Genomic DNA, 54,876 nt, shown 5'->3' with positions numbered 1-54,876 from the left:
GCCGGAACGCGGCCACGGTCATTGACCTCGAAACCGTTCTCCTTGGCCCACGCGCGGATCTGAGCGGTGTCCTGGCTGCCACCGGAAGCGGCTCGGGCCTTTCCACGGCCACCCGAAGCACGGCCGCCGGTACGACGTCCGCCCTTCACGTAGGGCTCGAGAAGTCCACGCAGCTTGTCCGCATTGGTTGTCGTGAGATCGATCTCGTACGTCTTGCCGTCCAGCGCGAACGTCACGGTCTCGTCCGCCTCGCCGCCGTCGAGGTCGTCGACAAGAAGGACCTGAACCTTCTGTGCCACCGGATTTCCTTTCATCGAAAACGTGAGGGGTCGGGGGTCCGCGGCGTCCGCCGTTTAGCCGAGCCCTGTTATATGCAGTACTGCAGTACGTCGGAAAGCAAACCGCTTTTGCTGGGAAAACACAAACCCCCGGCAGAGACCGGCAGCCCGCCCCCGTCCGGAAACGTGCGCGTTTCGGACATAGGGAACCCGGGCAAGGCAGGTCGGCCGGAATGGACGTCGACGATCACAGATGCAGAAGCATCCGGCTGTTGCCCAAGGTGTTCGGTTTCACTCGTTCGAGTCCGAGGAACTCGGCGACGCCCTCGTCATAGGAACGCAGCAGCTCGGCGTAGACATCGGTGTCGACCGGCGTCTCACCGATCTCCACGAAGCCGTGCTTGCCGAAGAAGTCCACTTCGAAGGTCAGACAGAAAACGCGGCGAACACCGAGCCAGCGTGCGGTGTGGAGCAACTTCTCCAACAACTGGTGACCGACGCCGGCGCCCTTCAGCCCGCGCTTCACCGCGAGAGTCCGGACTTCCGCCAGGTCTTCCCACATCACGTGCAGGGCGCCACAGCCGACCACCTCGGCGTTGTCGTCGCGTTCGGCGACCCAGAACTCCTGGATGTCCTCGTAAAGCGTCACCGTCGCTTTGTCGAGCAGGATGCCCCCGCGGACGTAGGCGTCAAGGAGACGGCGCACGGCGGGGACATCGCCGGTCCGGGCCCGCCGGACGGTGATGGCTTTAGCGGTGACTTCGGGGTTCTCGGGGTTCTCGGGGTTCTCGGCGGAGGGACTCTCTGCGGACATGTGCGGACGCTATCGCCCGCCGCCCTCCGTTGCCGAGGCGGGGTTCTCCGCGCCACTGCCGCTACCGCCGGTACTCCCCGCACTCTCCGCACTCCTCTGAGTTGCGGGTTCGACAGTTTCCGGACCTTGGACGATGCGTACGGCGTCGCGCAGCGCGAGTCGCTGTTCCTCACTCATCATCCCGAAGAAGGCGACGAGAGCGGCTGCGGGGTTGTCGCTCTGCGCCCAGGCGTCGTTCATCAGGGCGGCGGCGTAGGCGGCCCTGGTGGAGACCGCCTCATATCGATAGGCCCGGCCTTCCGCTTCACGACGCACCCAGCCCTTCTGATGGAGATTGTCCAAAACGGTCATCACCGTGGTGTACGCGATGGACCGTTCCTGCTGAAGGTCTTCCAGGACTTCTCGAACGGTGACCGGGCGGTTCCACTTCCACACCCGCGTCATGACCGAGTCTTCGAGTTCTCCCAATGGGCGAGGCACAGCTCAGAACAATAGTGGGAGATCTCGCCAATCGCGTGCCGGACGTGCACCTTCATTGGCAAATGGGAACAAAAAGGGCGTACGGCTTCGAAAGAAGCCGTACGCCCGGGCAGGCGGCGGAAGCGTCGCGGGTCGGTCAGGCGTCGGGGCCCGCGGAGGCCTGGCGAGCGCCGTCCGCGCGCGCGAGTGCGGCGTCCACGGCCGCGTCCTCCTTGGCCTTGTTGGACCCGCCCTGGGTCTTCACGATCACCCTGATCACACCGACGAAGAACACGGCCATGACGACGGGAGGCACGAGCGCGGAGACGTAGTCCATGGATCCAGAGTAGCCAGGGAGGAACGGGACATCGGGGCGGGGTGCGCCCGGGTCAGCCGGCGGCGAGCCGCCGCTGCTGCGGGTCGGCGGGCGGCGGGGTCGGTTTGCGGCGCGGGAAGACCTCGCCCGGGGTGGGGACGGGCCGCCGGGCGGGTTCGGGTGCGGAGGGCTTGGTGGGGACGGAGCCGGGAGCGGGTGCGGCCGGTTTCTCGGCGGGCTTCTTCCGCGGCTGCTCGCCCGGCCGCTCGCCCGGATCCGCCGCGGCGACGGAGAGTCGGGCGCAGCCGTCGGCGGAGAGGCCCCCGGGAAGGGCCAGGAGCCGCGTACGGGACGCCGGGACCGTCGGGGCGACCGGAACGACCCTACGAGCCGTACGGCGGGCCAGACGGGCGCGTACGTCGTGTTCGGCGAGCACCTGGCAGCGGCTCAGGAGGGCTGCGGCCGTCGGGTTGCCGCGCAGGGCGCGCAGCGCGGCGAGGTCGTCGGGGTCGGGCCGGTAGCCGGTGGCCAGCACCTCCTCGAGGAGGGTGAGGTAGCCGGCGGCGGTGCCGGGGAGGGCTGCGCGGTACCGGGCGAGGTCGGCCACCAGGAAGGCCCGCAGCCGGGCGGCCTCGCCCATCGCCTCGTCGAGGGACTCGGCGAGGCGATGGCAGTCCTGGACGTCCTCGGCGGAGACGGGGCCGGGGTGGAGGGCGAGGGCGAGGGCCCGGCGGAGCACACGCAGCTCCTCCGCACCGAACGCCATGCCGCCGCGGGATCCGTAGGGCGTGGGCATGCAGCGACGATACGCGCTAATCAGACAAATTCGACACAGAGCGTGGGTGTGGCGCGCCCGGATCCGCCCTGGTGGCCCCGTCGATGGCCTGCCCTCACCCGCTTCCGTCCGCCCCGTCCGCCCCCACCCGCTTCAGGGTTCCCTCGTCACATGCGCGACACGTTCCGCTCGTACACCAGGCGCAGCCCGATCAGCGTCAGCCAGGGCTCGTGCTCGTCGATCACCGAGGACTCGCCGAGCACCGTCGGCGCCAGCCCGCCCGTGGCGATCACCGTCACGTCCTCCGGGTCGTCCGCCAGTTCGCGGGCCATCCGGGTGACCACGCCGTCGACCTGGCCCGCGAAGCCGTAGACGATCCCGGACTGCATCGCCTCGACCGTGTTCTTGCCGATCACGCTCCGGGGCCGGGCCACCTCGATCTTGCGGAGCATCGCGGCCCTGACGCCCAGCGCCTCGACCGAGATCTCGATGCCGGGGGCGATGACCCCGCCGACGTACTCCCCGCGCGCGGAGACCGCGTCGAACGTCGTCGCCGTGCCGAAGTCGACGACGATCGCCGGGCCGCCGTAGAGCTCGTTCGCCGCGACCGCGTTGATGATGCGGTCGGCGCCGACCTCCTTGGGGTTGTCGAACAGGATCGGCACGCCCGTCTTCACGCCGGGTTCGACGAGCACGGCGGGCACGTCGCCGTAGTAGCGCCGTGTCACCTCGCGCAGTTCGTGCAGTACGGAGGGCACGGTCGCGCAGATCGCGATCCCGTCGATGCCGTCGCCCAGTTCGTCCCCGAGGAGCGGGTGCATGCCCATGAGGCCCTGCAGCAGCACGGCCAGTTCGTCCGCGGTGCGGCGGGCGTCGGTGGAGATCCGCCAGTGCTCGACGATGTCCTCACCGTCGAACAGGCCGAGCACGGTGTGCGTGTTGCCCACGTCGATCGTCAGCAGCATGGCCGGTCCCCGTTCCCTACTCAGCCGCTCGCAGATCCAGACCGATGTCCAGGATCGGCGAGGAGTGGGTCAGGGCCCCTACGGCGAGGAAGTCGACGCCGGTGTCGGCGTACGCCTTGGCGTTCTCCAGCGTGAGCCGGCCCGACGCCTCCAGCAGGGCGCGCCCGCCGACGACGCCGACGGCCTCGGCGCACTCCCCGGGCGTGAAGTTGTCCAGCAGGATCAGGTCGGCGCCCGCGTCGACGACCTCGCGCAGCTGGTGCAGGGTGTCGACCTCGACCTCGATCGGCACCTCCGGGAAGGTCTCCCGGACGGCCTCGAAGGCGCGGGCGACGCCGCCCGCGGCGACCACGTGGTTGTCCTTGACGAGGGCCGCGTCGGACAGCGACATCCGGTGGTTGACGCCTCCGCCGCAGCGGACGGCGAACTTCTCCAGGGCGCGCAGTCCCGGCGTCGTCTTGCGGGTGTCCCGCACGCGTGCGTTCGTGCCCTCCAGGACGTCCGCCCACGCGCGCGTGGCGGTGGCGATGCCGGACAGCCGGCACATCAGGTTGAGCGCGCTGCGCTCGGCGGTGAGGAGATCACGCGTGCGCGTGGTGACCGACAGCAGCTTCTGTCCGGCCTCCACGCGGTCGCCGTCCTCCACGTGCCGCTCGACCTCGAACTCGTCCGTGCAGACGACCGAGACGACCGCCTCGGCGATCCTGAGGCCCGCGACCACTCCCGCCTCGCGCGCGGTGAAGTCGGCGGTGGCGACCGCGTCCTCGGGGATGGTCGCGACCGTCGTCACGTCGACGCCGTGGTCCAGGTCCTCCTGGATGGCGACGTTGGCGATGTCCTCGACCTCGACGGGGTCGAGCCCGGCGTCGGTCAGGAGCTGGGCGAGCGCGGGGTCGAGCCCGCACTCCAGGTACTCCGCGTCGGTGAAGTCCGCGTCTGCGTCGGCGCCACAGGCACAGCCGTCGCCGCAGCCGCCGCTCTGGGCGAGGGGAAGGTCGGGGGTGCTCACTTCTGTCACTGCTCCTGGTGGTGCTGCCGGGTAGGGGGGAAGTCTGCGGTATCGGTGGTGTGTACGGCGAGCGTGCGGTCCGGATTCAGCCTGACGACGATGTGGCGGCGCCAGTTCGCGTCGTCGCGGTCGCCGTGATCCTCGCGCCAGTGGCAACCGCGGGTCTCCTCGCGCTGCCGGGCGGCGGCGACCAGGACGCGCGCGACGCACAGGAGGTTGGTGGTCTCCCAGGTGTCGACGCCGGGCTCGGCCGTCTTGCCGTTCTCGTCGAGGGCGCCGCGGGCCTCGGTGTGCAGCCGTTGCAGCTGGTCGGCGGCCTTCTCCAGGGACTCGGCGGAGCGCAGGACGCCCGCGCCCGCCGTCATCACCCGCTGGATGGCGAACCGGGCCTCGGGGGCGAGGAGCGGGTGCGCGGGACGCTCGGGGTGCTCGACGGGCGCGGGCACACGCGCGTGGAGCCGGTCGTCCGCCCGGCTCGCGGCGATGTCGGCGACGATGCGCTCGGCGTAGACGAGGCCTTCCAGGAGCGAGTTCGACGCGAGCCGGTTCGCGCCGTGCACGCCGGTGCAGGCGACCTCCCCGCACGCGTACAGGCCCGGCACGGTCGTACGGCCGCGGGAGTCGGTGCGCACGCCTCCGGAGGCGTAGTGGGCGGCCGGGGCGACCGGGACGGGCTCGGTGACCGGGTCGATGCCGTGGAGGCGGCAGGCGGCGAGGATCGTCGGGAAGCGGTGCTCCCACATGTGGGCGCCGAAGTGCCGGGCGTCGAGGAACATGTGCTCGGCGTCCTGCTCCTGCATACGGCGCATGATGCCCTTGGCGACGATGTCCCGGGGCGCGAGCTCGGCCAGCTCGTGCTGCCCGACCATGAAGCGCACGCCGTCCGCGTCGACCAGGTGGGCGCCCTCGCCGCGCACGGCCTCGGAGACGAGGGGCTGCTGGCCCTCGGCGTCCGCGCCGAGGAACAGCACGGTCGGGTGGAACTGGACGAACTCCAGGTCGGAGACCTCCGCGCCGGCGCGCAGGGCGAGCGCCACGCCGTCGCCGGTGGACACGGACGGGTTGGTGGTGGCGGAGAACACCTGGCCCATGCCGCCGGTCGCAAGGACGACCGCGGGGGCGTGCACGGCGCCGACGCCGTCGTGCTGGCCCTCGCCCATGACGTGCAGGGTGACGCCGGCGGTGCGGCCGTCGGCGTCCGTGAGGAGGTCCAGGACGAGCGCGTTCTCGATCGTGCGCAGTCCACGCGCGCGTACCGCCTCGACGAGCGCCCGGGAGATCTCCGCGCCGGTCGCGTCGCCGCCCGCGTGTGCGATCCGGCGGCGGTGGTGGCCGCCCTCGCGGGTGAGCTCCAGGCCGCCTTCCTCGGACTCGTCGAAGTGCGCGCCGGTCGCGATCAGCCGGCGCACGGCGTCGGGTCCCTCGGTGACGAGGATCCGTACCGCGTCCTCGTCGCACAGGCCCGCGCCCGCCACCAGCGTGTCGTCAAGGTGCTGTTCGGGTGTGTCGCCCTCGCCCAGGGCCGCGGCTATGCCGCCCTGCGCCCAGCGGGTGGAGCCGTCGTCGAGGCGGGCCTTGGTGACGACCACGGTCTTCAGGCCTGCGGCCTCGCAGCGCAGGGCCGCGGTCAGGCCGGCGACGCCGGAGCCGACGACCACCACGTCCGCGGCGATGCTCCACCCGGGCGCGGGCGCGTGCAGTCGTATGCCTGTGCTGGTCACGAGGCGGCTCCGAAGGTCAGGGGGAGGTTGTCGATCAGCCGGGTCGTCCCGACCCGGGCGGCGACGGCGAGGACGGCCTCGCCGGTGAAGTCGTCGTCGATCTCGGTGAAGTCGGACGGGTCGACGAGGGCGAGGTAGTCCAGCTCCAGCGGCGGGTCGTGGCGGACGGCCTCGTCGAGGACCAGGCGGGCGGCCGCGCGGACGGCGGCGGGGTTGCCGGGGGCGGCCTTGGCGACGGCGTGCGCGTCGGCGGCGGCGCGGGACTCCCCTATGGCGCTGAGCGCCTCGGCACGCGCGTGCGTCGCGGGCACCTCACGCGCGCGTGCCCGCAGCGCCTCCTGCGCGGCGTGCCGGTCGCGGCCCGCGAACAGCGCCTGGGAGAGCGCCAGCGCGGTGCGCCGCTCCCGGGCGGACAGAAAGCGGTTGCGGCTGGACAGGGCCAGGCCGTCCTCCTCGCGCACCGTCGGGACGGCGACGATCTCCACGCCGAAGTTCAGGTCGCGGGCCATACGGCGGATCAGGGCGAGCTGCTGGGCGTCCTTCTGCCCGAACAGGGCCGTGTCGGGCCGGGTGAGGTGCAGCAGTTTGGCGACGACGGTGAGCATGCCGTCGAAGTGCCCCGGGCGGAAGCTGCCCTCCAGGCGGCCTCCCATGGGGCCCGCGGTGATGCGGACCTGGGGCTCGCCACCCGGGTAGACCTCGTCCACGGACGGGGCGAACACGACGTCCGCGCCGGCCTGCTCGGCGATCTTGAGGTCCGCGTCCAGGGTGCGCGGGTAGCGGTCGAGGTCCTCGCCCTGGCCGAACTGCAGCGGGTTGACGAAGACCGTGACGACGACCTCGCCGTCCGGCCCGGCGAGCTCGCGGGCGGTGCGGACGAGCGTGGCGTGCCCCTCGTGGAGGGCGCCCATCGTCATCACGACGGTCCGGCGGCCGCCACGCGTGCGTGCGTGGAGTTCGTCGGCGGTGCGCAGCAGAGTGGTGGTCATCCGGCATCTCCTTCGGCGCCGTGCGTACCGGGCGCACCGGGGGCGCCAGGGGTGCCGTGGGCTTCCTCGGCGAGCACCCCGAGGAGGTCCTCGGCGAGTTCGGGCTTCAGGAGTCCGTGGGCGAGCGCTCGGTCGGCGGTTGCGCGGGCCATCGCCAGGTAGCCGGCGACGGCCTGTGGGGCGTGCTCGCGCAGCTGTGCGACGTGCGCGGCGACCGTGCCCGCGTCCCCGCGCGCGACGGGGCCGGTGAGCGCGCCGTCGCCTGAGCGCAGCGCGTTGTCGAGGGCGGCGCCGAGCAGCGGGCCGAGCATCCGGTCGGGGGCCTCGACGCCGGCCGCGCGGAGCAGCTCCATGGACTGGGCGACCAGCGTGACCAGGTGGTTGGCGCCCAGGGCGAGGGCCGCGTGGTAGAGCGGGCGGCTCTCCTCGGCGATCCACTCCGGTTCGCCGCCCATCTCGATCACGAGGGCCTCCGCGGCCAGCCGCAGCGCGTCGGGCGCGGTGACGCCGAAGGCGCAGCCCGCCAGCCGCTGGACGTCCACGGGCGTGCCCGTGAAGGTCATCGCCGGGTGCAGGGCCAGCGGCAGCGCGCCCGCGCGCAGGGCGGGGTCCAGGACCTTCGCGCCGTACCGCCCGGAGGTGTGCACGAGCAGTTGGCCCGGCCGTACCGCGCCGGTCTCGGCGAGGCCCTCGACGAGTCCGGGCAGGCTGTCGTCGGGGACGGTCAGCAGCACCAGATCGGAGCGCCGGAGGACCTCGGCGGGCGGAAGGAGGGGCACGTCGGGCAGCAGCAGCGCGGCTCGTCGCCTGGAGGCGTCGGAGACGCCGGAGACGGCGACCGGGCGGTGCCCGGCGAGTTGGAGGGACGCGGCCAGGGCCGGCCCGACCCGGCCGGCGCCGACGACGCCGACGGCGAGCCGCGCGGGGCGGTCCCTGGGGTCTGGCTGTTGGGCTGTACTCACGCGACGACGGCCTTCCGTTCCAGTCCGCTCCGGGTACCGGACGATTTCTCGTCATGTTAACGCGATTGGTTCGAGGGGAGTCCGGTCGTCCACAGGCTGTGGGCTTTCCCACCCGCTCCCCGAGTGCGGTCCGGGCGCCTGAAATGCGCGTGCCCGTGCGAGCCGTCGCACGGCATCATCCGGAGCATGACGAACACGGCGGAGCAGGGCGAGGAGAAGTCGGCGCACCAGCGCCTGCGGGAGCGGCGGGCGGTCGCCTTCCGGAAGGCGGAACGCGTGCTCGCGCGCGGGGGGTTCCGGGACACACTGCGTGACCGGCTCACGCTGCTGCTGGAGGCTGCGCCCCGGGTCTACGACCTGGACGAACCCGGCGACATCTACGGCGACGGGGTCGTGGAGGCCCTGGAGAAGCGGGTCGCCGAGCTGCTGGGGACGGAGGCCTGCGCGTTCTTCCCGACCGGCACGATGGCCCAACAGGTCGCCCTGCGCTGCTGGGCGGGCCGCACCGGGAACCCCACGGTCGCGCTGCACGCGCTGAGCCACCCCGAGGTGTGGGAGCGGGGCGCGTTCACCACCGTCAGCGAGCTGCGCCCGGTCCAGGTGACGCGCGAGCCCCGGCTGCCCACGGCGGAGGAGGTCCGCGCCTTCGAGGAGCCCTTCGGGGCGCTGATGCTGGAGCTGCCCCTGAGAGACGCCGGTTTCGTGCTCCCCTCCTGGGAGGAGCTGACCGAGGTCGTGGAGGCGGCACGCGAGCGCGATGCGGTCGTGCACTTCGACGGCGCGCGCCTGTGGGAGACGACCCACCACTTCGGCCGCCCCCTACGGGACATAGCGGGTCTGGCGGACAGCGTCTACGTCTCGTTCTACAAGTCCCTCGACGGCTTCGGCGGTGCCGCGCTGGCCGGCCCGAGGACGCTGGTGGAGGAGGCGAAGACCTGGCGGCACCGCTACGGCGGCATGCTCTTCCAGCAGTTCCCCACCGCGCTGTCGGCACTCGTCGGGCTGGAGCGGGAACTGCCCCGGCTGCCGGAATACGTGGCCCACGCGCGCGTGGTGGCAGCCGCGTTGCGCGAGGGGTTCGCCGAGGCGGACGTCCCGTGGGCGCGCGTGCACCCGGAGGTGCCGCACACGCACGAGTTCCAGGTCTGGCTGCCGTACGAGGCGGACGTGCTGGCCGAGGCGGCGGCGCGCCAGGCCGAGGAGACGGGCACGATGCTCTTCGCCGCCGCCTGGGCCCGCGGCGGGCCCGGTCTGTCCCTCACCGAGGTCACCGTCCGCGCCGCCGGCCTGACGTGGACGGCGGACGACGTGAAGGCGGCGGTCGCGGACTTCGCGACCCGGCTGGCCCAGGTGGTCGAGGCCTCCGAAGCGGCACAGGCGACACAGGCGACAGAGGGGGCAGAGGGGGTCAGCAGGTAGGGCGTGGGCTGAGGTGCAGCCGACGGGCCAGGGCCCGCCAGAGCCGCCCGTGGGCGGGGCGGCCCGCGACGACCGCGCGGAACTGCTGGTAGTCGCGCAGTTCACGCATCACCTGCCAGTCGTGGGCGCCCGGCGCGGGCACGACGGGCTCGCCGTGCTGCCGGGCGCGGTAGGCGTCGAGGGCGTACTGCTGGGTGATGCTCATGGCCGATCCCTCTCGGAACGAACGTGATCAGGGCGTAGGAGGAGGTGAAGGGGCTCCGCGGCTGCCCCGGCCTCTTCAGGCTGCGCCCGGCGACCGCCTCGCGTCGCGTCGATTGACGGCGGCCGTCAATCGGGAATCGCGTTGTCAGTGGCGGGGTGCACCATGAGGACATGAGCCTGAGCATCGACATCGCGGGGCTGCGGCCGGAGCGGGTCGCCGTCGTGCCCTCGCCCCTGGCCGAGCTCGGCACGGCGCTGCACGCGCTGGCCGAGCCGGGGCACCATCCCGGCCTCCAGGGCTGGGTCACCGGCGTCACCGCCCGGCTCGACCCCCATCTGGCCGACCGGATGTGCGAGGCCGACTTCCTGTGGCGGACGACGTTCTCGGACGTCTTCCTGCCCTACGCGGGAATCCCGGGCCGAGACACGCTCCCCGGGGCCACGCTCGCCGAGGAGCTCGACCTCATCGACAAGCTGACGGACGAGCAGTTCGTGGACCTGTCCCTGGAGTTCACCTGCTCTTCCGGGTACGAACTGCCGAGCAATCACGTCCTCGCCGACCCGGAACTGCGCCGCCGCGCCTTCGAACTGGCCGCCGCGCGCGGGCCGCGCCAGGTGCGGTTCACCCAACGGCTGCTCGACGACCCACCACGCGTGCGTGCCTGGCTCAGGCAGTTCCTGGAGGACTGCGACGAGGCGTTCTTCGCCGATGTCTGGGCCCGGGTACGCATCCCGCTCGCCGCCGACGCCCGTCACAAGACGGACCTGCTGCGTCACAAGGGCCTGGCCGAGACGCTCGCCGCGATGTCCCCGGCTGTCACGCTCGACGAGGCCGGGGCGCGCATCACCGTCGACAAGCTGGTCCAGGCCCGAACCACCACCGGGGACGGCGGCCTGCTGCTCGTGCCGACGAGCCTCGGCTGGCCGCACCTGATGGTGCTGTACCGGCACGGCTGGCAGCCCGTGCTGCACTACCCGGTCGGCTCTCCGGAGCTGGCCTCGCCGCCCTCGGTGGAGCAGCTGACGCTACGGATGACCGCGCTGTCCCATCCCGTCCGGATGCGGATCTGCCGCCTGCTGGCCCGCAGCGCGTACACGACGACCGAGCTGGCCCAGGCCCAGGGCATGACGGCCCCCGAGATATCCCGGCACCTCGCCGTCCTGAAGAAGGCGGGCCTGCTCACCACCCGCCGGCGCGGCCGGTACGTGCTGCACCAGCTCGACGTGACGGTGGTGGCCCGGCTGGGCAGCGACTTCCTGGAAGGGATACTCCGCTAGGCCCTACAGGGCCCGCAGGCCCTGTAGGCGCGGTAAGCCCGGTAAGCCCGGCAGGAGCTCCAAGGGGTCAGTCGAAGCGGATGTGCTTCAGGCCGACCCCGGCCTGCCGCAGCCTCGTCCGCAACGCGCCCTCGGTGTTGGGCCTGAGCGTCAGCCCGGCGAGGACGGCGATGCGGTCGGCCGTCTTCGGCACGGTCGAGTGATCCGTCCACAGATGCTCGGCGAACTCCGGCTCGCTCAGCCGTTCGAGGCAGTGGTCGAGCTTCTGGACGGCCCAGCTCTCCCGGCGCAGCCCCGCGCCCTTTCCGGCGACGAACCCGAGGAGGTGCCCCAGGCCCCGCTCACGCAGCCGCCTCACCACCGTCTCGCGTTCGGCGAGGAGCGTGAAGTGGTGTACGTCGTGGCCGAGTTCGCGCAGCATGCCGACGGTCTCCCCGAAGTACCCGGGATCGGTCACGGTCATGGGCACGATGACCACGCCGTCGCGTTTGTCGAGCGCCAGGTCGAGGACCTCGACGACACCCTGTCGCCAGGAGGTCAGGTCCTGGAAGTCCCCCCGAAGGTCGGGCGGCAGCATGCGGCGCAGGCCGAAGCCGGCGTGCTCGGGGTCGCAGACGACACTGCCGGGCAGACGGCGCTGTATCTCGTGTGCGGTCTGTGTCTTGCCGCCCCCGAAAGGGCCGTTGATCCACAGGAGCATGCGCAGACCCTAGTGGAGCGGTCGCCGGTCGGTGGCCCCCGGTCAATGTCCGCCGGTCAGTGACGTCGGTCAGCGGCCGCCTGCCCGCACGAGCCCCGTCTCGTACGCCAGGACCACCACCTGGACGCGGTCGCGCAGCCCCAGCTTGGTCAGGATGCGGCCCACGTGGGTCTTGACGGTCGCCTCGGACAGCACCAGCCGGGCCGCGATCTCCCCGTTGGACAGTCCCTGGGCGACCAGCACCATGACCTCGCGTTCCCGCTCCGTGAGCCGCTCCAGCTCCTTGTGCTGGGCCTCCTTGCCGGTGGCGGGCAGCATCGGCGCGAACCGGTCGAGGAGTCGGCGGGTGGTGGACGGGGCGACCACCGCGTCGCCGCTGTGCACGGAGCGGATGGCGGCGAGGAGCTCGCCCGGCGGGACGTCCTTCAGCATGAAGCCGGAGGCGCCCGCCTTCAGCCCGGAGAACGCGTACTCGTCCAGGTCGAAGGTGGTCAGGATCAGCACCTTCGGCGCGTCGGGCTCCGCGCAGATGCGCCGGGTGGCCTCCACGCCGTCCAGCTTCGGCATACGGACGTCCATCAGCACGACGTCGACCTCCGTGGAACGCACCACCTGCAGGGCCTCGACACCGTCGCCCGCCTCCGCCACGACCTCCATGTCCGGCTGGGCGGCGAGCACCATCCGGAACCCGGTGCGCAGCAGCACCTGGTCGTCGACGAGCATCACGCGGATCGCCATCGAGTCCTCTTCCGTCTCTTCTGTTTCCGTCAAATGGTTCAGGTGGTTCAGGGGCTTCAGGTGGTTCAAGTCGTTCAAGTAGTCGTTCGGATGGTTGTTCGAGTGATTCTTGGGGGCGTGACAGGTGTCAACAGGGGGCGTGCGTCGGCGTCAGTGCGCGGGTTTGAGCGGGAGCAGGGCGCTGATGCGGAATCCTCCGCCGGGGCGCGGGCCCGCGTCCAGGGTGCCGCCCACCATGCCGACCCGCTCGCGCATGCCGATCAGCCCGTGGCCCGCGCCGTCGGCGCCGCCCTCCTCGTACAGCTCGTGCGGGGCGCCCTTGCCGTCGTCCTCGACGAGCAGGCCGAGGCCGTCGTCGAAGTAGACCAGGCGCACGCTCGCGCCCGCGTTCGGTCCGCCGTGCTTGCGCGTGTTCGTCAACGCCTCCTGCACGATGCGGTACGCCGTCAGCTCGACACCGCTGGGCAGCGGCCGCGCAGTGCCCTCGACCTTGAAGTCCACCGGCAGGCCCGAGCCGCGGCACTGCTCGACGAGGTCTTCGATCTGTTCGACGTCCGGCTGCGGCACGTACTCGCCGCCCTCCTGGTGCTCACCGGTGCGCAGCACGCCCAGCAGACGGCGCATCTCGGCCAGCGCCTGGCGGCCGGTGGAGGAGATCGTCTCCAGGGCCTTCTTCGCCTGGTCGGGCGCCGCGTCGAGGACATAGGCGGCACCGTCGGCCTGCACCACCATCACCGACACGTTGTGCGCGACGACGTCGTGCAGCTCGCGCGCGATGCGGGCCCGCTCGGCGGCCACGGCGACCTTCGCCTGCGCCTCGCGCTCCTTCTCCAGGCGTGCCGCCCGCTCCTCCAGCTGCGCGAAGTACGCGCGGCGGGTGCGAATGGAGTCGCCCAGCACCCAGGCGAGGGCGAACGGCACCGTCTGGAAGACGATGACCGCGACCTGGCCCGGCACGCTGGAGTTCTCGTGCGGCCAGCGCAGCTGCGCCAGGGTGGCCGCACCCAGGGCCATGACCAGTGCGAGCCGGGAGGCCCAACGGGCGCCGGTCGCGGCGACGGTGTAGACGATCACCAGCAGGGCGAAGTCGGCCGCCGTGACGCCGACGTTCAGCACCAGCTGAGCCAGTCCGAGCGCGGCGGCGAGCACGAGCATCTGCTCGGGCATACGCCGACGCAATGCGATGACCAGGCACAACAGGAACACGATCGGCACCAGCAGCGCCATGGAGTCGGTGCCGCCGCGGTCCTGACCGGCGGTTCCGGCAGCCGCGGAGATCCCGAACAGGACAAGGGCCCAGAAGCCGTCCACCCCTGTCGGGTGTCTGCGGAGGAAGTCATAGAGGCGCTGCACGTAACCCAGCGTAGGGAAGCCGGATGTGTGCACGGGTCAACCGGAGGACCGATCCGGTTCGGGCGCGTGTACTCCGCAAGGTGGATGCCGTGATCACCTGTACGCCTAGTCTGGCCGGGTGGTGGACGAGATGACCGGCTCGGGCGAATGGCGCGGTTGGCGAGCGGCGACACAGTCCGCGCTGTACGGGACGGGCGACACGGCCGGGACGGCCGGCACAGGCGGCACAGGCGGCACGGCCGACGCAGGCGGCACAGGCGGCACAGGCGGCACGGCCGACGCAGGCGGCACGGCCGACGCAGGCGGCACAGGCGGCTTCTACCGGCGGGCCGAGGGCCCGGCCGGGCACTTCCGTACGTCCGTGCACGCCTCGCCGCTGTTCGCCGCGGCCGTGGCCCGGCTGCTGTGCCGGGTCGACGAGGCTCTGGGCCGGCCTGCGTCGCTCGACTTCGTCGACATGGCCGCCGGCCGGGGCGAACTGGTCACCGCTGTCCTGGCCGCGCTGCCCGCCGACGTGGCCGCACGCACACGCGCGTGCGCCGTCGAGATCGCCGACCGCCCCGAGGGCCTCGCTCACCGGATCGAGTGGCTGTCCGAGCCTCCGCGAGAGATCACCGGGCTGCTGTTCGCCAACGAGTGGCTCGACAACGTCCCCGTCGAGGTCGTGGAGGTCGACTCCACGGGGGTGGCTCGGCTGCTGCTCGTCCGCGACGACGGGGCCGAGCGGCCCGGGGAGCCGGTGTCGGGCGCACAGGCGCAGTGGCTCGCGCGGTGGTGGCCGCTGGCGGCCGAGGAGGGGCTGCGGGCGGAGATCGGACTCCCCCGGGACACCGCGTGGGCGTCCGCCGTGGCGTGCGTCGTACGGGGGCTCGCGGTCGCGGTGGACTACGCGCACTCGGCGGACGCGCGCCCCCCTTTCGGAACGCTCACCGGCTTCCGGGAGGGGCGCGAGACGGCGCCCGTGCCGGACGGGACCTGCGACATCACGGCCCACGTCGCGCTGGACGCGTGCGCGGAGGCGGGTGAAACGGCGGCGGGCGAGCCGGGCCTGCCCGCGCGCCTGCTCACCCAGCGCACCGCTCTGCGCGCCCTGGGCATCGCGGGCGCACGCCCCCCGCTCGCGCTCGCCTCCACGGACCCCACCGGTTACGTACGCGCCCTCGCGAGCGCCGGGGAGGCCGCCGAGCTCACCGCGCCGGGCGGACTGGGCGACTTCGGCTGGCTGCTCCAGCCGGTGGGAATCGCGGACCCGCTCGCCGACGCCGACCCGTGACGCCTACTTGTCGATGTCCCCCACCACGAAGAACATCGAGCCCAGGATCGCCACCATGTCCGCGACGAGTGTGCCCGGCAGCAGTTCGGTGAGCGCCTGGATGTTGTTGTACGACGCCGAGCGCAGCTTGAGCCGGTACGGCGTCTTCTCGCCCTTGCTGACGAGGTAGTAGCCGTTGATGCCGAGAGGGTTCTCGGTCCACGCGTACGTGTGCCCCTCGGGCGCCTTGAGGACCTTCGGGAGCCGCTGGTTGATCGGGCCGGGCGGCAGGTCCACGAGGCGGTCCAGACAGGCGTCCGCGAGGTCGAGCGCGTTGTGCGTCTGCTCCAGGAGGCACTCGAAGCGGGCGAGGCAGTCACCCTCGGTCCGGGTCACCACCTTCAGGGTGTCCTGCAGCTCCCCGTATGCCAGATAGGGCTCGTCCCGGCGCAGGTCGAAGTCGACGCCCGAGCCGCGCGCGATCGGCCCGCTCACGCCGTACGCGTGGACGTGCTCCGGTGCGAGGGTGCCCACGTCCCGCGTGCGGCCCCGGAAGATCTCGTTGCCGAGCACGAGGTCGTCGAAGACGTCCATGCGGGAGCGCACGGCGGCGACGGCGGCACGCGCACGCGTGGACCATCCGGCCGGCAGGTCCTCCTTGAGGCCACCGACGCGGTTGAACATGTAGTGCATGCGCCCGCCGGAGACCTCCTCCATGACGTTCTGGAGCACCTCGCGCTCACGGAAGGCGTAGAAGACCGGCGTGATGCCGCCCAGCTCCAGGGGGTAGGACCCCAGGAACATCAGGTGGTTGAGCACCCGGTTCAGCTCGGCGAGCAGCGTGCGGGTCCACACCGCGCGCGGGGGGACCTCCATGCCGAGCATCCGCTCCACCGCGAGGACCACGCCCAGCTCGTTGGAGAACGCCGACAGCCAGTCGTGACGGTTGGCCAGCATGACGATCTGCCGGTAGTCGCGCGCCTCGAACAACTTCTCCGCGCCGCGGTGCATATAGCCGATCACCGGCTCCGCGTGCCGGATGCGCTCGCCGTCCAGGACGAGCCGCAGCCGCAGCACGCCGTGCGTCGAGGGATGCTGGGGGCCGATGTTGAGCACCATGTCGGTGCTCTCCGCGGCACCGCCGATCCCGACCGTGGTCTCCGTCATAGGAGTCATGGGCAACAGTCTCTCCTACGTACGCTGGCCGTATGGAAACGGGGAGCCCGGCGGGCGCGGAGACGGCAGGGGCCGAACCGGTGTGGACGGGGCTGCCGCCAGGACTGCTGCGGATGCGGCGACTGTTGCTGGTGGTGTGGCTGGGGCTGGCGGCCGTCGGCACCGGGCTGCTGCTCGGCCTGCTGGTCGGCCCCGCGTGGGCCGCGTTCGCGCTGCTGCCGCTGGCCGGCATCGGCTGGGGCTGGGTGCTGCTCGGCCGCAACTGGCGCTCCTGGCGGTACGCCGAGCGCGCCGACGACCTGCTGATCAGCCGGGGCGTGCTGTGGCGCGAGGAGACCGTCGTGCCGTACGGGCGCATGCAGCTCGTCGAGGTCGCCTCCGGTCCCGTGGAGCGCCACTTCGGGTTGGCGAGCGTCCAGCTGCACACCGCGGCCGCCGCGACCGACGCGACCATCCCGGGCCTCGACCCGGCCGAGGCGGAACGGCTGCGCGACCGGCTCACCGAACTCGGCGAGGCCCGATCGGCGGGGCTGTGACCACGCCGGGCGTCGAGGACGGCGTACCGGACGTGCCGGAGGCGCCTGAAGTCGGGCCCGAGGCGCCCGCCGCCCGTCCGCAGCGGCTGATCGCCGAGCGTCGGCTGCACCCCGTGACGCCGTTCCGGCGGGCGTGGGCGCCCATCGCCGTCCTCGTCGGGTGGGCCGTCCACGACCCGAACCAGGCGCAGGAACAGCTGACCCGACTGACCACGACCACCCTGCTGATCGCGCTCGCCGTCGTCGTCCCCGCGGCCTCCCTCTACGGCTTTCTGACCTGGTGGTTCACCCACTTCGCCGTGACGGACAGCGAGCTGCGCATCCGGACCGGGCTGCTGTTCCGGCGCACCGCTCACATCCGGCTGGAACGCATCCAGGCGATCGACGTCGGTCAGCCGCTGCTGGCCCGGATCGCGGGCGTCGCCAAGCTCCGGCTCGACGTGGTCGGCGTCGAGAAGAAGGACGAACTCGCCTTCCTGGGCGAGGAAGAGGCCCGCTCGCTGCGGGCGGAGCTGCTCGCGCGGGCGGCCGGTTTCGCCCCGGAGACGGCGCACGAGGTCGGCGAAGCGCCCGCGCGCGAGCTGTTGCGCGTACCGGCGCGCAAGCTCGCGCTCGCGTTGGCGCTGACCGGCGCGACCTGGGGCGCACTCGCCGCCGCGCTCGTCGTGCCGCCGGTGCTGTGGCTGGCCACCCACAGCGTGTGGACGGTTCTGGCGACCGGCGTGCCGCTGCTCGGCGCGGCGGGCGCGAGCAGCGTGGGACGGTTCGTCGGCGAGTACGACTGGACGGTGGGCGAGTCGCCGGACGGGCTGCGGATCGACCACGGGCTGCTGGACCGTACGCACGAGACGGTGCCGCCCGGCCGGGTGCAGACCGTGCGGATCGTCCAGCCGCTGCTGTGGCGCCGGCTCGGCTGGGTACGCGTCGAGCTGGACGTCGCCGGCTCCGCGAACTCGGTTCTCGTGCCGGTCGCCCCGCGCGAGGCCGCGGAGGGCGTCGTCGCGCGCGTGCTGCCCGGGGTGACCGTCCCGGCCGAGGCCTCGCTGTCGCGTCCGCCGCGCCGGGCCGGGCGGTGTGTGCCGGTGTGGTGGCGGGGCTACGGAATCGCCGTCACGGACGCCGTGTTCGCCTCCCGGCACGGACTGCTGCGGCGGAGGCTGTCGCTCGTGCCGCACGCGAAGGTGCAGAGCGTACGGCTGACGCAGGGGCCCTGGCAGCGCCTCTGGCGCCTCGCGGACGTCCATGTGGACACGGGGGCCGGAAAGACCGTCACAGCCCGGCTGCGGGACGCACAGGAGGCCGCGGAGCTGCTCCGGGGGCAGGCGGAGCGGTCGAGGACCGGGCGCCTGGACGCCCGGCCCGACCGGTGGATGGCGTAGCGCGTCAGGAGACGGCGCTGCGCAGCCCCTGGAGGTCGATCTGCTCGGTCTCGTCGTGGGCGGTCAGGTCGATGACCTGGCCCACCCCGCGCGACGCCTCGTCCAGCGGCTTGAACTCCGCCTCGGACTCCGCCTTGTGCAGCGCGAGGGCCTCCTGGCCGACGACGTCGGCGAGGTCCTCGTTCTGCACCGCCTCCAGGGCCTCGGACGTCGACTCGCTCTTCGTGCCGAAGAAGTCGAACCCGCCCTCGGCCGTCGGCCGCCGCAGGGGCTGCGCGGCCGGTACGTAGGCGACGGCCGTCGGCACGGCGAAATGGCCGGAGGGCCGCTGCGCGGGAGCGGCGGGACGGCGGACGAGCGCCGCGGCCTGGGCGGCGGCGGGAGCGGGTGCGGTGACCGGGGCGCCGCCACCGGGGCCTGGGTCCAGTGGCGGCTCGGGCCGCACGGTCTCGGCGTCGGCGTCGTCCGCCTTCGCGGTGGTCGGGACCGCCTCCGGAACGTCCGCTTCCACGTCGTCGGCCTCCGCGGTGGGGACCTCGTTCGCCGGGCTCGTGTCCTGCGGGGTCTCGTCGTCCTCGACGGCCTGGTGGGGGGCGGCCGCGCGCGCGTGCTCGTCGACCGCCTCGGGCTTCCCCCGTACTTCGTCCTCCTGTGCGGCCTCCGCCTCGGCGTCGGCAGGGCCGTCGCTCTTCGCCGTCTTGACGCCGTCGACGTCGAACCGCGCGAGGGCCGCCTGCGCCCGCAGGAACAGCTTGGACCCCTCGGGGGAGAAGGCCGCCGGAGCCTTCGGCTCCTCGTCGGCCGACTCGACGGACTTGGCAGATTCGACGGACTTGGCGGACTCGTCCGTCTCACCGGACTCGACGACGGACTCGGTCGACTCGGCTGCCTCCTGGGCCTCGGCCGCCTCCTGGGCCTCGTCCAGCGCCTGGGCTTCATCCAGCGCCTGAGCGTCGTCCTGCGCAGCGCGGGCGGCCGGCAGCGCCGGTGTGGGCGCCGCCTCTATCTCGAGGAGACGGCGGCCCTCCAGGGCGGTGGCACGCTCGGTCTCCGCGGTGGCGTAGCGGCGCAGCAGCGCGGCGTGCTCGTTGCGCAGGCCCGCCAGTTCGGCGCGCTTGGCCCTCAGCCGCTGCTCCAGTTTGACCCGCAGCTCACGCGATTCGTCGAGGTCGCTCTCCAGCTCGGCGACGCGTTCCTCGAAGCGCCACTCGTCACCGGCACGCGCGCGTGTGAGGTCGGCGACCTGTTTGCCTGCCTGAATGTCCCAGCGGCGCATCACGACCGCGCCGATGACAGCCGTCGCCGCGGCGGCCGCGGCCAGAACTCGGAGCGGCGTCTGCTCCGTGAACACCCAGGGGCCGAGGGCGCAGACAAGGGAAACGCCTGCGATCGCCGTGGGAGGCAGCAGCCTGTGCAAAGGCGGGGAATGGCGGTGACGTCCACGTGGCATGGCCAGAAACTTACCGCGCGTAGGCGATTGTTGGCGCCCCGCCCCGCAAAAACACAGTCATACCGAAGCCTTCACATGGCATCAGGAAACCGGGCGGTCGCCGAATTCGACAAGAGGCAAGATCATTTCCGGGCGGGGGCGCCGGGTCGGGAGGACCGCGGCCCTCACCGGTCGCTCAGCCGCCCACTGACCCACTCCAGCGTCGGCGGGATCTCCCGCCGCCAGGTGTTGAAGTTGTGCCCGCCGCTTTCCAGGATGATCGACGAGATCCTCGTCCGGCCCGTCGCCTTCGCCAGCCCTATGAACTTCAGCGTGGCCTTGTAGTTGGATTCGCCCTCCTTGCTGCTGGTGACGAGCAGCGAGGTCTTGGGGGCTGAACGGTTCTTCAGATACCAGAGCAGATCCGCCTCATTGCGCAGCTCCTTGTTCCCTTGGAAGAGGTCTCCCGTGGTCGGGTCGATCGGCGCCTTGTAGTAGGCCGACAGACCCGCGCCCGCCGCATAGACCTCCGGATGGTGCATCGCCAGCTTCAGCGCGCAGTAGCCGCCCGTGGAGTCCCCGATGATGCCCCAGCTGCCGGGCTTCTTGCCGACCCTGTAGTGGGCCGTCACGGCGTCCGGCAGGTCCTTGGCGAAGAACGACTCGGTCTGCGGGCCGCCCGGGATGTCCACGCACTCCGTGTCCCGCGGCGGCGCCACGGTCGGCCGCATCATCACCAGGATCATCGGCTGCATGCGGCCGTCCTTGGCGAGCTGCCGCGCGGTGCGCGGGTAGTTCAGCTTGTCGACCAACGCCTCTGCCGTACCGGGGTAGCCCGTGAGGACTACGGCCGCCGGGAACGTGCGCGTGCGGTACTCCGGGGCGAAGTACTCCGGCGGCAGGTACACGTACGCGGGCGTGGCGATGTGCGTCGTACGCCCCTGGACGGCGATCTTCTGGATCTGGCCGCCGATCTGCGGCCGCCCGCCGGCGCCGCCGTCCACGCGCCGCGTGTCGACCACCTGGAGCGGCCCCGCCGGGGCGCCGCCCGCCGCATGGTCGACGACCACGCCCTGGTCCGTCTCCTGACCGAACAGGTCCGCCCAGCTGGCGTAGAAACCGAACGCCTGATTGGCGGAGAGGCCTATGGACGCGAAGAGTGCCAACTGGGTGGCGAGCAGCAGCCCGATCCGCCCGCTGACGGCCCGCCAGCCGCGCTTGGCCAGCCGCGGCCACAGCCAGACCGTGCCGAAGAACAGCAGTAAGGCGAACAGCACTGACAGCAGCAGCACTTTGTTGCTCGTGAGACCCATGCGTTGGTTTCCTGCCTGCTCTCCGTCCGGGATCCCGGCCCGCTCCCCCGACTCCTTCGCGAGGGCTTGTCCCGGACTTTCCTTCGCCTTTTCAGTGGCTTTGAGGAGCTGAGTGAACCTCAGTCCCCAAGACACCGTCCTAGAGGGCGCAATGTCGCCGGATGCCCGAATCGGCACCGGATCCAAGGTCTCTCGCGGAACTACGGGATGCGATGTCTGTCACGGAAGATGCGGAAATGTCGGGCGGGGTTCCGCGCGGATCAAGCCGGGTGCGGCGGATAGTGCGAGGTCCGCGCCCTGAGTCCGTTCCCGCCCTGGTCGCCAGGGCCTGTGCCCTCGTGGGCCTGCTCGATGTCGCCGCGGGCGTCTTCCCGCGGTTCCGGCACAGCCGTATGCACACCGTCGCCGAGGTGCTGCCCGGTGCGTTCGGGCCGTTCGCGGCCGCACTGTCGCTCAGCGCCGGCGTCCTGTTGCTGCTGCTCGCGCACGGCCTCAGGCGAAGCAAGCGGCGCGCGTGGCGGGCCGCGGTGGTGCTGCTCCCGGCGGGCGCGCTGGCGCAGTTCGTGTACCGGCACTCGGTCGTGGGCGCGCTCATCTCGGTCGCGATCCTGGTGCCACTGCTGGTGCACCGCGACCAGTTCGCCGCGCTGCCCGACCCGCGCAGCCGCTGGCGCGCGCTCGCCAACTTCGTCCTCATGGGCGCCGGTTCCCTCGGTCTCGGACTGGTCATCGTCAGCGTCCACCCGAACCGCCTGATCGGCGACCCGAGCCTGGCCGATCGCATTACGCACGTCCTGTACGGCCTCTTCGGCTTCGAGGGCCCGGTCGACTACGCGGGCAACACGTCCTGGACCGTCGCCTTCTCCCTGGGCGCACTCGGCTGGATCACCGCGGTCACCACGATCTACCTCGCCTTCCGCCCCGAGCATCCGGCCGCCCGCCTCACCGAGGAGGACGAGACCCGGCTGCGCGCCCTGCTGGACAAGCACGGCCGCCGCGACTCCCTCGGCCACTTCGCGCTGCGCCGCGACAAGGCCGTCGTCTTCTCCCCCAGCGGCAAGGCGGCGGTGACCTACCGCGTCGTCTCCGGCGTGATGCTCGCCAGCGGCGACCCCATCGGCGACGTCGAGGCCTGGCCCGGCGCCATCGAACGCTTCATGGACGAGGCCAAGGCCCACTCCTGGACGCCCGCCGTCATGGGCTGCTCGGAGACGGGCGGCGAGGTCTGGACCCGGGAGACCGGCCTGGACGCCCTCGAACTGGGCGACGAGGCGGTGGTGGACGTAGCGGATTTCTCCCTCGCCGGCCGCGCGATGCGCAACGTGCGCCAGATGGTCAAGCGCATCGAACGCGCCGGTTACGAGACCCGGGTACGGCGCGTCCGTGACCTCGGCGACGCCGAACTGGAGCGCATCCGGCGGGCCGCGGAGGACTGGCGCGGCACCGACACCGAGCGCGGCTTCTCGATGGCCCTGGGCCGCGTCGGCGACGCCGCCGACGGGGACTGCCTCATCGCCACCGCCCACAAGGCCGACCCCGAGCCCGGCGAGTACGGCGATCTGAAGGCCATCCTGCACTTCGTGCCCTGGGGCCCGGACGGCGCCTCCCTGGACCTGATGCGCCGGGACCGCTCGGCCGACCCGGGCATGAACGAACTGCTGATCGTCGCCGCCCTCCAGGCCGCCCCGAAGTTCGGCATCGCGCGCGTGTCGCTGAACTTCGCCATGTTCCGCTCGGCGCTGGCCCGCGGCGAGAAGATCGGCGCCGGCCCGGTGCTGCGCGCCTGGCGCGGACTGCTCGTGTTCCTCTCGCGCTGGTTCCAGATCGAGTCGCTGTACAAGTTCAACGCCAAGTTCCAGCCCCGCTGGGAGCCCCGCTTCGTGGTCTACCGGGCCTCCGGCGACCTCCCCCGCATCGGCTTCGCCGCCATGCAGGCCGAGGGCTTCGTCAACCTCGCTCTGCCTATGCCCCGCTTCCTGCGCCGTCGCTCCAAGCCGGCACGCGCGTGTGCGCACGCCGTGGCGGAGCGCGACGTACGGGCGGCATAGCCGCGGCCGTGCCGGTCCGGCAGAGGCCGGACCCGGGCCGCCGAGACCGGTCCGGGCGGAAGCCCAGCCCCCCAGCCCTGGGGCTTCCGCCCGGGCCGCACCACGGCTCGGCTCCGTCCGGGGCCTACGCTGAACGTATGAGCAAGCAGAGCGGACGCGGGCGCGTCGTCGGCCTTCCGGAATGGGACCGCTGCGCGGTCATGGGGGTCGTCAACGTGACCCCCGACTCCTTCTCCGACGGCGGCCGCTGGTTCGACACGACGGCCGCCGTCAAACACGGCCTTCAGCTCGTCGCCGAGGGCGCGGACCTGGTTGACGTCGGCGGCGAGTCCACCCGCCCCGGCGCCACCCGTGTCGACGAGGCCGAGGAGCTGCGCCGGGTCATCCCCGTCGTCCGCGGGCTCGCCTCCGAAGGCGTCGTCGTCTCCGTCGACACGATGCGCGCCTCCGTCGCCACCCAGTCCCTCGCGGCCGGCGCCGCCCTCGTCAACGACGTCAGCGGCGGCCTCGCCGACCCGGCGATGATCCCGGCCGTCGCGGACTCGGGCGCCCCCTTCGTCGTCATGCACTGGCGCGGCTTCCTCGAAGGCGGCAACGTCAAGGGCGTCTACGCCGATGTGGTCGCCGAAGTCGTGGACGAACTCCACGCGCGCGTGGACGCCGTCCTGGCCGGCGGCATCTCCCCCGACCGCATCGTCGTCGACCCGGGCCTCGGCTTCAGCAAGGAGGCCGACCACGACCTCCATCTGCTGGCCCACCTCGACCGGCTGCACTCCCTCGGGCACCCTCTGCTCGTCGCCGCTTCGCGCAAGCGCTTTCTCGGCCGCGTTCTGGCCGACCCGAAGGGCGCACCGCCGCCGGCACGCGAGCGCGACGCCGCCACGGCCGCCGTCTCCGCCCTCGCGGCGCAGGCGGGCGCCTGGGCGGTCCGTGTGCACGAGGTCCGCGCGACGGCGGACGCGGTACGGGTCGCCCGCGCCGTGGAGTGGGCGCGCGAAGGGACCGACAGGCCGGGCGACACGCGGATCGCGACCGAGACCCCCCGCGCGGAAGGAGCCCGGTGAGCGCCCCCCACACCGACGTCGAGCAGGTCGAGGCCGCCAACACCTCCTTCTACGAGGCACTGGAGCAGGGCGACTTCGAAGGGGTGTCCTCCCACTGGCTCACCCCCGCCGACCTGGGCGTGGACGAGACGTACCACGACCCGGCGGACGTCGGCGTGGTCTCGTGCGTGCACCCCGGCTGGCCGGTGCTCACCGGCCGGGGCGAGGTCCTCAGGTCGTACGCGCTGATCATGGCGAACACCGACTACATCCAGTTCTTCCTCACCGACGTGCATGTCTCCGTCACCGGCGACACCGCGCTGGTGACCTGCACCGAGAACATCCTCAGCGGCGGCCCCGCGCCGGACGACGGCGAGGAGCTCGGCCCGCTCGTCGGCCAGCTGGTGGTCGCCACGAACGTGTTCCGGCGCACCGCTCAGGGCTGGAAGCTGTGGTCGCACCACGCCTCCCCGGTGCTGGCCGAAACCGATGCGTCCGAGGACGCCGAGGACGAGAACCCTTCGTCCTGAGCCCACCGGGAGCAAGAAGTGGTTGGAATCACGAACCCGTGGGTAGGGGCGGCTACCAACCCGTGAGCCGCCGGGTTCCCCAAGGGAAACGCCCGGTGAAAACTCCCGGCTCCGATCCGGGCCACCGCGGTCGGGGCCGGGGCTGTCAGTGCTCGCAGGTAGATTCGTTACAGGCCGGGGTGCCGTCCGCACCCGGTACGCACCGGCCGAAAACCGACGATTGCAGGAGTGATTCGCGTGGATCGTGTCGCGCTGCGCGGCCTCAAGGCCCGTGGGTACCACGGCGTGTTCCCCAAGGAACGCGAGGAGGGCCAGACCTTCATCGTGGACCTCGTCCTGGGCCTGGACACCCGACCGGCCGCGGCCGACGACGACCTGGCGAAGACCGTGCACTACGGCATCGTGGCGGAGGAGGTCGTGGCCGTCGTCCAGGGCGAGCCCGTCGACCTCATCGAGACGCTCGCCGAGCGCATCGCCCAGGCCTGTCTGAAGCACGAGGGGGTAGAGGAGGTCGAGGTCTGCGTCCACAAACCGGACGCACCGATCACCGTGCCCTTCGACGACGTGACCGTCACCATCACCCGGAGCCGAGTATGACCGCATCCTTCACCGAGGGTCAGAGCGACCCGACCGTACAGCCGGTACCCGCCTCCGTCGTCGAGAAGGTCGACGCCGCCGACACCACCCTGCACAACCCCAAACGGGCCGTGATCGCCCTCGGCTCCAACCTCGGCAACCGCCTGGAGACCCTCCAGGGAGCCATCGACGCCCTCGAGGACACCCCCGGCGTCCGCATCAAGGCCGTCTCGCCGGTGTACGAGACCGAGCCGTGGGGCGTCGAGCCCGGCAGCCAGCCGTCGTACTTCAACGCGGTGGTCCTGTTGAAGACGACCCTCCCGCCGTCCTCCCTCCTGGAGCGCGCCCACGCCGTCGAGGAGGCCTTCCACCGGGTACGGGAGGAACGCTGGGGCGCACGCACGCTGGACGTCGACATCGTCGCCTACGCGGACGTCGTCGACGACGACCCGCACCTCACGCTCCCCCACCCCCGCGCGCACGAACGTGCCTTCGTCCTGGCCCCCTGGCACGACGTGGAGCCCGAAGCCCAACTGCCCGGCCGGGGCACTGTCGCCGCCCTCCTCGACACCCTCACCCGCGAAGGTGTCGCGGCCCGCCAGGACCTGGAACTCCACCTGCCCGACTAGTCGTTAAGGTCAGGAAGAGAGGCCGAGAAGACCACTGCCCGCGTGATGTTCACGCCCGCGGGCTCGGGGGAGTTGAAGGGACACCGTGAGAGAGCTGCGCATCAGGGTGCTGGCCGGCGTGTTCGTCGTGGCCGCGATCCTGTCCTGGGCGGGGGCCCGCCTGTGGAACTCGATCGGGACCCTCCCCAGCGTCCCGCTGGCCGCCCCGATCGTCCTCGCGCTGATCGCCGTGGTCCTGCTGGCGACGGCGCTCTCTTTGCGCGCCCGCCTCAAGGCCCAGCGCGAGCGCCGCCCCGAGGCCAAGGGCGTCGACCCCCTGATGGCCGCCCGCGCGGTCGTCTTCGGCCAGGCGAGCGCCCTGGTGGCCGCCCTCGTCTCCGGCATGTACGGCGGCACGGGCGTCTTCCTTCTGGAGTCCCTCGACATCCCCGCCCGCCGTGACCAGGCCATCTACGCCGGCTTCTCGGTCCTGGCAGGCATCGCGGTGATAGCGGCGGCCATCTTCCTGGAACGCGTGTGCAAGCTCCCGGAGGACGACAACAACCACGAGAACGGCGCGGCGTCGGCGGCCTGACGACCGTCCCGACGGAACACCACGCTGGTCAGCGGGCGAGTATCAGGCTCATCGCCTCGGCCCGGGTCGTGGCGTCCCGGAGCTGACCGCGCACGGCCGACGTCGTGGTCTTGGCACCGGGCTTGCGGATCCCCCGCACCGACATGCACATGTGTTCGGCCTCGATGACGACGATCACACCCCGGGCCTCGAGGATCTGCATGAGGGAGTCCGCGACCTGCGTAGTGAGACGTTCCTGCACCTGTAGACGACGGGCGAACACCTCGACCAGTCGCGCGAGCTTCGACAGCCCCGTGATCTTGCCGTTGTCCGCCGGGATGTAGCCGACATGGGCCACGCCATGGAACGGCAGCATGTGATGCTCGCACAGACTTACGATTTCGATGTCCTTCACCAGGACCATCTCATCGTGGCCGAGATCGAACGTCGTCGTCAGGACGTCCTCGGGCTTCTGCGTCAGCCCCGCCAGGAGTTCCCGATACGCCCGCGCCACCCGCGCCGGAGTCTCTCGGAGTCCCTCGCGGTCGGGGTCTTCGCCGACCGCGATCAGCAACTCGCGTACGGCGTTCTCGGCACGCTTCTCGTCGAACTCGCCAATGGAGCCCTCGCCGGCCAGCGTCACGGGGTCGGTCATCTCGTGCCTCGTTCCTGTGCGGGTCGCGCGTATGGGTCACGCGCCTCATCTGCGGCATAAAAACCAGACATACGGAAATGCCGCGCCCCCCAGGCTAGAACCTGGGGGGCGCGGCATCCATTCCGGGCCTGGTGGGGCCTACCGGAGCCGGGTCAGCTCTCGGGGCGGTCCTCCGGGCTGGGCTCCGCCACCGGGCTGGGCTCCACCGCGGTGGACTTCGCGGTCGAGATCGCCGGCGTCGCGCCGTTGGCGCCGTTCGTCAGTGCGAGCTCCCTGGGGGAGAGCACCGGCGGACGGGTGGAGGGGGTGCGCCGCGAGGAGCCGGTCCATGCGGGCCGGGCCGGACGCTTGACGATGGCGGAGAAGACCTCGGCGATCTGCTCCTTGTTCAGCGTCTCCTTCTCCAGCAGCTGGAGCACGAGGTTGTCGAGGACGTCGCGGTTCTCGACCAGGATCTCCCAGGCCTCGTTGTGCGCGTTCTCGATGAGCTTCTTGACTTCCTCGTCCACCAGCGCGGCGACCTCTTCCGAGTAGTCACGCTGGTGAGCCATCTCACGCCCGAGGAACGGCTCGGTGTTGTCGCCGCCGAACTTGATCGCGCCCAGCCGCTCGGTCATGCCGTACTGGGTGACCATCGCCCGCGCGGTCGCCGTGGCCTTCTCGATGTCGTTCGCCGCGCCGGTGGTCGGGTCGTGGAAGACCAGTTCCTCCGCCGCACGACCGCCCAGCATGTAGGCCAGCTGGTCGAGCATCTCGTTGCGGGTGGTCGAGTACTTGTCCTCGTCCGGGAGCACCATCGTGTAGCCGAGCGCACGGCCACGGGACAGGATGGTGATCTTGTGCACCGGGTCGGAGTTCGGAGACGCCGCCGCGACCAGGGCGTGACCGCCCTCGTGGTACGCGGTGATCTTCTTCTCCTTGTCCGACATGATCCGGGTCCGCTTCTGCGGGCCCGCGACCACACGGTCGATCGCCTCGTCCAGCATGTGGTTGTCGATCAGCTTCAGGTCCGAGCGGGCCGTCAGCAGAGCGGCCTCGTTCAGCACGTTGGCGAGATCGGCACCCGTGAAGCCGGGGGTGCGGCGGGCGACGGCGGACAGGTCGACGTCGGGCGCGACCGGCTTGCCCTTCTGGTGGACCTTGAGGATCTCCAGACGGCCCTGCATGTCCGGGCGGTCGACCGCGATCTGGCGGTCGAAGCGGCCGGGGCGCAGCAGCGCCGGGTCGAGGATGTCCGGACGGTTCGTGGCGGCGATGAGGATCACGCCGCCCTTCACGTCGAAGCCGTCCATCTCGACGAGCAGCTGGTTCAGCGTCTGCTCGCGCTCGTCGTGACCGCCGCCGAGGCCGGCGCCGCGGTGGCGGCCGACCGCGTCGATCTCGTCGACGAAGACGATCGCCGGGGCGTTCGCCTTGGCCTGCTCGAAGAGGTCACGGACTCGCGAGGCGCCGACGCCGACGAACATCTCGACGAAGTCGGAACCCGAGATCGAGTAGAAGGGGACGCCCGCCTCGCCGGCGACGGCGCGTGCGAGCAGGGTCTTGCCGGTACCGGGCGGCCCGTACAGGAGCACACCCTTGGGGATCTTGGCGCCGACGGCCTGGAACTTCGCCGGCTCCTGCAGGAACTCCTTGATCTCGTGGAGTTCCTCGACGGCCTCGTCCGAACCGGCGACGTCGGCGAACGTCGTCTTCGGGGTGTCCTTGGTGATGAGCTTGGCCTTGGACTTCCCGAAGTTCATGACTCGGGAGCCGCCGCCCTGCATCTGGTTCATCAGGAACAGGAAGACGACCACGATGAGGACGAAGGGGAGCAGGGACAGCAGGATCCCGACGAAGGCGTTCTGCTTCGTCGGCGAAACCGTGTACCCGTCCGGAATCTGCTTGTCCTGGTACTTGGTCTGCAGCGTGTTGGCAATGGTCACGCCCTGATCGCCGATGTAGCTCGCCTGGATCTTCGAGCTGCCCTCGATCTTTGTGCCGTCCTTGAGCGTCGCCTTGATGGTCTGCTCGTCACCGGTGGTGAGTTTGGCCGACTCGACCTTGTTGTCGTTGATCGCTGCAATGACCTGGCCGGTGTCCACCGTCTTGTAGCCGCCGGACGAGCCGACGACCTGCATCAACACGACCACGGCAAGGACGGCCAGCACGATCCACATGACCGGCCCACGGAAGTATCGCTTCACGTCCATCCATACGGAGCGGTGTCGCCCCGTCCCTCCTGCCATAGTGAGTTTGATAAAGACAGTTCTTCTGACGGTACCCCAGCTTTGTCGGGCGAAGCCGCACGGGACGGCTGGGGCACCCGTCTGCATGCTCCAACGGCGCGAGGCCCGTCGGGGTTCCCGATCTTCGTACGGAGCTTGGGCCCTTCGGGTTCAGCCGCCGTAGACGTGAGGCGCGAGCGTACCGACGAACGGGAGGTTGCGGTACTTCTCGGCGTAGTCGAGGCCGTAGCCGACGACGAACTCGTTGGGGATGTCGAAGCCGACCCACTCGACGTCGATGGCGACCTTCGCCGCCTCGGGCTTGCGCAGCAGCGTGCACACCTTGAGGGAGGCGGGCTCGCGCGAGCCGAGGTTGGAGAGCAGCCAGGACAGGGTCAGGCCGGAGTCGATGATGTCCTCGACGATGAGGACGTGCTTGCCCTTGATGTCGGTGTCGAGGTCCTTGAGGATCCGCACCACACCGGAGGACTGGGTGCCCGCGCCATAGGAGGACACAGCCATCCAGTCCATGGTGACGGGGGTGGACAGCGCTCGTGCGAGATCGGCCATGACCATCACCGCGCCCTTGAGGACGCCGACGATGAGCAGGTCCTTGCCCGCGTACTCCGCGTCGATCTTCGCGGCCAGCTCGGCCAGCTTCGCGTCGATCTCTTCCTTGGTGATGAGCACCTCTTTGAGGTCGGTGCCCATGTCTTTCGCGTCCACCCGCATCACTTTCGGTTGTCCCACCGGCCACCGGAACCGCCCGCGACCACGCAAGCGGTCCTGCCGGAGGGCCCGGATTCAGCCTTGCCGAATCACCAGTCTGCCACCCTGGCGCTGAGCGACGACTTTGCCGGGGAGATTGATGACCCCCTGGCCGCGCCAGCCGGTGATCAGCCGGTCGACCTCCTCGATGTGCCGGGCGAAGAGGGAACCGGCCGGAGCACCCGCCTCGATGGCGGCGCGGCGCAGGATCCGACGGCGTACGGCGGGCGGCAGGGCGTAGAGCTTGGCGCACTCCAGGAGGCCTGCGGCGTCCCGTACGGAGGACTCGGCCTGGCCGGCCCAGGCGTCGAGGGCGTCGGCGTCGTCGCGGGAGAGCTGGGCCGTGCGGGCGAGGGCTTCGACGACGCCCTTGCCGAGGGCTTTCTCCAGGGCGGGCAGGCCCTCGTGGCGCAGCCGGGAGCGGGTGTAGGCCGGGTCCGCGTTGTGCGGATCGTCCCAGACGGGCAGGGACTGGACCATGCAGGCCTTGCGGGCGGTCTGCCGGTCGAGTTGGAGGAAGGGGCGGCGGTAGCGGCCGTCGGCCCCCGAGACCGCGGCCATGCCGGACAGGGAGCGGATGCCGGAGCCGCGGGCGAGGCCGAGCAGGACGGTTTCGGCCTGGTCGTCCCGGGTGTGGCCGAGCAGGACTGCGGCGGCGCCGTGGCGTTCGGCCGCGGCGTCGAGGGCTGCGTAGCGCGCGTCACGGGCGGCGGCCTCGGGTCCGCCTTCGCGGCCGACGGTCACGGGGGCGGACTCGACGGGGTCGAGGCCGAGTTCGCGCAGGCGCAGGACGACTTCCGCGGCGCGCAGGTCGGAGCCGGTCTGCAGGCCGTGGTCGACGGTGACGCCGCCGGCCCGGATGCCGAGCCGGGGGGCCTCGAAGGCGAGGGCGGAGGCGAGCGCCATGGAGTCGGCGCCGCCGGAGCACGCCACGAGCACGAGCGGTGCCGGGGGGCGCTCGTGCTGGCTCGCTTCGGGGGTGTGGTGGTCGTTGAGGATGTCGTGAAGTACGCGGCGGACCGCCAGGCGTATCGCCGCGACCGCAGGATGGGGACCCATTGTCCGGTTCCCTTCATGAAGTTTTCGGGGGTGAGCCCGAGGTTCGGTCACTCAGAGTGTGTAGATGGTGACAGAACCGGGCCGTTCCCTGAGCATTGCACGCCTGCACGAGCCTCACGGTCCCTCGGACGGGTGATTGCGGGGGCGTTCGCCTGCCGACGGCCGGATTCGGTTCACCACCCTGGTCGGGGGTTCACGACTCGGCCTTGCGGTGCACCCTCGCGACCCAGTCCGCCGGTTTGGCGATCTCGGTCTTGGTCGGAAGTGTGTTCGGGGAGGTCCATACCCGGTTGAAGCCGTCCATGCCGACCTGGTCGACGACGGCCCGTACGAAGCGTTCGCCGTCCCGGTACTGCTTGAGCTTGGCGTCCAGGCCCAGCAACTTGCGCAGCGCGATGTCCAGTCGGGAGGCTCCCTTGGCCCGGCGCTGCTGGAACTTCTCACGGATCTCGGCGACGCTCGAGACGACTTCCGGACCGACTCCGTCCATGACGAAGTCGGCGTGACCCTCCAGGAGGGACATCACGGCGGTGAGGCGGGCGAGGATCTCGCGCTGCGCCGGCGTCTGCACGAGTTCGACCAGGGAACGCCCGCCGTCGTCCTCCTCGCCCTCGGGGCGGCCGCCGGCGAGGGACTGGGCGGCTTCCCGGATCCGCTCCAGGAACGTCATGGGGTCGACGTCTGTCTCGCCCAAGAACGACTGGATTTCGCCCTCCAGGTGGTCACGCAGCCAGGGCACGGCGGAGAACTGGGTGCGGTGCGTCTCCTCGTGGAGACACACCCACAGGCGGAAGTCGTGGGGCTCCACGTCGAGTTCGCGTTCCACGTGGACGATGTTCGGCGCGACGAGCAACAGCCGGCCGCCGCCGTTGGCGCCGGCCGGGAGTTCGCGGGTGGCGGGGGCGAAGGTCTCGTACTGGCCGAGGACCCGGGAGGACAGGAACGAGAGCAGCATGCCGAGTTCGACGCCGGTGACCTTGCCGCCGACGGCGCCGAGGACCGCGCCGCCCGGGGTGCTCCCGCGCCGTTCCTGCATCTTGTCCAGAAGGGGTTTGAGGATCTCCCGGAAGCCCGCCACGTTCGCCCGCACCCAGCCCGGGCGGTCGACGACGAGGATCGGGGTGTCGTGGGTGTCGTCGGTGCCCATACGAGTGAAGCCCCGGACGTGTTCCTCCGAGGCCTTGGCGTGTCGGCGCAGTTCCGCGACGACGGCACGCGCCTCGTCACGGCTGACCTCGGGTCCCGGCCGTACGAGCCGGGTCGCGGTCGCCACCGCGAGATTCCAGTCGACCATCCCCGAAGAAGCAGCGCCACCGATGCTCGTCATGCGTCAACCGTACGTGAGCACCGCCGTAACGGGCAGGTCGCAGGAGGCCGGTCAGGGAGATGTCAGGGTCGGCGGTGGGGGTGGCTCAGGGGTGGTGGGCCCGGCCCTCAACGGCAGCCGCACCCCGCCAGCGCCGTGGCCGCCCGGTCCAGCGCCGCCTGGGCCGCCGCCGGGTCGGTCGTGTCGGCGGCCAGGAGGGCGAAGGCGAGGAGCCGGCCGTCCTGGTCGACGACCGTGCCGGCGAGGGCGTTCACGCCGGTCAGGGTGCCGGTCTTGGCGCGGACGACGCCGGCCGCGCCATCGGCGTAGCGGCTGGTGAGGGTGCCGGTGAAGCCGGCGACGGGGAGGCCGGTGAGGACGGGGCGCAGATCGGGGCGCGTGGGGTCGCTCGCCTTGACCAGAAGGGCGGTCAGCAGGTTCGCCGTGAGCCGGTTCGCGCGGTCGAGGCCGCTGCCGTCCTTGAACCGGGCTCCGGCCGTGGGCAGTCCGAGCTTCTTCAGCTGCGCCTGGACGGCCTTGCCGGCGCCGGCGAAGTCGGCGCGGACGCCGGTCGCGAGGGCGGTCTGGCGGGCGAGGGCCTCGGCGATGTCGTTGTCGCTGTTGGTCAGCATCCGTTCGACCAGGGTGGACAGCGGGGGCGAGGAGACCGTGGCGAGTCGTTGCGCGCGCGTGGTCGCCTTCGAGGGGCCGGGTGCCGTGGTCGTGATGCCGGCGGCCTTGAGGAACTTCGCGAACTTGACCGTCGCGTCGGCCGCCGGGTCGCTCACGCGGGCCGTCGGGCCGCTGGTGGAGTCGTCGGTGCGGCCCTCGTCGGCGGACAGGGCGGTGACGAGGGCGAGGTTGGGGTTGACCCCGATGGGGTGAACTTCGGTTCCGGCGTACAGGGTCGTGTCGTACGAGAGCGTCACCTTGGTGATCCCGCGCTTCTTCAGGGCGGCCGCGGTGGCGTCGGCGAGGGTGTGCAGGCCGGCCCAGCCCTGGGCGTTCTTACGGGCCGTGAGGGTGGGGTCGCCGCCGCCGACGAGGACGAGCTCCTTGGTGTCGGGTTCGAGCACGGCGCGGGTGGTGAGACGGTGCTCGCCGCCCATCGCGGAGAGCGCGGCGACCGCGGTGGCGATCTTCGTGGTCGACGCCGGGGTCAGCCCGTCGCCGCCCCCCACGCCGTACAGGCGCGTTCCGGTCGCCACGTCGACGACCGCGGCGGTGTGCCGGGCGCCCAGGGCCGGATCGCCCAGGAGGGGGTCCAGGACGCCCGCGAGACCCGTGCCGGTCGGGAGAGCGTCCGGGGCGGACTTCACGGTGTTGGCGGTGCCGCCGAGGCCCGCCAGGACGGCGGCGGCGCTGGGGGCGGGCCGGGGCGCTCCGGCCGCCGTGTCGGACGTCCGGGACGAATCGTCCGAACGTCCGTGATCTGTGCCACCCGTCCGCTCCAGTGCGGCGGCCCGGTCCCGCTCGGCCGTACGCTGACCGGTGGAGTCCCAGGGGCCGGCGGCGGTCACCACACCGGCGGCCAGTGCCAGCCCGGCGGTCGCCGCACCCGCGGTGTACTGCCAGGACCTGATGTTCGGACCGGTCGTCGTGATCCGCGCGAGCTGCGGTCTCGCCGCCTGGGCGATCCGTGCGAGCTGCGGTCCTGCGGTCGCCGTCACGCGCGCGAGACGGGGCCGTACGATTCCTGCGGCCCGTGCCAGACGCGGTCGTACGGCGTCCGCGACCCGCACCACATGCGGTCTCGCGGCCCGCCAAAGCCTCAGCTCTGGCACGAACACCAGCCCCTTTCGCGATCACACACCTGCGTGAGGGACACTTAACCACCAGAACTATGTGTTGATCATGGAGGAGCCACCGGTGGAGTTCGACGTCACGATCGAGATCCCGAAGGGTTCGCGGAACAAGTACGAGGTGGACCACGAGACCGGTCGGATCCGCCTGGACCGTCGACTCTTCACCTCGACCGCCTACCCGACCGACTACGGCTTCGTCGAGAACACTCTCGGCGAGGACGGCGACCCGCTGGACGCGCTGGTCATCCTGGACGAGCCGACGTTCCCCGGCTGTCTGATCCGCTGCCGCGCGATCGGCATGTTCCGGATGACGGACGAGGCCGGCGGCGACGACAAGCTGCTGTGTGTCCCGGCGACCGACCCGCGCGTGGAGCACCTGCGCGACATCCACCACGTGTCGGAGTTCGACCGCCTGGAGATCCAGCACTTCTTCGAGGTCTACAAGGACCTGGAGCCCGGCAAGTCCGTCGAGGGCGCCGACTGGGTCGGTCGTACCGACGCCGAGGCCGAGATCGAGCGGTCCTACAAGCGCTTCAAGGACCAGGGCGGCCACTGAGGCTCGGCTGTGTAGAGGTGCGTAAAGGGCCGCACGCGTACGCGTGCGGCCCTTTCGCGTGTCTGTGCGCATACTGAGGCCCACGGAAGGTGTCGTTCAGGGAGCGTTGCGAGGTGTCGGAGGCGGAGGGGCGCAAGCCGCAGTCGGACGAGGCGAGGAGTGCCTTCGACCCGGAGATCACGTCCGAGTTCGCGATCCCGGCCGGGCTGGCCGTCACGAAGGCCGGCGGCGAGTCGGAGACCACGTCGGAGTTCGCCGTTCCCGAGGGGCTGGACGTGGGCCCGCCGGCCGCCGGGGAGACCGAGGGATCGGCGTTCAGCCTGCCTCGCACGTACAGCGTGCGGGACGCCCCGGTCGCGTTCACACCGCCCGACGGGGTGCCGTTGGTGAGTCTGACCAAGGACGTGCCCTGGCAGGACCGGATGCGCACGATGCTGCGGATGCCGGTGACCGAGCGGCCCTCGCCCGAGCCGGGGCCCAGGGCGGAGGAGGGCGCTCCGGCCGTCCCGCGCGTGCTCGACCTGACCCTGCGCATCGGTGAGTTGCTGCTCGCGGGCGGGGAAGGCGCCGAGGACGTGGAGGCCGCGATGTTCGCGGTCTGCCGCTCGTACGGGCTCGACCGCTGCGAGCCGACCGTCACCTTCACGCTGCTGTCGATCTCGTACCAGCCGTCCCTGGTGGAGGACCCGGTCACGGCGTCGCGGACGGTGCGTCGGCGGGGCACCGACTACACGCGCCTGGCGGCCGTCTTCCGGCTCGTCGACGACCTCAGCGACCCGGAGGCCCATCTCTCCCTCGAGGAGGCCTACCGGCGGCTCGCGGCGATGCGTCGCAACCGGCATCCGTACCCGACCTGGGTGCTGACCTCGGCGAGCGGGCTGCTGGCGGGCGCGGCCTCGGTGCTGGTCGGCGGTGACCTGGTCGTGTTCGTGGCGGCCGCGCTCGGCGCGATGCTCGGCGACCGGCTGGCCTGGCTGTGCGCGGGGCGCGGACTGCCGGAGTTCTACCAGTTCCTGGTCGCCGCCATGCCGCCGGCCGCCATAGGCGTCGCGCTGACGGTGGCGGACGTCGATGTGAAGGCGTCCGCGGTCATCACCGGCGGGCTGTTCGCGCTGCTGCCCGGACGGGCGCTGGTGGCGGGCGTCCAGGACGGCCTGACCGGCTTCTACATCACCGCTGCCGCGCGTCTGCTGGAGGTCATGTACTTCTTCGTCGGCATCGTCGTCGGGGTGCTGCTGATGCTCTACGTCGGCGTGCAGCTCGGGGCGCATCTCAACCCCGACGCGGCCCTGGGCGTCACCAAGCGGCCGTTGTGGCAGATCGGCGCCTCAATGCTGGTGTCGTTGACGTTCGCGGTGCTGCTCCAGCAGGAACGATCCACCGTGCTGGCCGTCACCTTGAACGGCGGAGTCGCCTGGTCGGTGTACGGCGCGATGCACTACGCGGGCGAGATCTCGCCGGTCGCCTCCACGGCCGTCGCGGCGGGGGTCGTGGGGCTGTTCGGGCAGCTGCTCTCGCGCTACCGGTTCGCTTCCGCCCTGCCGTACACCACCGCTGCGATCGGGCCCCTGTTGCCGGGGTCGGCCACGTATTTCGGGCTGCTGGCGATCGCGCAGAACGAGGTGGACGCGGGGTTGGTGTCGCTCACCAAGGCCGCGGCGTTGGCCATGGCCATCGCCATCGGGGTGAACCTGGGATCCGAGGTGTCGCGGTTGTTCCTGCGGGTCGGCTCCCCCGAGAAGCGGCGGGCCGCCAAGCGGACGCGGGGGTTCTGACGGCCCCGCGCCCCTTGGGGAGCTTCAGTAGCCGCGGCTGTCGTCGTACGGGTACTGGCTGTTCTGCTGGGCGCCGTACGGCTGCTGCTGGGGCTGCTGCTGCCACTCCTGGGGGTACTGCTGCTGCGGGTACGGCTGCTGGCCGTAGTAGTCGTAGTCGTTCTCGTAGGTCTGACCCTGCTGGCCCTGCTGGCCGTTCTGGCCGTTCTGACCGTTGTGGCCGTTGTGGCCGTTCTGACCGTTGTGGCCCTGCTGGCCGTACGGATCGTGCTGGTCGATCCGGCGGAGCTGGGTCGTCGCGTCGTCCATGACCGGGGGCTGCTGCTGGTGGGGCTGCTGCTGCTCCAAAGGCGCGTTGCGGGCTTCCTTGCGGGCCTTGAGGACCTCGATGATCACCGGGACGACCGAGATGACGACGATCAGGACGAGGATCGCCTCGACGTTGTTCTTGATGAGATCGATCTGGCCGAGGAAGTAGCCCGCGACCGTCACACCCGTGCCCCAGAGGATGCCGCCGATCACGTTGTACGTGATGAACGTGCGGTACTTCATACGGCCGGCGCCGGCGACGATCGGCGCGAAGGTGCGCACGATGGGGACGAAGCGGGCCAGGACGATGGCCTTGGGGCCGAACTTGTCCATGAACTCGTGCGCTTTCTCCAGGTTCTCCTTCTTGAAGAGCTTGGAGTTGGGGCGGTTGAACAGCTTGGGTCCGAAGAACTTGCCGATCAGGTAACCGACCTGGTCACCGAGGACGGCCGCGATCACGATCAGGGTGCACACCAGCCACAGCGGCTGGTGGATCCACTTGCCGTCGGCGACCAGCAGGCCGGCCGTGAACAGCAGGGAGTCGCCGGGGAGGAAGGCGAACAGGCCCGACTCGGCGAACACGATGACCAGGATGCCGATCAGGCCGAACGTCGAGATCAGATAGTCCGGAGTAATCCACTCGGGGCCGAGGGCGAGGGTAGTCACGGGTTCCGGGCTCCTGAGGGGTGAAGGCGGCGGTGCGGCGGCGGGACCGCCCAAAGCTATCAACGCGGCGCCACAGAACCAGGTTCCCAGGGCCTCCCCCAGGATGCACTGTGCTCCTGCTTGGTCAAACCTGTGAACATGGGCATCGATGATTACGGCGGCGGGCAGGGCCCTCAGCCGGACGTACTGGTCGTCACCACGAACGACGCACCCGGCTTCCGGGTGCAACAGGTCATCGGAGAGGTCTTCGGGCTGACGGTGCGCTCGCGGCACCTGGGCAGTCAGATCGGCGCCGGCCTGAAGTCGATGATCGGCGGCGAGCTCAAGGGGTTGACGAAGACCCTCGTGGAGACCCGCAACCAGGCCATGGAACGGCTCATCGAACAGGCACACGCGCGTGGGGCCAACGGCGTGCTGATGTTCCGCTTCGACGTGACGGAGGCGGCGGACGTGGGCACCGAGGTGTGCGCCTACGGGACCGCAGTGATCCTGGTCCGGGAGTAGCCCCCGGACCAGGCCGCCCACACGCGTGTGCCCTGCGACGCGTGCCGGACCTACACCGTGTTCCGGACCTACGACACGTGCCTCGCCGCGTTCGCCCTGATCGCTTCCTTGAGGTGCTCGGCGAGGCCCGGGCGCGTGGAGTCGTAGAACGCCTTGAAGCGCTCGTCGGACACGTACATGTCGCCGAGGCACTGATGGAACGCGTACGAGGCGTCGTAGAACCAGGTGCACAGGTGCTGCCGGTGTTCCTCGGCCATGTCCGTCGCCCGGTCGCCGGTCGGCAGTTCACCGGCGTCCATCAATTCGCCGTACCGCGCGTTCCAGGCGTCGATCTCCGCCTGCATGCGCTTCCAGTCGTCCTTGGTGTAGGTGGCGGCGCGGCGCTGCGACTCGGCGTACAGCTCCGTGTCGCCCCAGCGCTGCTCCGCCTCCTCGGCGTACTGCTCGGGGTCCTTGTCGCCGAAGACCTCGAAGCGCTCCTCGGGTGTGAGGTCGATGCCCATCTTGCGTGCCTCCATGGCGTGCTCCACGGCCGCCGCCATCTTCTGCAGCTTCTCGATCCGGGCGGTCAGCAACTCGTGCTGGCGGCGCAGGTGCGCGCGTGGGTCCGCGGCCGGGTCGGCGAGCAGGGCGGCGACCTCGTCGAGCGGGAAGCCGAGCTCCCGGTAGAACAGGATCTGCTGCAGCCGGTCGAGGTCGGCGTCGCTGTAGCGCCGGTGGCCCGCGTGGCTGCGCCCGCTCGGAACGAGCAGGCCGATGTCGTCGTAGTGGTGCAGTGCGCGCACCGTGACCCCGGCGAATCCTGCGACCTGTCCTACGGAGTAGCTCACTTCGTCCGCTCCCTTCTCGGTACGTGCTCCACGGTGGGCCCTCACGTCACGTGAGGTGCAAGTGCGATTCCGCCCGTGTGCGCGTCCCGGCGCGCGTCCGCGCCCGTTCCCGTCCGCTGCCGCCTGCTCACGTCCGTCCTCGTCCGCTCCCGTCCGTCCCCGTCCGCCCGGTCCGGATGTCGTGTCCGTTTCATCCGCTTATCGTGACCCCGTGGCCCAGGACACCGCGCAGCAGGCACCGACCGCTCCGGCGACCCCCGCACGCGCCCTGCTGCCGTTGATCCTGCCCGCTCTCGTCGTCGGCGTGCTGGCGAGCCTGCTGTTCGTGCTGGTGAGCGAGTTGGCCGAGCTGCTGCAGCACGTGCTGTGGGAGAACCTGCCGGACGCGCTGGGCGTGGGCCGGTACTCGGTGCTGTGGATGCTCGTCATGCTCACCTCGACCGGGGTGCTGGTGGGGCTGGTGGTCTGGAAGGTGCCGGGGCATGCGGGGCCCGATCCGGCCACGCTGGGGCTGGACGCGCGCGTGCTGCCGCCGGCCGTGCTCCCCGGGCTGCTGGTGGCGACCGCGCTGATGCTGGCGGGCGGGCCGAGTCTGGGCCCGGAGAACCCGATCATCGCCGTGAACGTCGGGCTCGCCTTCTGGCTGGGACACCGGCTGCTGCCCCGGGCGCCGGGCGGGCTGTGGTCCGTGCTCGCGGAGGCGGCGACGATCGGCGCGCTGTTCGGGACGCCGGTGGCGGCGGCGCTGCTGATCTCCGAGGCGCTGGCGGGGCGGCAGACGAAGGGGCCGCTGTGGGACAGCGTCTTCGCACCGCTGGTCGCCGCCGCGGTCGGCTCGATGACGACCACCCTGGTGGACCATCCGACCTTCGACCTCGACCTGCCCGCGTTCGGGCAGCCCGGGTGGAGCGATCTGCTGGCGGTGCTGGTGATCGCGTCGGTGGGCGCGCTGCTCGCCCTGTGCGCCGTCTGCGCCTTCCCCTACGTCCACGGCGCGTTCGCGCGCCTGGGACACCCGATGCTGGCGCTGCCGGCCGGTGGGCTCGTCCTGGGGCTGCTGGGGGCGCTGGGCGGCCATCTGACGCTGTTCAAGGGACTGGACGAGATCGGGGAGCTCGCGGCCGATCCCGAGGGCTGGTCAGCCGGCCAGTTCGCCACGATGACGGTGGTGAAGCTGGCGGCGCTGCTCGTCGCCGCTTCCTGCGGCTTCCGGGGCGGTCGGATCTTCCCGGCCGTGTTCGTCGGCGTCGCCCTCGGCCTCACCGCCCATGCCCTCGTGTCCGGCGTGCACCCGGCGGTGGGCGTGGCGGGGGGCGTGCTGGGCGTGCTCCTGGCCATCACCCGGCAGGGCTGGTTGAGCCTGTTCACGGCCGCCGCCCTGGTCGCCTCGCCCGCGATCATCGCCCTGCTCTGCTTCGCCTCGCTGCCCGCCTGGCTGTTGGTGACTGGGCGGCCGCAGATGCAGTTGCGCGACGATGGAACGGCGGTGCGCTGAGCGTGTGAACCGAACAGGCCCCTCGATCCGATGAAGCGGCAGAACGCCACTCGGCGGTCGCCGCTCCGCCAGTTGGGAGAACAAGCCATGCCCCTCCACAAGGGCCCCCAGAAGCCCGACGAGCGTCCTCTGTCCGTGAATCCCTTCTACGGCGAGGCCAACCCGGTCGGCGGAATGACCGAGGCGCCGCCGAAGCACCGGCTGCCGGAATCGCCGATGCCGCCGTCGACGGCCTATCAGCTGGTGCACGACGAACTGATGCTGGACGGCAATTCGCGGCTCAACCTGGCCACCTTCGTCACCACGTGGATGGAGCCGCAGGCCGGGGTGCTGATGGCGGAGTGCCGGGACAAGAACATGATCGACAAGGACGAGTATCCGCGCACCGCCGAGCTGGAGCGGCGTTGTGTGGCGATGCTCGCCGACCTGTGGAACGCGCCCGATCCCTCGGCGGCCGTGGGCTGTTCGACGACCGGGTCGAGCGAGGCGTGCATGCTCGCGGGGATGGCACTGAAGCGGCGGTGGTCGCTGCGCAACGCCGACCGTTACCCCGCTGCCCGTCCGAACCTCGTGATGGGGGTCAACGTCCAGGTCTGCTGGGACAAGTTCTGCAACTTCTGGGAGGTGGAGGCCCGTCAGGTCCCCATGGAGGGGGACCGGTTCCATCTCGACCCGCAGGCGGCGGCCGAGCTGTGCGACGAGAACACGATCGGGGTCGTCGGCGTCCTCGGCTCCACGTTCGACGGGTCCTACGAGCCGATCGCCGAGCTGTGCGCGGCCCTGGACGCTCTCCAGGAGCGGACCGGCCTCGACATCCCGGTGCATGTGGACGGCGCGTCCGGCGCGATGATCGCGCCTTTCCTCGACGAGGACCTGGTGTGGGACTTCCGCCTCGCGCGCGTGAGGTCCATCAACACCTCGGGGCACAAGTACGGGCTCGTGTACCCGGGGGTCGGCTGGGCGCTGTGGCGCGACAAGGAGGCCCTGCCGGAGGAGCTCGTGTTCCGCGTGAACTATCTGGGCGGCGACATGCCGACCTTCGCGCTCAACTTCTCCCGGCCGGGCGCGCAGGTCGTCGCGCAGTACTACACGCTGCTGCGGCTGGGCCGCGAGGGCTACCGGGCCGTGCAGCAGTCCACGCGGGACGTGGCCCGGGGCATCGCCGACCGGGTGGAGGCGCTCGGCGACTTCCGGCTCCTCACCCGGGGCGACGAGCTGCCGGTGTTCGCCTTCACCACGGCGCCGGGTGTGACGTCGTACGACGTCTTCGACGTCTCCCGGCGGCTGCGCGAGAGCGGGTGGCTGGTGCCCGCGTACACCTTCCCGGCGAACCGGGAGGATCTGTCCGTCCTACGGGTCGTCTGCAGAAACGGCTTCTCGGAGGACCTCGCCGAGCTGTTCGTGGAGGACCTGACCCGACTGTTGCCGGATCTCCGGCAACAGTCGGAGCCGTTGACGAGGGACAGAGAGGCGGCGACCGGGTTCCACCACTAGCGGCTGCATCAGGGGCGGGGTCGCCCTCGACGGTTTCGGCGGCAGCCGGTCTCGTGCGGGCGGCGCCTCCGCGGCCTCCGCGGCCGTCGGGAGGGGCGGCGGCCGGCGAGAGGCGTGCGGGGTCGGCGGGGTCAGCGGCTCATGTGGGTGAACTTTCTTACTGCGAGGGGGAAGAAGATCGCCAGCAGTGCCAGGGGCCAGCCGACCGCCGCCCAGATATGGGCCGGGTCCGCGCCCAGACCGCCGAAGAGGTCGCGTACCGCTGTCGCCGTCCGGGACATCGGGTTCCACTCGACGGCCGTGCCCAGCCAGCCGGGCATGGCGGCGGGGGTGGCGAGGGCGTTGGAGAGGAAGCCGACCGGCCAGACCAGGATCTGCACGGCCTGCACCATCTCCGGCTTCCCGGCCACCAGTGCCAGATGGATGCCGATCCACAGCATCGCGAAGCGGAAGAGAAGGAGGAGACCCACCGCGCCGAGGAAGGCCCCCGGTCCGCCCTGGGGACGCCAGCCGAGGGCGAGGCCGACGACGATCAGCACGGCCAGTCCCAGGACCGACTGAAGCATGTCGGCCGCCGAACGACCCACCAGGACGGCGCCGTCGGCCATCGGCATCGCCCGGAAGCGGTCGATGACGCCCTTGTTCAGGTCCTGGGTCACGGCGAGCATCGTGCCCTCCAGGCCGAAGGCCATGGTGAGCGCGAGCATGCCGGGCATCAGGTAGTCGAGGTAGTCGCCGCTCACCCCGCGGCCGCCGCCGATCAGGTAGCCGAACATCAGCAGCAGCATCACCGGGAAGACGAGCCCGACGACCACCCGGCCCGGATGCCTTGTCCAGTGGGCGAGTTCGCGCCGGGTCATCGTCCAGGAATCGGCCAGCGGGTACGTGTTCACACGGGCTCCTTGGTGCGGTCGTCGTGGCCGGTCAGATGGAGGAAGACCTCGTCCAGGGTGGGGCGGCGCAGGGCCACGTCCTCCGCCTCGACGCCGGCCTCCTCCAGGGCGCGGACGACGCCGGCGAGGGCGGCCATGCGGTCGGTGACGGGAGCGCTGAGGAGACGGCGGTCGGGGTCGACGGTGACGTCCTCCTTGGGCAGGGGCAGCAGTGCGAGGGCCGCGCCCAGGTGGCCGGCGTCGCGCAGGACGACGTCGATGCGGTCGCCGCCGGTCAGCGTCTTCAGCTCGTCCGCCGTGCCGTCGGCGATCACCCGGCCCCGGTCGACGACGGAGATGCGGTCGGCGAGCTGGTCGGCCTCCTCCAGGTACTGGGTGGTGAGCACGACCGTCGTCCCGCCGCCGACCAGTGAGCGGACCGCGGACCAGACCTCGGCGCGCCCGCGCGGGTCGAGGCCGGTGGTCGGCTCGTCCAGGAAGAGCACCTCCGGGTCGGTGCCGTGTCGGTTGCCGATGAGGGAGGCGGCGAGGTCCAGGCGGCGGCGCATGCCTCCGCTGTAGGCGCTGACGGGCTTGCGGCCGGTGGCGGTGAGGTCGAAACGCTCCAGGAGCTCGTCGGCGCGCCCGCGCGCGGGGCGGGCGCCCAGGTGGTGGAGGCGGCCGAACAGCTCCAGGTTCTGCCGGCCGCTCAGCTCCTCGTCGAGGGCCGCGTGCTGGCCGAGCAGACCGATGCGCAGGCGGACCTCCTGGGCCTGGCGCACCACGTCGTGGCCGGCCACCTCGACGCGTCCGAAGTCCGGTCGCAGCAGCGTGGACAGGATCCTGACCAGGGTCGTCTTGCCCGCGCCGTTCGGTCCGAGCACGCCGTGCACGGTGCCTCGGGCGACCGTGAGATCGAGCCCGTCCAGTGCCTGTGTGTCGCCGTACCTCTTGCGTACGTCTTCGACGGTGATCGCCGTGTCAGCCATGGCAGTCCCCCCAGTTCGTCAACTAATCAAACTTGACTACCCGCCCAAAGTAACCCTGCCGACATCACTCGTCAAACTTGATTAGCCAACCGGATCACCGGGTCAGCGGGAGTCCCCCGGATGCCGCTCCCCCGTCGCGTACGGGTTCTCCGCGCCCGCCGGCAGCACGCCGACGAACGGCTCACCCTCGCCCGCGAAGGTGTACGCGCCGCCCTCGATCCGCGCGATCAGGCCCTGGGTCCACTCGGCCTCGGCGTCGGCGGTGTGGATCCACAGGTTCATGATCTCCCCGATGTGGCCCAGCTGTTCCGGGCCGTCCTCGGGGACGTAGTGCTCGGTGACAGCCGCGCGCCACGCCTCGATGCCGCGAACGCGGTCCTTCAGCAGCGACACCGCCTCCGCGCGCGGGAGGTCGACGACGAAGCCGATGGCCGCCGACTTCACGTCCGTCTTCTGGTCGTAGGAGGTCAGCGCCTCGCGGAGCAGCCTGAAGTACTCCTCGGTGCCCGCCTCGGTGATCTCGTACTCGGTGCGCGGCGGGCCGCCCGCGGTGGACGGCGCCGTCTCGTGCTCGCGCAGCAGTCCCTGCTTGGCCATCTGCTTCAGGGCGTGGTAGATCGAGCCCGGCTTGGCGTTGGACCACTCGTGGGCGCCCCAGTACTCCAGGTCGCCGCGCACCTGGTAGCCGTGGGCCCGCCCGTGCTGGCGCACGGCGCCCAGCACGAGAAGGCGGATCGCTGACATGCGCCCAGGTTATGGCCTCGGTGTGACGGCCCCGCCGCGTGGCCCCGCCGCGTGGCCCCGCCGCGCGGACGCTCAGAACGGGAAGCCGCTGCGGCCGTGCTGGACCGAGATCCACTTGGTGGTGGTGAAGGCCTCGATGGTCGTCTCGCCGTTGAGGCGGCCGACGCCGGAGTTCTTCTCGCCGCCGAAGGGGACGAGCGGCTCGTCGTGGACGGTGGCGTCGTTCACGTGGAACATGCCGGTGACGATCTGCCGGGCGAAGGCGACGCCCCGCTCGATGTCGGCGGTGTGGACGGCGCCGCTCAGGCCGTACGGGGTGTCGTTGACCAGGCGTACGGCCTCCTCCTCGCCGTCGAAGGTGTTGAGGAAGACGACGGGGCCGAAGACCTCCTGCCGGAGCAGGGCGGAGTCGGCGGGAAGGTCGGCCAGGACGGACGGCTCGACGAGGTTGTCGGTGGTCGTGCCGTGCACAAGGGCGTTCGCGCCCTGGGCTATCGCCTGTTCGACGACGCTCGAGACCGCCTCCGCCTGCGAGGGGTTGATCACCGGGCCGATCGCGGTCTGCGGGTCGCGCGGGTCGCCGGCCTTGAGGGTCCGCACCTTGGCGACGAACTTCTCGGTGAACTCGTCGGCGATCGACCGGTCGACCAGGACCCGGTTGGCGGCCATGCAGACCTGGCCCTGGTGGACGAAGCGGCTGAAGACGGCCGCGTCGACCGCGTAGTCGACGTCGGCGTCGTCGAGGACGACGAACGCGCTGTTGCCGCCGAGTTCGATGACGGCCCGCTTGAAGTGCGAGGCGGCGACCGTGGCGACGTGCCGGCCGACCTTGTCGGAGCCGGTGAAGGAGATGACCCGCGGAACGGGGTGCTCCAGGAAGGCGTCGCCGATCTCGGCGATGTCGGTCACGACGACGTTCAGCAGACCCGGCGGCAGACCGGCGTCCTCGAAGAGCTTGGCGATCACGGTGCCGCCGGAGAACGGGGTGTTCTGGTGCGGCTTGAGCACCACGCCGTTGCCGAGGGCGAGGGCTGGGGCGACGGACTTCAGCGACAGCAGGAACGGCACGTTGAAGGGGCTGATCACACCGACCACGCCGACCGGCTCGCGGTAGACGCGGTTCTCCTTGCCGTCGATCGGCGAGGGAAGGATGCTGCCCTCGGTGCGCAGCGACAGGTGGACCGACTCGCGCAGGAACTCCTTGGCGAGGTGGAGTTCGAAGGCGGCCTTGCCGAACGTGCCGCCGGCCTCGTTGACGAGGATCTCGCTGATCTCCGCCTCGCGCTCCTCGACCAGCCGCAGCACCTTCTCGAAGACCGCGCGGCGGGCGAAGGCGTTGGTCGCGGCCCACTGCTTCTGGGCGCGGGCGGAGGCGCGGTAGGCCTCGTCGACCTCGCCGACGGTGGCTATGGTGATCGAGGCAAGCTTCTCGCCGTCATAGGGATTGCAGACGATGATGTCCCAGTCGCCCGTACCCGGACGCCACTCACCGTCGATGTACTGCTGGGCCAGGTCGGTGAAGTACGACGACGACATGTGATCCCTCAATCCCCTGCTGCGATCGGCCGCGATCGATCGGGATCACGAACTGACCCGATCTCATCTGATCACACGTCATCGTACGGGTGACTCAAGGGAGTTGGGGAGCAAGTTGAGGAGCATCCCGGACCCTCTAGGGGAATCCCTAGGTACCGGGCCGAAAACAGGGTTCGGGAACCTGGGCTAGGACAGCTGGATCAGGCCGCGCAGCAGATCGCGGCTCTCGTCCGGGCCGGGGCTGTCCTGCTGGAGCTCCTTCAGCGCCTGCTCGTACTGGGCGACGTCCTCGCGCTTGTCCAGATAGAGGGCGCTGGTGAGCTGTTCCAGATAGACGACGTCCTGCAGGTCGGACTCCGGGAAACTCAGGATCGTGAAGGCGCCGGACTCGCCGGAGTGCCCCCCGAAGCTGAACGGCATGACCTGAAGTCGTACGTTGGGACGCTCCGAAACGTCGATCAAGTGCTGGAGTTGCCCGCGCATCACCTCGCGGTCGCCGTAGGGCCGGCGCAGGGCGGCCTCGTCGAGGACGATGTGGAAGTCGGGGGCGTTCTCGGCGACGAGATACTTCTGCCGCTCCAGGCGCAGGGCCACACGCCGGTCGACGTCGGCCGCGTTCGCGCCCTTCATGCCACGGCTGACGACGGCATGGGCGTACGCCTCGGTCTGCAGCAGACCGTGCACGAACTGGACCTCGTACGCGCGGATCAGCGCGGCCGCGCCCTCCAGGCCGACGTAGGTGGGGAACCAGTTGGGCAAAACGTCCGAGTAACTGTGCCACCAGCCCGCCACGTTGGCCTCGCGGGCGAGTCCGACGAGCGACTGGCGCTCCGCGTCGTCCGAGATGCCGTACAGCGTCAGCAGGTCCTCCACGTCCCGGGTTTTGAAGCTCACCCGGCCCAGTTCCATCCGGCTGATCTTCGACTCCGACGCCCTGATCGAGTAACCCGCCGCCTCGCGCGTGATGCCTCGCGCCTCACGCAGCCGCCGTAGTTGCGAACCGAGCAGCATCCGCCGCACCACCGATCCGGGCTCTCCCGCGCTCACGTTCGCCAGCCTCCCCAACCGTCTTAGGGGCCGCAGTCTGCCACTAAAACACTTCGAGCAGTACTCGTCCGATTACAGAGATGGAAAGAAGCCAAAGGATACGCACAGAGCAGTGCGAGGGAAGAGTGAGGGGAAAGCAAGAGAAGTGCTCGCGATGAGCGAGAAGTTGGCGGAAAAAATGGCCAAGAAGCGGTACGGGCGGGTCCATTTCGGTCACGTGCACGTGCATCTGCCCTTGCATCCGCAGTGCGCATCAGAAACCATGGTCTCGCGCCACCGCTGCATCGCAACGACCGCGAATCCCGGGAGTGCCTCGCATGGGGACGAATGGATCGACCATGCTCGAGCCGTTACGGCAGGGCCTTCCGCCGCTGGATCCTGCGGCCGTGTCCAACGCCGCCTCCTGCGCTCTGCCCGCCCGCTTCGAAGCGGTGCGCGAGGCACGACAGTTCACCAAGAGGACCCTCGGCCAGTGGGACGTCGGCGACCGTTTCGACGACATCTGTCTGGTCGTCTCGGAGTTGGTGACCAACGCGCTGAGACACGGGATGTCGTCCGAGGACGGCGACTCGCGCGTGCCCGATCACTCGTGCGCGCCCGATCAGCAGCATCCGCCCGTGCGGCTGCATCTGATGCGGTGGACCGAGCGGTTGGTGTGCGCGGTGCGCGACCCCAGTCGGGACAGCCCCCTGCCCCGGGACAGCGAGGACTTCTCGGCCGAGTCGGGGCGCGGGCTCTTCCTCGTCGACTCCTTCGCCGACAGCTGGGGCTGGCACCCGCTGTCGGGCAGCCTGGGCGGGAAGGTCGTCTGGGCGCTGTTCCGGCTGCACACGCCGGCCGAATGACAAACCGCGGCGTTTCTTGACGCCGCGGTTCTACGCGCGTTGTAGGTATTTTCCCACGACATGCACGAAGTGCGCGGCGACGGCGAGGGCGTCGAAGATGCCGGGGGCGTCGATGACGTCGATGACGTCGAGGGATGTCAGCTCGCGATCAGGTGGTCGAACTCGCCGTCCTTGATGCCCAGCAGCATCGCCTCGATCTCGGCGCGCGTGTAGACGAGCGCGGGGCCGTCGGGAAAGCGCGAGTTGCGCACGGCCACGTCCCCGCCCGGCAGCCGCGCGAACTCGACGCAGGAACCCTGCGAGTTGCTGTGCCTGCTCTTCTGCCAGGCAACCCCGTACAGCTGTGTGGCCGTCATGCCGTTGTACACGTCATGCCCCCCGTCAACGTGGTGGTCCACAGGTCGCTCCCTGGTGGTGCACTGGCTGTTGTGGCCATTGGTGCCGTGGTCAACTGTCCCGGATCATAACCCCGTTCACGTGCAGTCGCATGAGCAGATGCACGTGCACGCGGGGTACTTGCGCGGTTACAGCTTTGACGCCCGCTTTACCCGACTCGTTCGGCTCGTCGGCCGTCGTGCGGCCCACGTGAAAGTCGTCCGGATCGAAACCACTCGTGTACTAGGAACAGACGCGTGACACGGCCGTCCTGTTCCGTCGACGCGGCACCGGATCGGCGGAGGGCAGGTCGCGGGCTCCGCCGAAACCATCCTGAAAGAGGCGGTTCCGGCGGACGCCCGGCATCCGGTCGCCGCGGTAGGCCGCACCTCCGGATGTGGGGCCGCGCCGCCCGCGTCAGGGGCGATCGGCGACGGGCAGGTCGGACGTCGGGGCGCGCTTGCGGCCTCCCGCCGACGCCGAAAACCCCCGACACCTGTCGGTCCGACGACGATGTGTCCCGCACCGGTGGACGCGGGCCGCCCCGGGCCCCCGCATCCCCCGACCACGGACGACGACAACCGCCGCCCCCCGCGTACGACGGTGAGATCGGCGACGCGGATCGGGTGGCGGCGGCTGTGTGCATGAGGCCGGGATCGGCTGGTCGTCGGGCAGACGACGGAGGCGAGTGGCCAGGGATCAACGGACAGGGTGTCCGATTGTGCTCGTACAGATGATGAGGGCTCTGTACGGAGATGGCTGGATCAGATGTACGGACGGCGGCGGGGCCGGGCGGGGAGCGGGTGGACAGGCTAGGCGCGTACAGGACATGCGGGGGCGGGAGCGGGGACGCCAGGTGCAGACCACGTGCAGGCGAGGCGCAGGCCAGTTGCACGTCAGGTACGTGGTCGGGGCAGGGTCAGCGGGTCGGGGCGTACGGCAGGAGGGCCATTTCCCGGGCGTTCTTGATCGCTCGGGAGAGTTGGCGTTGCTGTTGTGCGGAGACTCGGGTCACTCGGCGGCTGCGGATCTTGCCTCGGTCGGAGATGAACTTCCGCAGGAGGTCGGTGTCCTTGTAGTCGATGTAGGTGATGTCCGCCTGGTCGAGGGGGTTGGGCCGGGGCTTGGCGGGCCTGCGCTCGGGCTTGCGGGACGTGGGGGACATGGGGGTCAGACCTCCAGGAGGGTGTCGAAGGCGGGCGGCAGCCGCTTCCAGGCGGCGCGTCCCGCGGCGTACTCGGCGTCCGTGAGCAGGCAGGACTCCAGGAGCTGTGCCAGGCCGTCGCGGTCGAGACCGGGGGACGTGAAGACCAGGTGCTGGCAGCAGTCGCCGTGCTCGGGGTGCCAGTCCAGCGCGGCGGCGGCGCGGCGCACCGGCGGGACCAGGTCCCAGGCCGCGTCGGGGAGGGACGCCAGCCAGGGACCGGCCGACTCCACGCACAGGGCGCCGCCGGCCGCGTCCCAGTGCAGCAGCACGTCGGGTTTGTCGGCGAGCCAGAACCTGCCCCGGCTGCGGGCGGCCGCGCAGGTCAGGTCCTCCAGCGCCGCGTACAGCCGCTCCGGGTGGAACGGGCGGCGCCGGTGCCAGACGAACGTGCTCACGCCGTGCCCGTCGGCCTCGGCGGGCAGGAGCGCGCAGGCCGGGTGCTGGGCCGCGGCGGCCGACTCGACGTCGAAGCCGGCCAGCACGGCACGCGCCAACGGCGACTGCGCATACGACAGTTCCGGTGACTGTGCATCCGCACGGGCGGGTGCCGTGATCCTGACCTGGCGGGCCGTCGGGTGCAGCTGCGCCAGCAGCTCGCGGTCCTCGTCGTCGGCCTCCTCGGAGTCGACGACGGCCAGGACGGGGGCGTACTCCAGCTGCCGCGCGAAGGTGTCGGCGACGGTGCGCTGGTCGGTGGCGGCCGCGGCGAGGCCGACGTCGGCGAGGTCGTCGCCGTTGCCGAGACAGGGCAGGAGCAGCGCCGGGTCGACGGCGGTGACGACGCCGGTGACCGTGAGCCCGCCGGCCACGACCACCTCGGCCATGGCCTTGGGCTCGACGGAGTCCCACAGCTCGACCACCGCGAGGCGCGTGGCGCCGTCGTCCGCCAGCCGGCGCAGCTCGGGCACCAGGTCCTCACGCAGCGCGCAGCAGGCGCAGTCGTTGACCAGGGGCGCCTCGCCGGCCGAGAGGATGCCGGTGGCGTCGCTGACGGTCCGCACGACCGTGCCCGTCGCAGCCGTCGCAAGGTCGTGGTGGAGGACGACGCTGCCGGGGACGTCGGCGAGCAGACGCACGACCGTCGCCCGGCGGGCGTCGGCGTGCAGCCCGCCGACGATCACGACCGACAGGCTCACGCCCCGCCCCGCTTCCCGTAGCGGCGCTCGAAGCGCTCGACGCGGCCGGCCGTGTCCAGGACGCGGGCCGCGCCCGTGTAGAAGGGGTGGCTGACGTCGGAGATCTCGACGTCGACGACGGGGTAGGTGTTGCCGTCCACCCACTCGATCGTCTTGTCGCCGCTCATGGTGGAGCGGGTGAGGAAGGCGTGGTTCGCGGCGCGGTCACGGAAGACGACGAGACCGTAGGCCGGGTGGATTCCCTTGCGCATGGCGGTGGTTCAGCGCTCCTCTCGGAAGTCGACGTGACGGCCGACGACGGGGTCGTACTTGCGCAGAGTCATGCGGTCCGGGTCGTTGCGGCGGTTCTTGCGGGTCACATAGGTGAAGCCCGTGCCCACCGTGGACCGGAGCTTGATGACCGGGCGGAGTTCGTTGCGTGCCATGCTGCTATCTTACTGAAAATGAATTCCATTAGCACTATCGATCCTGGCATCGACCGAGGAGAGGTACGTCACCCGTGTCCGCGCACTGCATGCTGACCGGCGCCCAGCCGGGCTTCGGCAACCGCATCTCCCACTCCCACCGGCGCACTTCACGCCGCTTCGACCCGAACATCCAGAGCAAGCGGTACTGGCTGGCGAGCGAGGGCCGCCATGTACGGCTGCGGCTGAGCACGAAGGGGATCAAGACCGTCGACGTGATCGGCGTCGAGGCGGCCGTGGCGCGCATCCGCGCGCGGGGGGTGCGGGTCTGATGGCGAAGAAGAGCAAGATCGCGAAGAACGACAAGCGGCAGGAGGTCGTCGCCCGGTACGCGGCGCGGCGGGCCGAACTGAAGGAGGTCCTCCGGCGGCCGTCGTCGACGGAGGCCGAGCGGGACGCGGCGCAGCGGGAGTTGCGCGCACAGCCACGGGACGCCAGCGCGACGCGGGTCCGCAATCGGGACCAGGTGGACGGCCGCCCGCGCGGGTACTTCCGCACGTTCGGGCTGTCCCGAGTGGGGCTGCGGGAGCAGGCGCACGCGGGGTATCTGCCCGGGGTCCGGAAGTCGTCCTGGTAGGCGGCCGACCGTAGTCCTTCGGAGCTACAGGCCGTTGTCCCTATAGGTCACAGTCGTCCCCATGGGCCGCAGATCGTCGTCCCTCCAGATCACAGGCCGTCCCCAGGGTTCTGCTGAGGCTTGCTGGTAGCTTGCTGCGGTCCTTCCCGGTCGATCGGGCTCCTCCGGTCGGCCGAGCCGGTCCGGCTACAGCTTGGGAGCTTGCAGTGACTTCGGCGATCTTCTCGCGAGGCATGTCCCGTCGGCCGGTGCGGGCCGCGGCCGTGGCCGCCGCGCTGACGGGCACGCTCGTGCTGACCGCGTGCAGCGACGACGGGGGGTCCGACGCCGGCTCGTCGGCCACGCCCACGACGACGTCCGCGTCCACGTCGACGTCGACCGCAGGCGCAGGGGCGACGAGCGGCGCGACGGATTCCTCCTCCGTCTCCGTCTCCGCCGAGTTGGAGGGCAGCTGGCTGGCCACGACGGACGGCAAGGCCGTCGCCCTGATCGTCACCGGGAAGCAGGCCGCACTCTTCGTGACCGGCGGGACCGTGTGCAGCGGGACCGCCGGCGAGGAGGCGGGCATGCAGATGATCCACCTCAAGTGCACCAGCGGGACGGACGGCGAACGGACGACCGGCATGGTCGACTCCGTCGACACGAAGGCCCTCGCGGTCACCTGGACCGGCGCGGTCGGCAAGGAGACCTTCGCCAAGGCGGAGGGCGGCCAGTGGCCGTCAGGACTGCCGACACCCGGCCTCGGATGACGACGGGCTGCCGGTGACACCCGGCCTCGGGTAGCGAAGCGGTCACGAGGCCGGGGGCGCGCGAGAATTCGCCGCACGCGTGCGTGATGATCCTTCGAGCACCGTCACGTAACCCTAGGGATCACTCATGCGCGCCGTTCCCCTCACCGTCGCCGCCCTCGCCGCGGCCCTGCTCCTCACCGCCTGTGGCGGCGGGGACGACAGCGGCTCCGGCAGCGACGAGAGCAAGTCCGCCGAAACCGCGGGCGCCGCCGAGTCCGCAGGCCCCAACGGGACCACCTGCGCCGCCGGCGACCTCGGCCAGGAGGTCGGCCCCGTCAACGCCGCGCCCGCCGCCGGAGACAGCGGCAACGTCACCGTCACGCTCACCAACAAGGGTGAGGAGTGCATCCTGGAGGGCTTCCCCAAGATCGAGCTCCAGGCCGGCGACAGTTCCGCGACCGTGGCGAACGACGCCGCCGCCGAGGCCCAGGCGCTGACCCTCCCGGCGCAGGGCACCGCCACCTTCACGATCACCTATGTGCGCGGCGAGGACGGCGGCGACAAGAGCCTCGCCGTCAAGACGGTGCAGTACGGGGTGCCGAACGCCTCGGCCACCCAGAGCTTCGCGTGGTCGTACGGCGACGTCGCCCTGAAGAGCACGGACGTGGCGGACGCGACCGTCAGCGCCTTCCAGCAGGCCGGCGACTGACCTACGGCCGGGGTGTCACGGCAGCCGGGGCCGGGAGTGCATCCTGGCCCGGTCCGCCGCTTCGGCGCCCTCGGTCCAGCCCGCCTCGTCGGTGACGCCGCGCAGGCGGGTGGAGACCGTCTCCGGGAACATCCGGTCCGTGGCCGCGGTGACCGCGACCTCGCGGGAGGCGAGCACCGGCAACAGGTCGTCGGTCACCTGGGTCCCGGCGGCGGCCGCGATCTCGCCGAGCCGGGCGCCGATGCGGTGGGCGTAGGCGGCGAGGAAGGACTGCCGGAAGGACTTGGTCCGCCTGCGGCCGCCAGCCCGCTGGGCCGCCTCCGCCTTCGCCATCGCGGACTGCGCCTGCACCAGCAGCGAGGTGTACAGCAGCTCCACCGTCTCCAGGTCGGCCTCGAAGCCGACGACCGTGGAGAAGGCGAAAGGTTCGTTCCACACCGCCCGGCAGTGGTTGGCGTCGGCGACCGCGTCCAGCAGCACCGCCTTCGCCTGCTCGTACGGCGGCTCGACGCCGATCCGGCAGGCGCCGGGCGCGTCCGGGTCCGGGGCCTGGGCGTCGAGCAGCGCCTCGTCGACGCTGTGCCGGGCCATCAGCTCCTGCGCCTTCGCCGTGAGCGCCTCCGCCTCCTGCGGAAACCCGGTCGCCTCGGCCTTGGCGAGCAGCGCGCGGATACGGGTGAGCATGCGGGAGTCCGACCGGCGGCCCGACCGAGGGCCCGGCTGACGCTCCTGAAGCGGTTCGAGGCCGGGCAGCCGCAGCAGCAGCCGGTACAGCTCCAGGACCGTGGTGGCGTGCGAGAAGCGGTCGACGCGGGGCGAGGGCTCCGCGGTGGGCTCGTCGAGCTCTTCGAGCTGCGCGGACCAGCGGGGGCCGCGCGCACGGTCGTCCGCCGACTGCGCCCGGATCAGCGTCGCGAGCACGCGTGCGTGGACGCCGTCCAGGTCGCGCCGGACGATCCGCGCCACGTCCGCGGGCTGCCAACCGCGCCGCCAGAGCGCCGCCACGAACTCCGCGCCCCGCCGCGCGAGCTCGGCGTCCGCCGCGGGGTCGGCGGCCAGGAGCGACGCGCCGGTGTCGAGGGCCGTGTCGGCGGTTTCGTAGAGGGCGGCCTGGAAGGCTCGTTCGACTGTGCTGCTCACGGGTCGATCGTGCCATGTGCGCGCGAGCGAGTGACAACCTCGGGTTGACAGTCCTGCACTGTCAACCTAGGGTTGACATATGACGACTCCACGACCCGGCACCACCGGCCCTGGTACCTCCATCCGCCTCGACGACCTCATCGACGCCATCAAGAAGGTCCACAACGAGCCGCTCGACCAGCTCCAGGACGCCGTCATCGCCGCCGACCACCTCGGCGACGTCGCGGACCACCTCATCGGTCACTTCGTCGACCAGGCCCGCCGCTCGGGCGCCTCCTGGACCGACATCGGCCGGAGCATGGGCGTCACCCGGCAGGCCGCCCAGAAGCGCTTCGTGCCCAAGGAGTCGGCCGACCTCGACCCCAGTCAGGGCTTCACCCGGTACACCCCCCGCGCGCGGAGCGTGGTCATGGCCGCCCACAACGCCTCCAAGGCGGCCGGAAACGCCGAGCTCCTGCCCGCACACCTGGTCCTCGGCCTGCTCGCCGAGCCGGAGGGACTCGCGGCGAAGGCGGTCGTCGAGCAGGGCATCTCCCTGGACGCGGTCAGCGAGGCCGCGACCGCCGCACTCCCGCCGACCGCCGGGGAGGCGCCCGAACTGGTCCCCTTCGGCCCGGACGCCAAGAAGGCC

At 71.1% G+C, this 54,876-nt stretch carries 58 protein-coding genes (2 of these 58 cut by a window edge); 22 read left to right on the top strand and 36 right to left on the bottom strand.

Annotated features, from left to right (window positions below; all coding sequences use genetic code 11):
• The 10 genes from ABZ725_RS13040 to ABZ725_RS12995 form a co-directional block, all read right to left on the bottom strand.
• A protein-coding gene (locus ABZ725_RS13040) for an Lsr2 family protein (protein WP_069773146.1) crosses the window boundary here: on the bottom strand, positions 1-299 show its 5' portion. It extends 37 nt beyond the left edge of the window; only the first 299 of its 336 coding nucleotides appear in the window; it begins with the start codon at positions 297-299; its stop codon lies off the left edge, out of view.
• Positions 300-525: 226 nt separating this feature from the next.
• The gene (locus tag ABZ725_RS13035; protein ID WP_351916036.1) at positions 526-1,092 is read right to left on the bottom strand and encodes an amino-acid N-acetyltransferase; all 567 of its coding nucleotides are present in this window, start codon (positions 1,090-1,092) and stop codon (positions 526-528) included.
• Between the two features lie 9 nt (positions 1,093-1,101).
• A complete protein-coding gene (locus tag ABZ725_RS13030) occupies positions 1,102-1,572 on the bottom strand; it encodes a BlaI/MecI/CopY family transcriptional regulator (protein ID WP_358802705.1) in 471 nt (156 codons plus the stop codon).
• 136 nt (positions 1,573-1,708) lie between these two features.
• On the bottom strand, positions 1,709-1,888 hold the full coding sequence (locus ABZ725_RS13025; RefSeq protein WP_351916040.1) for a hypothetical protein: 180 nt from the start codon (positions 1,886-1,888) through the stop codon (positions 1,709-1,711).
• A gap of 52 nt (positions 1,889-1,940) precedes the next feature.
• Positions 1,941-2,633 carry a hypothetical protein gene (locus ABZ725_RS13020; protein ID WP_358802772.1) on the bottom strand — a complete coding sequence of 231 codons (693 nt, stop codon included), beginning with the start codon at positions 2,631-2,633 and terminating at the stop codon, positions 1,941-1,943.
• A gap of 176 nt (positions 2,634-2,809) precedes the next feature.
• Entirely contained in the window at positions 2,810-3,607 is a 798-nt protein-coding gene (locus ABZ725_RS13015; protein WP_351916042.1) for a type III pantothenate kinase, read from the bottom strand.
• A gap of 16 nt (positions 3,608-3,623) precedes the next feature.
• Complete coding sequence (nadC, locus tag ABZ725_RS13010; RefSeq protein WP_351916044.1) at positions 3,624-4,616, bottom strand: carboxylating nicotinate-nucleotide diphosphorylase; 993 nt, start codon at positions 4,614-4,616, stop codon at positions 3,624-3,626.
• Between the two features lie 5 nt (positions 4,617-4,621).
• Positions 4,622-6,337, bottom strand: coding sequence for an L-aspartate oxidase (locus ABZ725_RS13005; RefSeq protein WP_358802704.1), 1,716 nt, complete (start codon positions 6,335-6,337; stop codon positions 4,622-4,624).
• Complete coding sequence (gene panC, locus ABZ725_RS13000) at positions 6,334-7,326, bottom strand: pantoate--beta-alanine ligase (protein ID WP_358802703.1); 993 nt, start codon at positions 7,324-7,326, stop codon at positions 6,334-6,336. The genes ABZ725_RS13005 and panC overlap by 4 nt, the downstream gene beginning before the upstream one ends.
• Entirely contained in the window at positions 7,323-8,288 is a 966-nt protein-coding gene (locus tag ABZ725_RS12995; protein WP_358802702.1) for a DUF2520 domain-containing protein, read from the bottom strand. Before ABZ725_RS12995 ends, panC begins: the two co-directional genes overlap by 4 nt.
• A gap of 186 nt (positions 8,289-8,474) precedes the next feature.
• On the opposite strand from ABZ725_RS12995, the gene ABZ725_RS12990 reads away from it, so the two are divergent.
• Positions 8,475-9,707 (top strand): beta-eliminating lyase-related protein, encoded by a 1,233-nt coding sequence (locus ABZ725_RS12990; protein WP_358802701.1) that lies wholly within the window; start codon positions 8,475-8,477, stop codon positions 9,705-9,707.
• On the opposite strand, the gene ABZ725_RS12985 is transcribed toward ABZ725_RS12990, so the two are convergent.
• Positions 9,697-9,912, bottom strand: a complete 216-nt coding sequence (locus ABZ725_RS12985) for a hypothetical protein (protein WP_351916053.1) — start codon at positions 9,910-9,912, stop codon at positions 9,697-9,699. The genes ABZ725_RS12990 and ABZ725_RS12985 overlap by 11 nt on opposite strands.
• Positions 9,913-10,082: 170 nt before the next feature.
• Here ABZ725_RS12985 and ABZ725_RS12980 point away from each other — a divergent pair, with 170 nt between their 5' ends.
• Positions 10,083-11,189 (top strand): DUF5937 family protein, encoded by a 1,107-nt coding sequence (locus ABZ725_RS12980; RefSeq protein ID WP_358802700.1) that lies wholly within the window; start codon positions 10,083-10,085, stop codon positions 11,187-11,189.
• 67 nt (positions 11,190-11,256) lie between these two features.
• Here ABZ725_RS12980 and ABZ725_RS12975 read toward each other — a convergent pair whose 3' ends face one another.
• From ABZ725_RS12975 to ABZ725_RS12965, 3 genes are all read right to left on the bottom strand, one after another.
• On the bottom strand, positions 11,257-11,889 hold the full coding sequence (locus tag ABZ725_RS12975) for an AAA family ATPase (RefSeq protein ID WP_358802699.1): 633 nt from the start codon (positions 11,887-11,889) through the stop codon (positions 11,257-11,259).
• Positions 11,890-11,958: 69 nt separating this feature from the next.
• Positions 11,959-12,627: a response regulator transcription factor gene (locus ABZ725_RS12970; RefSeq protein WP_351916072.1), complete on the bottom strand. Its 669-nt coding sequence runs from the start codon at positions 12,625-12,627 to the stop codon at positions 11,959-11,961.
• A 150-nt stretch (positions 12,628-12,777) separates the two neighbouring features.
• Positions 12,778-13,980 (bottom strand): sensor histidine kinase, encoded by a 1,203-nt coding sequence (locus ABZ725_RS12965; protein WP_358802698.1) that lies wholly within the window; start codon positions 13,978-13,980, stop codon positions 12,778-12,780.
• 118 nt (positions 13,981-14,098) lie between these two features.
• Here ABZ725_RS12965 and ABZ725_RS12960 point away from each other — a divergent pair, with 118 nt between their 5' ends.
• Positions 14,099-15,253: an SAM-dependent methyltransferase gene (locus tag ABZ725_RS12960; protein WP_358802697.1), complete on the top strand. Its 1,155-nt coding sequence runs from the start codon at positions 14,099-14,101 to the stop codon at positions 15,251-15,253.
• A gap of 3 nt (positions 15,254-15,256) precedes the next feature.
• On the opposite strand, the gene ABZ725_RS12955 is transcribed toward ABZ725_RS12960, so the two are convergent.
• Entirely contained in the window at positions 15,257-16,408 is a 1,152-nt protein-coding gene (locus tag ABZ725_RS12955; protein WP_351916061.1) for an NADH-quinone oxidoreductase subunit D, read from the bottom strand.
• Between the two features lie 32 nt (positions 16,409-16,440).
• Here ABZ725_RS12955 and ABZ725_RS12950 point away from each other — a divergent pair, with 32 nt between their 5' ends.
• Entirely contained in the window at positions 16,441-16,944 is a 504-nt protein-coding gene (locus ABZ725_RS12950; protein WP_358802696.1) for a PH domain-containing protein, read from the top strand.
• The gene (locus tag ABZ725_RS12945) at positions 16,941-18,323 is read left to right on the top strand and encodes a PH domain-containing protein (RefSeq protein WP_358802695.1); all 1,383 of its coding nucleotides are present in this window, start codon (positions 16,941-16,943) and stop codon (positions 18,321-18,323) included. Before ABZ725_RS12950 ends, ABZ725_RS12945 begins: the two co-directional genes overlap by 4 nt.
• A gap of 4 nt (positions 18,324-18,327) precedes the next feature.
• Here the strand turns inward: ABZ725_RS12945 and ABZ725_RS12940 are convergent, their stop codons facing one another.
• A complete protein-coding gene (locus ABZ725_RS12940; RefSeq protein ID WP_358802694.1) occupies positions 18,328-19,773 on the bottom strand; it encodes a hypothetical protein in 1,446 nt (481 codons plus the stop codon).
• A 164-nt stretch (positions 19,774-19,937) separates the two neighbouring features.
• Positions 19,938-21,065 (bottom strand): alpha/beta hydrolase-fold protein, encoded by a 1,128-nt coding sequence (locus ABZ725_RS12935; protein ID WP_358802693.1) that lies wholly within the window; start codon positions 21,063-21,065, stop codon positions 19,938-19,940.
• A 236-nt stretch (positions 21,066-21,301) separates the two neighbouring features.
• On the opposite strand from ABZ725_RS12935, the gene ABZ725_RS12930 reads away from it, so the two are divergent.
• The 6 genes from ABZ725_RS12930 to ABZ725_RS12905 all read left to right on the top strand — a co-directional run bounded on the left by ABZ725_RS12930 (position 21,302) and on the right by ABZ725_RS12905 (position 26,465).
• On the top strand, positions 21,302-23,113 hold the full coding sequence (locus tag ABZ725_RS12930) for a phosphatidylglycerol lysyltransferase domain-containing protein (RefSeq protein WP_358802692.1): 1,812 nt from the start codon (positions 21,302-21,304) through the stop codon (positions 23,111-23,113).
• A 137-nt stretch (positions 23,114-23,250) separates the two neighbouring features.
• Positions 23,251-24,177: a dihydropteroate synthase gene (gene folP / locus ABZ725_RS12925; protein ID WP_358802691.1), complete on the top strand. Its 927-nt coding sequence runs from the start codon at positions 23,251-23,253 to the stop codon at positions 24,175-24,177.
• Positions 24,174-24,686 carry a nuclear transport factor 2 family protein gene (locus tag ABZ725_RS12920; protein ID WP_358802690.1) on the top strand — a complete coding sequence of 171 codons (513 nt, stop codon included), beginning with the start codon at positions 24,174-24,176 and terminating at the stop codon, positions 24,684-24,686. The genes folP and ABZ725_RS12920 overlap by 4 nt, the downstream gene beginning before the upstream one ends.
• Before the next feature lie 237 nt (positions 24,687-24,923).
• On the top strand, positions 24,924-25,283 hold the full coding sequence (gene folB / locus ABZ725_RS12915) for a dihydroneopterin aldolase (protein ID WP_358802689.1): 360 nt from the start codon (positions 24,924-24,926) through the stop codon (positions 25,281-25,283).
• Positions 25,280-25,891, top strand: a complete 612-nt coding sequence (gene folK, locus ABZ725_RS12910) for a 2-amino-4-hydroxy-6-hydroxymethyldihydropteridine diphosphokinase (RefSeq protein ID WP_358802688.1) — start codon at positions 25,280-25,282, stop codon at positions 25,889-25,891. The genes folB and folK overlap by 4 nt, the downstream gene beginning before the upstream one ends.
• Before the next feature lie 85 nt (positions 25,892-25,976).
• On the top strand, positions 25,977-26,465 hold the full coding sequence (locus ABZ725_RS12905) for a DUF3180 domain-containing protein (protein ID WP_351915430.1): 489 nt from the start codon (positions 25,977-25,979) through the stop codon (positions 26,463-26,465).
• 28 nt (positions 26,466-26,493) lie between these two features.
• Here ABZ725_RS12905 and folE read toward each other — a convergent pair whose 3' ends face one another.
• The 6 genes from folE to dacB all read right to left on the bottom strand — a co-directional run bounded on the left by folE (position 26,494) and on the right by dacB (position 34,184).
• On the bottom strand, positions 26,494-27,099 hold the full coding sequence (folE, locus tag ABZ725_RS12900) for a GTP cyclohydrolase I FolE (RefSeq protein ID WP_351915431.1): 606 nt from the start codon (positions 27,097-27,099) through the stop codon (positions 26,494-26,496).
• A 152-nt stretch (positions 27,100-27,251) separates the two neighbouring features.
• Complete coding sequence (gene ftsH / locus ABZ725_RS12895; RefSeq protein WP_351915433.1) at positions 27,252-29,291, bottom strand: ATP-dependent zinc metalloprotease FtsH; 2,040 nt, start codon at positions 29,289-29,291, stop codon at positions 27,252-27,254.
• Between the two features lie 186 nt (positions 29,292-29,477).
• Positions 29,478-30,038 carry a hypoxanthine phosphoribosyltransferase gene (gene hpt / locus ABZ725_RS12890; RefSeq protein WP_057577731.1) on the bottom strand — a complete coding sequence of 187 codons (561 nt, stop codon included), beginning with the start codon at positions 30,036-30,038 and terminating at the stop codon, positions 29,478-29,480.
• Between the two features lie 72 nt (positions 30,039-30,110).
• The gene (gene tilS / locus ABZ725_RS12885) at positions 30,111-31,133 is read right to left on the bottom strand and encodes a tRNA lysidine(34) synthetase TilS (RefSeq protein ID WP_358802687.1); all 1,023 of its coding nucleotides are present in this window, start codon (positions 31,131-31,133) and stop codon (positions 30,111-30,113) included.
• A 193-nt stretch (positions 31,134-31,326) separates the two neighbouring features.
• Entirely contained in the window at positions 31,327-32,460 is a 1,134-nt protein-coding gene (locus ABZ725_RS12880) for a zinc-dependent metalloprotease (protein ID WP_358802686.1), read from the bottom strand.
• A 107-nt stretch (positions 32,461-32,567) separates the two neighbouring features.
• Complete coding sequence (gene dacB / locus ABZ725_RS12875) at positions 32,568-34,184, bottom strand: D-alanyl-D-alanine carboxypeptidase/D-alanyl-D-alanine-endopeptidase (RefSeq protein ID WP_358802771.1); 1,617 nt, start codon at positions 34,182-34,184, stop codon at positions 32,568-32,570.
• A gap of 124 nt (positions 34,185-34,308) precedes the next feature.
• On the opposite strand from dacB, the gene ABZ725_RS12870 reads away from it, so the two are divergent.
• Together ABZ725_RS12870 and ABZ725_RS12865 are read left to right on the top strand one after the other, a co-directional pair.
• Positions 34,309-34,800, top strand: a complete 492-nt coding sequence (locus ABZ725_RS12870; protein ID WP_055637912.1) for an inorganic diphosphatase — start codon at positions 34,309-34,311, stop codon at positions 34,798-34,800.
• Positions 34,801-34,913: 113 nt separating this feature from the next.
• Complete coding sequence (locus ABZ725_RS12865; RefSeq protein WP_358802685.1) at positions 34,914-36,575, top strand: threonine/serine exporter family protein; 1,662 nt, start codon at positions 34,914-34,916, stop codon at positions 36,573-36,575.
• 24 nt (positions 36,576-36,599) lie between these two features.
• Here the strand turns inward: ABZ725_RS12865 and ABZ725_RS12860 are convergent, their stop codons facing one another.
• Complete coding sequence (locus tag ABZ725_RS12860) at positions 36,600-37,550, bottom strand: VTT domain-containing protein (protein WP_358802684.1); 951 nt, start codon at positions 37,548-37,550, stop codon at positions 36,600-36,602.
• 138 nt (positions 37,551-37,688) lie between these two features.
• On the opposite strand from ABZ725_RS12860, the gene ABZ725_RS12855 reads away from it, so the two are divergent.
• On the top strand, positions 37,689-38,054 hold the full coding sequence (locus tag ABZ725_RS12855; RefSeq protein ID WP_358802683.1) for a YbjQ family protein: 366 nt from the start codon (positions 37,689-37,691) through the stop codon (positions 38,052-38,054).
• 68 nt (positions 38,055-38,122) lie between these two features.
• On the opposite strand, the gene ABZ725_RS12850 is transcribed toward ABZ725_RS12855, so the two are convergent.
• A complete protein-coding gene (locus ABZ725_RS12850) occupies positions 38,123-38,884 on the bottom strand; it encodes a MerR family transcriptional regulator (RefSeq protein ID WP_358802682.1) in 762 nt (253 codons plus the stop codon).
• 211 nt (positions 38,885-39,095) lie between these two features.
• Between ABZ725_RS12850 and ABZ725_RS12845 the strand changes: the two genes are divergently transcribed.
• The gene (locus tag ABZ725_RS12845) at positions 39,096-40,379 is read left to right on the top strand and encodes an ion channel protein (RefSeq protein ID WP_358802681.1); all 1,284 of its coding nucleotides are present in this window, start codon (positions 39,096-39,098) and stop codon (positions 40,377-40,379) included.
• Between the two features lie 87 nt (positions 40,380-40,466).
• Positions 40,467-41,873, top strand: a complete 1,407-nt coding sequence (locus tag ABZ725_RS12840) for a glutamate decarboxylase (RefSeq protein WP_358802680.1) — start codon at positions 40,467-40,469, stop codon at positions 41,871-41,873.
• A gap of 131 nt (positions 41,874-42,004) precedes the next feature.
• Here ABZ725_RS12840 and ABZ725_RS12835 read toward each other — a convergent pair whose 3' ends face one another.
• The 5 genes from ABZ725_RS12835 to ABZ725_RS12815 form a co-directional block, all read right to left on the bottom strand.
• On the bottom strand, positions 42,005-42,766 hold the full coding sequence (locus ABZ725_RS12835) for an ABC transporter permease (RefSeq protein WP_358802679.1): 762 nt from the start codon (positions 42,764-42,766) through the stop codon (positions 42,005-42,007).
• Positions 42,763-43,734, bottom strand: a complete 972-nt coding sequence (locus tag ABZ725_RS12830; RefSeq protein ID WP_358802678.1) for an ATP-binding cassette domain-containing protein — start codon at positions 43,732-43,734, stop codon at positions 42,763-42,765. The genes ABZ725_RS12835 and ABZ725_RS12830 overlap by 4 nt, the downstream gene beginning before the upstream one ends.
• Before the next feature lie 102 nt (positions 43,735-43,836).
• On the bottom strand, positions 43,837-44,478 hold the full coding sequence (locus ABZ725_RS12825; protein WP_358802677.1) for a PadR family transcriptional regulator: 642 nt from the start codon (positions 44,476-44,478) through the stop codon (positions 43,837-43,839).
• Positions 44,479-44,550: 72 nt separating this feature from the next.
• The gene (locus ABZ725_RS12820) at positions 44,551-46,014 is read right to left on the bottom strand and encodes an aldehyde dehydrogenase family protein (protein WP_351915454.1); all 1,464 of its coding nucleotides are present in this window, start codon (positions 46,012-46,014) and stop codon (positions 44,551-44,553) included.
• 186 nt (positions 46,015-46,200) lie between these two features.
• Positions 46,201-47,025, bottom strand: coding sequence for a helix-turn-helix transcriptional regulator (locus tag ABZ725_RS12815; protein WP_351915511.1), 825 nt, complete (start codon positions 47,023-47,025; stop codon positions 46,201-46,203).
• A 374-nt stretch (positions 47,026-47,399) separates the two neighbouring features.
• On the opposite strand from ABZ725_RS12815, the gene ABZ725_RS12810 reads away from it, so the two are divergent.
• Positions 47,400-47,906, top strand: coding sequence for an ATP-binding protein (locus tag ABZ725_RS12810; protein WP_358802676.1), 507 nt, complete (start codon positions 47,400-47,402; stop codon positions 47,904-47,906).
• Positions 47,907-48,043: 137 nt separating this feature from the next.
• On the opposite strand, the gene ABZ725_RS12805 is transcribed toward ABZ725_RS12810, so the two are convergent.
• The 5 genes from ABZ725_RS12805 to rpmG form a co-directional block, all read right to left on the bottom strand.
• The gene (locus tag ABZ725_RS12805) at positions 48,044-48,262 is read right to left on the bottom strand and encodes a DUF397 domain-containing protein (protein WP_052183895.1); all 219 of its coding nucleotides are present in this window, start codon (positions 48,260-48,262) and stop codon (positions 48,044-48,046) included.
• A 938-nt stretch (positions 48,263-49,200) separates the two neighbouring features.
• Positions 49,201-49,446 carry a 30S ribosomal protein S18 gene (rpsR, locus tag ABZ725_RS12800; RefSeq protein WP_351915458.1) on the bottom strand — a complete coding sequence of 82 codons (246 nt, stop codon included), beginning with the start codon at positions 49,444-49,446 and terminating at the stop codon, positions 49,201-49,203.
• A 5-nt stretch (positions 49,447-49,451) separates the two neighbouring features.
• Positions 49,452-50,624 (bottom strand): GTP-binding protein, encoded by a 1,173-nt coding sequence (locus ABZ725_RS12795; RefSeq protein ID WP_358802675.1) that lies wholly within the window; start codon positions 50,622-50,624, stop codon positions 49,452-49,454.
• Positions 50,621-50,875, bottom strand: a complete 255-nt coding sequence (locus ABZ725_RS12790) for a type B 50S ribosomal protein L31 (RefSeq protein ID WP_358802674.1) — start codon at positions 50,873-50,875, stop codon at positions 50,621-50,623. The genes ABZ725_RS12795 and ABZ725_RS12790 overlap by 4 nt, the downstream gene beginning before the upstream one ends.
• A 9-nt stretch (positions 50,876-50,884) precedes the next feature.
• Entirely contained in the window at positions 50,885-51,049 is a 165-nt protein-coding gene (rpmG, locus tag ABZ725_RS12785; RefSeq protein ID WP_358802673.1) for a 50S ribosomal protein L33, read from the bottom strand.
• A gap of 74 nt (positions 51,050-51,123) precedes the next feature.
• Between rpmG and rpmB the strand changes: the two genes are divergently transcribed.
• The 4 genes from rpmB (at position 51,124) to ABZ725_RS12765 (ending at position 53,105) form a co-directional block, all read left to right on the top strand.
• Positions 51,124-51,360: a 50S ribosomal protein L28 gene (gene rpmB / locus ABZ725_RS12780; protein ID WP_351915465.1), complete on the top strand. Its 237-nt coding sequence runs from the start codon at positions 51,124-51,126 to the stop codon at positions 51,358-51,360.
• The gene (rpsN, locus tag ABZ725_RS12775) at positions 51,360-51,665 is read left to right on the top strand and encodes a 30S ribosomal protein S14 (protein WP_358802672.1); all 306 of its coding nucleotides are present in this window, start codon (positions 51,360-51,362) and stop codon (positions 51,663-51,665) included. The genes rpmB and rpsN overlap by 1 nt, the downstream gene beginning before the upstream one ends.
• Positions 51,666-51,871: 206 nt before the next feature.
• Entirely contained in the window at positions 51,872-52,414 is a 543-nt protein-coding gene (locus ABZ725_RS12770; protein WP_358802671.1) for a hypothetical protein, read from the top strand.
• A gap of 127 nt (positions 52,415-52,541) precedes the next feature.
• The gene (locus ABZ725_RS12765) at positions 52,542-53,105 is read left to right on the top strand and encodes a DUF4232 domain-containing protein (protein ID WP_358802670.1); all 564 of its coding nucleotides are present in this window, start codon (positions 52,542-52,544) and stop codon (positions 53,103-53,105) included.
• Positions 53,106-53,120: 15 nt separating this feature from the next.
• On the opposite strand, the gene ABZ725_RS12760 is transcribed toward ABZ725_RS12765, so the two are convergent.
• A complete protein-coding gene (locus ABZ725_RS12760) occupies positions 53,121-54,245 on the bottom strand; it encodes a DUF2786 domain-containing protein (RefSeq protein ID WP_358802669.1) in 1,125 nt (374 codons plus the stop codon).
• Between the two features lie 79 nt (positions 54,246-54,324).
• Between ABZ725_RS12760 and ABZ725_RS12755 the strand changes: the two genes are divergently transcribed.
• On the top strand, positions 54,325-54,876 hold the 5' portion of the coding sequence (locus ABZ725_RS12755; RefSeq protein ID WP_358802668.1) for a Clp protease N-terminal domain-containing protein. 213 nt of this gene lie beyond the right edge of the window; only the first 552 of its 765 coding nucleotides appear in the window; it begins with the start codon at positions 54,325-54,327; the stop codon falls past the right edge of the window.

Source organism: Streptomyces sp. NPDC006872, from assembly GCF_040635845.1.
GTDB lineage: Bacteria > Actinomycetota > Actinomycetes > Streptomycetales > Streptomycetaceae > Streptomyces.
The sequence above is the reverse complement of the archived record's forward strand: the minus strand, read 5'-3'. Positions and strand labels throughout refer to the sequence as shown.

What these genes read in the sequence shown, in the direction of transcription:
- ABZ725_RS13035 (WP_351916036.1), bottom strand. Translation starts at nt 1,092, where the DNA reads ATGTCCGCAGAGAGTCCCTCCGCCGAGAACCCCGAGAACCCCGAGAAC.
- ABZ725_RS13025 (WP_351916040.1), bottom strand. Translation starts at nt 1,888, where the DNA reads ATGGACTACGTCTCCGCGCTCGTGCCTCCCGTCGTCATGGCCGTGTTC.
- ABZ725_RS13020 (WP_358802772.1), bottom strand. Translation starts at nt 2,633, where the DNA reads ATGGCGTTCGGTGCGGAGGAGCTGCGTGTGCTCCGCCGGGCCCTCGCC.
- ABZ725_RS13015 (WP_351916042.1), bottom strand. Translation starts at nt 3,607, where the DNA reads ATGCTGCTGACGATCGACGTGGGCAACACGCACACCGTGCTCGGCCTG.
- panC (WP_358802703.1), bottom strand. Translation starts at nt 7,326, where the DNA reads ATGACCACCACTCTGCTGCGCACCGCCGACGAACTCCACGCACGCACG.
- ABZ725_RS12990 (WP_358802701.1), top strand. Translation starts at nt 8,475, where the DNA reads ATGACGAACACGGCGGAGCAGGGCGAGGAGAAGTCGGCGCACCAGCGC.
- ABZ725_RS12985 (WP_351916053.1), bottom strand. Translation starts at nt 9,912, where the DNA reads ATGAGCATCACCCAGCAGTACGCCCTCGACGCCTACCGCGCCCGGCAG.
- ABZ725_RS12980 (WP_358802700.1), top strand. Translation starts at nt 10,083, where the DNA reads ATGAGCCTGAGCATCGACATCGCGGGGCTGCGGCCGGAGCGGGTCGCC.
- ABZ725_RS12975 (WP_358802699.1), bottom strand. Translation starts at nt 11,889, where the DNA reads ATGCTCCTGTGGATCAACGGCCCTTTCGGGGGCGGCAAGACACAGACC.
- ABZ725_RS12970 (WP_351916072.1), bottom strand. Translation starts at nt 12,627, where the DNA reads ATGGCGATCCGCGTGATGCTCGTCGACGACCAGGTGCTGCTGCGCACC.
- ABZ725_RS12955 (WP_351916061.1), bottom strand. Translation starts at nt 16,408, where the DNA reads ATGACTCCTATGACGGAGACCACGGTCGGGATCGGCGGTGCCGCGGAG.
- ABZ725_RS12950 (WP_358802696.1), top strand. Translation starts at nt 16,441, where the DNA reads ATGGAAACGGGGAGCCCGGCGGGCGCGGAGACGGCAGGGGCCGAACCG.
- ABZ725_RS12940 (WP_358802694.1), bottom strand. Translation starts at nt 19,773, where the DNA reads ATGCCACGTGGACGTCACCGCCATTCCCCGCCTTTGCACAGGCTGCTG.
- ABZ725_RS12935 (WP_358802693.1), bottom strand. Translation starts at nt 21,065, where the DNA reads ATGGGTCTCACGAGCAACAAAGTGCTGCTGCTGTCAGTGCTGTTCGCC.
- ABZ725_RS12930 (WP_358802692.1), top strand. Translation starts at nt 21,302, where the DNA reads ATGTCGGGCGGGGTTCCGCGCGGATCAAGCCGGGTGCGGCGGATAGTG.
- folP (WP_358802691.1), top strand. Translation starts at nt 23,251, where the DNA reads ATGAGCAAGCAGAGCGGACGCGGGCGCGTCGTCGGCCTTCCGGAATGG.
- folK (WP_358802688.1), top strand. Translation starts at nt 25,280, where the DNA reads ATGACCGCATCCTTCACCGAGGGTCAGAGCGACCCGACCGTACAGCCG.
- folE (WP_351915431.1), bottom strand. Translation starts at nt 27,099, where the DNA reads ATGACCGACCCCGTGACGCTGGCCGGCGAGGGCTCCATTGGCGAGTTC.
- ftsH (WP_351915433.1), bottom strand. Translation starts at nt 29,291, where the DNA reads ATGGACGTGAAGCGATACTTCCGTGGGCCGGTCATGTGGATCGTGCTG.
- hpt (WP_057577731.1), bottom strand. Translation starts at nt 30,038, where the DNA reads ATGCGGGTGGACGCGAAAGACATGGGCACCGACCTCAAAGAGGTGCTC.
- tilS (WP_358802687.1), bottom strand. Translation starts at nt 31,133, where the DNA reads ATGGGTCCCCATCCTGCGGTCGCGGCGATACGCCTGGCGGTCCGCCGC.
- ABZ725_RS12880 (WP_358802686.1), bottom strand. Translation starts at nt 32,460, where the DNA reads ATGACGAGCATCGGTGGCGCTGCTTCTTCGGGGATGGTCGACTGGAAT.
- ABZ725_RS12855 (WP_358802683.1), top strand. Translation starts at nt 37,689, where the DNA reads ATGGGCATCGATGATTACGGCGGCGGGCAGGGCCCTCAGCCGGACGTA.
- ABZ725_RS12840 (WP_358802680.1), top strand. Translation starts at nt 40,467, where the DNA reads ATGCCCCTCCACAAGGGCCCCCAGAAGCCCGACGAGCGTCCTCTGTCC.
- ABZ725_RS12830 (WP_358802678.1), bottom strand. Translation starts at nt 43,734, where the DNA reads ATGGCTGACACGGCGATCACCGTCGAAGACGTACGCAAGAGGTACGGC.
- ABZ725_RS12825 (WP_358802677.1), bottom strand. Translation starts at nt 44,478, where the DNA reads ATGTCAGCGATCCGCCTTCTCGTGCTGGGCGCCGTGCGCCAGCACGGG.
- ABZ725_RS12820 (WP_351915454.1), bottom strand. Translation starts at nt 46,014, where the DNA reads ATGTCGTCGTCGTACTTCACCGACCTGGCCCAGCAGTACATCGACGGT.
- ABZ725_RS12815 (WP_351915511.1), bottom strand. Translation starts at nt 47,025, where the DNA reads ATGCTGCTCGGTTCGCAACTACGGCGGCTGCGTGAGGCGCGAGGCATC.
- ABZ725_RS12810 (WP_358802676.1), top strand. Translation starts at nt 47,400, where the DNA reads ATGCTCGAGCCGTTACGGCAGGGCCTTCCGCCGCTGGATCCTGCGGCC.
- ABZ725_RS12805 (WP_052183895.1), bottom strand. Translation starts at nt 48,262, where the DNA reads ATGACGGCCACACAGCTGTACGGGGTTGCCTGGCAGAAGAGCAGGCAC.
- rpsR (WP_351915458.1), bottom strand. Translation starts at nt 49,446, where the DNA reads ATGTCCCCCACGTCCCGCAAGCCCGAGCGCAGGCCCGCCAAGCCCCGG.
- ABZ725_RS12790 (WP_358802674.1), bottom strand. Translation starts at nt 50,875, where the DNA reads ATGCGCAAGGGAATCCACCCGGCCTACGGTCTCGTCGTCTTCCGTGAC.
- rpmG (WP_358802673.1), bottom strand. Translation starts at nt 51,049, where the DNA reads ATGGCACGCAACGAACTCCGCCCGGTCATCAAGCTCCGGTCCACGGTG.
- rpsN (WP_358802672.1), top strand. Translation starts at nt 51,360, where the DNA reads ATGGCGAAGAAGAGCAAGATCGCGAAGAACGACAAGCGGCAGGAGGTC.
- ABZ725_RS12765 (WP_358802670.1), top strand. Translation starts at nt 52,542, where the DNA reads ATGCGCGCCGTTCCCCTCACCGTCGCCGCCCTCGCCGCGGCCCTGCTC.